The sequence below is a fragment of the Burkholderia perseverans genome, from assembly GCF_022870505.1.
Classification (GTDB): Bacteria; Pseudomonadota; Gammaproteobacteria; order Burkholderiales; family Burkholderiaceae; genus Burkholderia; species Burkholderia plantarii.
Genome location: NZ_CP045094.1, coordinates 1,039,378 through 1,093,771, shown reverse-complemented (window position 1 = coordinate 1,093,771; position 54,394 = coordinate 1,039,378). Strand labels below are relative to the sequence as shown.

The 54,394-nt window shown below is 69.3% G+C and carries 57 protein-coding genes and 2 tRNA genes (2 of these 59 running past the window's edge); 24 read left to right on the top strand and 35 right to left on the bottom strand.

All coding sequences use genetic code 11. The features are described 5' to 3' along the window. From BpN12_RS19510 to pncB, 5 genes are all read right to left on the bottom strand, one after another. Positions 1-1,053: the 5' portion of a DNA recombination protein RmuC gene (locus BpN12_RS19510; RefSeq protein ID WP_246797114.1), read on the bottom strand. It extends 417 nt beyond the left edge of the window; the window shows 1,053 of its 1,470 coding nt (coding positions 1-1,053); the start codon lies at positions 1,051-1,053; its stop codon lies beyond the left edge, outside the window. Beyond that, a complete protein-coding gene (locus BpN12_RS19505; protein ID WP_246797113.1) occupies positions 1,050-2,039 on the bottom strand; it encodes a 2-hydroxyacid dehydrogenase in 990 nt (329 codons plus the stop codon). The genes BpN12_RS19510 and BpN12_RS19505 overlap by 4 nt, the downstream gene beginning before the upstream one ends. Positions 2,040-2,136: 97 nt before the next feature. Further along, the gene (locus BpN12_RS19500; RefSeq protein ID WP_246797936.1) at positions 2,137-3,606 is read right to left on the bottom strand and encodes a sodium:proton antiporter; all 1,470 of its coding nucleotides are present in this window, start codon (positions 3,604-3,606) and stop codon (positions 2,137-2,139) included. Between the two features lie 122 nt (positions 3,607-3,728). Then, complete coding sequence (locus tag BpN12_RS19495) at positions 3,729-4,400, bottom strand: LutC/YkgG family protein (protein WP_246797112.1); 672 nt, start codon at positions 4,398-4,400, stop codon at positions 3,729-3,731. A gap of 139 nt (positions 4,401-4,539) precedes the next feature. Next, positions 4,540-5,739 carry a nicotinate phosphoribosyltransferase gene (gene pncB, locus BpN12_RS19490; RefSeq protein ID WP_246797111.1) on the bottom strand — a complete coding sequence of 400 codons (1,200 nt, stop codon included), beginning with the start codon at positions 5,737-5,739 and terminating at the stop codon, positions 4,540-4,542. Between the two features lie 290 nt (positions 5,740-6,029). Here pncB and fdxA point away from each other — a divergent pair, with 290 nt between their 5' ends. The 8 genes from fdxA (at position 6,030) to BpN12_RS19450 (ending at position 10,569) form a co-directional block, all read left to right on the top strand. Next, positions 6,030-6,353, top strand: a complete 324-nt coding sequence (fdxA, locus tag BpN12_RS19485; protein WP_025098982.1) for a ferredoxin FdxA — start codon at positions 6,030-6,032, stop codon at positions 6,351-6,353. Between the two features lie 115 nt (positions 6,354-6,468). Next, positions 6,469-6,544 (top strand) — tRNA-Asn (locus BpN12_RS19480). Between the two features lie 70 nt (positions 6,545-6,614). Beyond that, a tRNA-Asn gene (locus tag BpN12_RS19475) sits at positions 6,615-6,690 on the top strand. A gap of 207 nt (positions 6,691-6,897) precedes the next feature. Then, on the top strand, positions 6,898-7,377 hold the full coding sequence (locus tag BpN12_RS19470; RefSeq protein WP_246797110.1) for a CreA family protein: 480 nt from the start codon (positions 6,898-6,900) through the stop codon (positions 7,375-7,377). 31 nt (positions 7,378-7,408) lie between these two features. Continuing rightward, positions 7,409-8,317, top strand: a complete 909-nt coding sequence (locus BpN12_RS19465; RefSeq protein ID WP_246797109.1) for a helix-turn-helix transcriptional regulator — start codon at positions 7,409-7,411, stop codon at positions 8,315-8,317. Positions 8,318-8,433: 116 nt separating this feature from the next. Further along, positions 8,434-9,195 carry an AzlC family ABC transporter permease gene (locus BpN12_RS19460; protein WP_246797108.1) on the top strand — a complete coding sequence of 254 codons (762 nt, stop codon included), beginning with the start codon at positions 8,434-8,436 and terminating at the stop codon, positions 9,193-9,195. Beyond that, complete coding sequence (locus BpN12_RS19455) at positions 9,195-9,533, top strand: AzlD domain-containing protein (RefSeq protein ID WP_042624202.1); 339 nt, start codon at positions 9,195-9,197, stop codon at positions 9,531-9,533. Before BpN12_RS19460 ends, BpN12_RS19455 begins: the two co-directional genes overlap by 1 nt. Before the next feature lie 253 nt (positions 9,534-9,786). Then, the gene (locus BpN12_RS19450; RefSeq protein WP_246797107.1) at positions 9,787-10,569 is read left to right on the top strand and encodes a DUF4088 family protein; all 783 of its coding nucleotides are present in this window, start codon (positions 9,787-9,789) and stop codon (positions 10,567-10,569) included. A gap of 215 nt (positions 10,570-10,784) precedes the next feature. Here the strand turns inward: BpN12_RS19450 and BpN12_RS19445 are convergent, their stop codons facing one another. Then, positions 10,785-11,228 carry a hypothetical protein gene (locus BpN12_RS19445; RefSeq protein WP_246797106.1) on the bottom strand — a complete coding sequence of 148 codons (444 nt, stop codon included), beginning with the start codon at positions 11,226-11,228 and terminating at the stop codon, positions 10,785-10,787. 452 nt (positions 11,229-11,680) lie between these two features. On the opposite strand from BpN12_RS19445, the gene BpN12_RS19440 reads away from it, so the two are divergent. The 3 genes from BpN12_RS19440 (at position 11,681) to fumC (ending at position 15,042) form a co-directional block, all read left to right on the top strand. Beyond that, positions 11,681-11,899, top strand: coding sequence for an RNA-binding S4 domain-containing protein (locus tag BpN12_RS19440; RefSeq protein WP_012734995.1), 219 nt, complete (start codon positions 11,681-11,683; stop codon positions 11,897-11,899). A 189-nt stretch (positions 11,900-12,088) separates the two neighbouring features. Further along, entirely contained in the window at positions 12,089-13,474 is a 1,386-nt protein-coding gene (locus BpN12_RS19435) for an MATE family efflux transporter (RefSeq protein WP_246797105.1), read from the top strand. Between the two features lie 173 nt (positions 13,475-13,647). Further along, positions 13,648-15,042: a class II fumarate hydratase gene (gene fumC / locus BpN12_RS19430; RefSeq protein ID WP_246797104.1), complete on the top strand. Its 1,395-nt coding sequence runs from the start codon at positions 13,648-13,650 to the stop codon at positions 15,040-15,042. A 99-nt stretch (positions 15,043-15,141) separates the two neighbouring features. Here fumC and BpN12_RS19425 read toward each other — a convergent pair whose 3' ends face one another. Together BpN12_RS19425 and BpN12_RS19420 are read right to left on the bottom strand one after the other, a co-directional pair. Beyond that, entirely contained in the window at positions 15,142-15,651 is a 510-nt protein-coding gene (locus BpN12_RS19425; RefSeq protein ID WP_042624197.1) for an acyl-CoA thioesterase, read from the bottom strand. 129 nt (positions 15,652-15,780) lie between these two features. After that, on the bottom strand, positions 15,781-15,933 hold the full coding sequence (locus BpN12_RS19420) for a hypothetical protein (protein WP_246797103.1): 153 nt from the start codon (positions 15,931-15,933) through the stop codon (positions 15,781-15,783). A gap of 147 nt (positions 15,934-16,080) precedes the next feature. Here BpN12_RS19420 and BpN12_RS19415 point away from each other — a divergent pair, with 147 nt between their 5' ends. Together BpN12_RS19415 and BpN12_RS19410 are read left to right on the top strand one after the other, a co-directional pair. Then, complete coding sequence (locus BpN12_RS19415; RefSeq protein ID WP_246797102.1) at positions 16,081-16,791, top strand: ArsR/SmtB family transcription factor; 711 nt, start codon at positions 16,081-16,083, stop codon at positions 16,789-16,791. Positions 16,792-16,950: 159 nt separating this feature from the next. Next, on the top strand, positions 16,951-19,443 hold the full coding sequence (locus BpN12_RS19410; RefSeq protein WP_246797101.1) for a DUF6600 domain-containing protein: 2,493 nt from the start codon (positions 16,951-16,953) through the stop codon (positions 19,441-19,443). A 156-nt stretch (positions 19,444-19,599) separates the two neighbouring features. Here the strand turns inward: BpN12_RS19410 and BpN12_RS19405 are convergent, their stop codons facing one another. Both BpN12_RS19405 and BpN12_RS19400 read right to left on the bottom strand, forming a co-directional pair. Next, complete coding sequence (locus BpN12_RS19405) at positions 19,600-20,571, bottom strand: thymidylate synthase (protein ID WP_246797100.1); 972 nt, start codon at positions 20,569-20,571, stop codon at positions 19,600-19,602. 60 nt (positions 20,572-20,631) lie between these two features. Next, entirely contained in the window at positions 20,632-20,802 is a 171-nt protein-coding gene (locus BpN12_RS19400; RefSeq protein ID WP_425306352.1) for a hypothetical protein, read from the bottom strand. Between the two features lie 137 nt (positions 20,803-20,939). Between BpN12_RS19400 and BpN12_RS19395 the strand changes: the two genes are divergently transcribed. Next, on the top strand, positions 20,940-21,443 hold the full coding sequence (locus tag BpN12_RS19395; RefSeq protein WP_246797099.1) for a dihydrofolate reductase: 504 nt from the start codon (positions 20,940-20,942) through the stop codon (positions 21,441-21,443). A 94-nt stretch (positions 21,444-21,537) separates the two neighbouring features. On the opposite strand, the gene pmbA is transcribed toward BpN12_RS19395, so the two are convergent. Continuing rightward, positions 21,538-22,908 carry a metalloprotease PmbA gene (pmbA, locus tag BpN12_RS19390; protein WP_246797098.1) on the bottom strand — a complete coding sequence of 457 codons (1,371 nt, stop codon included), beginning with the start codon at positions 22,906-22,908 and terminating at the stop codon, positions 21,538-21,540. Between the two features lie 149 nt (positions 22,909-23,057). Here pmbA and yjgA point away from each other — a divergent pair, with 149 nt between their 5' ends. Both yjgA and mog read left to right on the top strand, forming a co-directional pair. Then, complete coding sequence (yjgA, locus tag BpN12_RS19385; RefSeq protein ID WP_246797097.1) at positions 23,058-23,678, top strand: ribosome biogenesis factor YjgA; 621 nt, start codon at positions 23,058-23,060, stop codon at positions 23,676-23,678. Continuing rightward, entirely contained in the window at positions 23,659-24,285 is a 627-nt protein-coding gene (gene mog / locus BpN12_RS19380; RefSeq protein ID WP_246797096.1) for a molybdopterin adenylyltransferase, read from the top strand. The genes yjgA and mog overlap by 20 nt, the downstream gene beginning before the upstream one ends. Before the next feature lie 109 nt (positions 24,286-24,394). Here mog and orn read toward each other — a convergent pair whose 3' ends face one another. Next, entirely contained in the window at positions 24,395-25,003 is a 609-nt protein-coding gene (gene orn / locus BpN12_RS19375) for an oligoribonuclease (protein ID WP_246797095.1), read from the bottom strand. Between the two features lie 118 nt (positions 25,004-25,121). Between orn and BpN12_RS19370 the strand changes: the two genes are divergently transcribed. From BpN12_RS19370 to BpN12_RS19360, 3 genes are read left to right on the top strand one after another with little or no spacing between them, the layout of a single operon-like run. After that, complete coding sequence (locus BpN12_RS19370) at positions 25,122-26,381, top strand: M48 family metallopeptidase (RefSeq protein WP_246797094.1); 1,260 nt, start codon at positions 25,122-25,124, stop codon at positions 26,379-26,381. Continuing rightward, on the top strand, positions 26,378-27,328 hold the full coding sequence (rsgA, locus tag BpN12_RS19365) for a ribosome small subunit-dependent GTPase A (RefSeq protein ID WP_246797093.1): 951 nt from the start codon (positions 26,378-26,380) through the stop codon (positions 27,326-27,328). The genes BpN12_RS19370 and rsgA overlap by 4 nt, the downstream gene beginning before the upstream one ends. Before the next feature lie 28 nt (positions 27,329-27,356). Then, entirely contained in the window at positions 27,357-27,695 is a 339-nt protein-coding gene (locus BpN12_RS19360) for a putative signal transducing protein (RefSeq protein ID WP_246797092.1), read from the top strand. Positions 27,696-27,798: 103 nt separating this feature from the next. On the opposite strand, the gene BpN12_RS19355 is transcribed toward BpN12_RS19360, so the two are convergent. From BpN12_RS19355 to rpsP, 6 genes are all read right to left on the bottom strand, one after another. Then, positions 27,799-28,737, bottom strand: a complete 939-nt coding sequence (locus BpN12_RS19355; protein ID WP_042624184.1) for a CobD/CbiB family protein — start codon at positions 28,735-28,737, stop codon at positions 27,799-27,801. A gap of 111 nt (positions 28,738-28,848) precedes the next feature. Then, positions 28,849-29,535, bottom strand: a complete 687-nt coding sequence (locus tag BpN12_RS19350) for a CoA pyrophosphatase (protein ID WP_246797091.1) — start codon at positions 29,533-29,535, stop codon at positions 28,849-28,851. Positions 29,536-29,622: 87 nt separating this feature from the next. Beyond that, positions 29,623-30,012 (bottom strand): 50S ribosomal protein L19, encoded by a 390-nt coding sequence (gene rplS / locus BpN12_RS19345; protein ID WP_012734977.1) that lies wholly within the window; start codon positions 30,010-30,012, stop codon positions 29,623-29,625. 135 nt (positions 30,013-30,147) lie between these two features. Continuing rightward, positions 30,148-30,945 carry a tRNA (guanosine(37)-N1)-methyltransferase TrmD gene (gene trmD, locus BpN12_RS19340; RefSeq protein ID WP_246797090.1) on the bottom strand — a complete coding sequence of 266 codons (798 nt, stop codon included), beginning with the start codon at positions 30,943-30,945 and terminating at the stop codon, positions 30,148-30,150. A 1-nt stretch (position 30,946) separates the two neighbouring features. Further along, positions 30,947-31,660: a ribosome maturation factor RimM gene (gene rimM / locus BpN12_RS19335; RefSeq protein ID WP_246797089.1), complete on the bottom strand. Its 714-nt coding sequence runs from the start codon at positions 31,658-31,660 to the stop codon at positions 30,947-30,949. A gap of 43 nt (positions 31,661-31,703) precedes the next feature. Beyond that, a complete protein-coding gene (gene rpsP, locus BpN12_RS19330) occupies positions 31,704-31,958 on the bottom strand; it encodes a 30S ribosomal protein S16 (protein ID WP_012734974.1) in 255 nt (84 codons plus the stop codon). A gap of 270 nt (positions 31,959-32,228) precedes the next feature. On the opposite strand from rpsP, the gene BpN12_RS19325 reads away from it, so the two are divergent. Both BpN12_RS19325 and BpN12_RS19320 read left to right on the top strand, forming a co-directional pair. Then, a complete protein-coding gene (locus BpN12_RS19325) occupies positions 32,229-33,383 on the top strand; it encodes a PQQ-dependent sugar dehydrogenase (RefSeq protein WP_246797088.1) in 1,155 nt (384 codons plus the stop codon). Positions 33,384-33,484: 101 nt separating this feature from the next. Continuing rightward, entirely contained in the window at positions 33,485-33,979 is a 495-nt protein-coding gene (locus BpN12_RS19320) for an NINE protein (RefSeq protein ID WP_246797087.1), read from the top strand. 37 nt (positions 33,980-34,016) lie between these two features. Here the strand turns inward: BpN12_RS19320 and BpN12_RS19315 are convergent, their stop codons facing one another. Together BpN12_RS19315 and BpN12_RS19310 are read right to left on the bottom strand one after the other, a co-directional pair. Then, positions 34,017-35,183 carry a PA0069 family radical SAM protein gene (locus tag BpN12_RS19315; protein WP_246797086.1) on the bottom strand — a complete coding sequence of 389 codons (1,167 nt, stop codon included), beginning with the start codon at positions 35,181-35,183 and terminating at the stop codon, positions 34,017-34,019. Between the two features lie 110 nt (positions 35,184-35,293). Next, on the bottom strand, positions 35,294-35,782 hold the full coding sequence (locus tag BpN12_RS19310; RefSeq protein ID WP_246797085.1) for an Lrp/AsnC ligand binding domain-containing protein: 489 nt from the start codon (positions 35,780-35,782) through the stop codon (positions 35,294-35,296). Positions 35,783-35,929: 147 nt separating this feature from the next. On the opposite strand from BpN12_RS19310, the gene BpN12_RS19305 reads away from it, so the two are divergent. Further along, positions 35,930-37,216 carry a D-amino acid dehydrogenase gene (locus tag BpN12_RS19305; RefSeq protein ID WP_246797084.1) on the top strand — a complete coding sequence of 429 codons (1,287 nt, stop codon included), beginning with the start codon at positions 35,930-35,932 and terminating at the stop codon, positions 37,214-37,216. 90 nt (positions 37,217-37,306) lie between these two features. Here the strand turns inward: BpN12_RS19305 and BpN12_RS19300 are convergent, their stop codons facing one another. The 6 genes from BpN12_RS19300 to BpN12_RS19275 form a co-directional block, all read right to left on the bottom strand. After that, positions 37,307-39,097 carry an acyl-CoA dehydrogenase gene (locus BpN12_RS19300; protein ID WP_246797083.1) on the bottom strand — a complete coding sequence of 597 codons (1,791 nt, stop codon included), beginning with the start codon at positions 39,095-39,097 and terminating at the stop codon, positions 37,307-37,309. Between the two features lie 114 nt (positions 39,098-39,211). After that, positions 39,212-40,147, bottom strand: coding sequence for an electron transfer flavoprotein subunit alpha/FixB family protein (locus BpN12_RS19295; protein WP_246797082.1), 936 nt, complete (start codon positions 40,145-40,147; stop codon positions 39,212-39,214). A 15-nt stretch (positions 40,148-40,162) separates the two neighbouring features. Continuing rightward, complete coding sequence (locus BpN12_RS19290; protein ID WP_042624174.1) at positions 40,163-40,912, bottom strand: electron transfer flavoprotein subunit beta/FixA family protein; 750 nt, start codon at positions 40,910-40,912, stop codon at positions 40,163-40,165. Between the two features lie 234 nt (positions 40,913-41,146). Then, positions 41,147-41,941: a MetQ/NlpA family ABC transporter substrate-binding protein gene (locus BpN12_RS19285; RefSeq protein WP_246797081.1), complete on the bottom strand. Its 795-nt coding sequence runs from the start codon at positions 41,939-41,941 to the stop codon at positions 41,147-41,149. 81 nt (positions 41,942-42,022) lie between these two features. Continuing rightward, positions 42,023-42,676 (bottom strand): methionine ABC transporter permease, encoded by a 654-nt coding sequence (locus BpN12_RS19280; protein WP_246797080.1) that lies wholly within the window; start codon positions 42,674-42,676, stop codon positions 42,023-42,025. Then, complete coding sequence (locus BpN12_RS19275; protein ID WP_246797079.1) at positions 42,666-43,700, bottom strand: methionine ABC transporter ATP-binding protein; 1,035 nt, start codon at positions 43,698-43,700, stop codon at positions 42,666-42,668. The genes BpN12_RS19280 and BpN12_RS19275 overlap by 11 nt, the downstream gene beginning before the upstream one ends. A gap of 288 nt (positions 43,701-43,988) precedes the next feature. Here BpN12_RS19275 and BpN12_RS19270 point away from each other — a divergent pair, with 288 nt between their 5' ends. Continuing rightward, entirely contained in the window at positions 43,989-44,795 is an 807-nt protein-coding gene (locus tag BpN12_RS19270) for an alpha/beta hydrolase (RefSeq protein ID WP_425306368.1), read from the top strand. Between the two features lie 54 nt (positions 44,796-44,849). On the opposite strand, the gene BpN12_RS19265 is transcribed toward BpN12_RS19270, so the two are convergent. Next, the gene (locus tag BpN12_RS19265; protein WP_246797077.1) at positions 44,850-45,773 is read right to left on the bottom strand and encodes a histone deacetylase family protein; all 924 of its coding nucleotides are present in this window, start codon (positions 45,771-45,773) and stop codon (positions 44,850-44,852) included. A gap of 178 nt (positions 45,774-45,951) precedes the next feature. Here BpN12_RS19265 and mltB point away from each other — a divergent pair, with 178 nt between their 5' ends. After that, the gene (gene mltB, locus BpN12_RS19260; protein ID WP_246797076.1) at positions 45,952-47,190 is read left to right on the top strand and encodes a lytic murein transglycosylase B; all 1,239 of its coding nucleotides are present in this window, start codon (positions 45,952-45,954) and stop codon (positions 47,188-47,190) included. A gap of 114 nt (positions 47,191-47,304) precedes the next feature. Here mltB and cysM read toward each other — a convergent pair whose 3' ends face one another. From cysM to BpN12_RS19220, 8 genes are all read right to left on the bottom strand, one after another. Further along, complete coding sequence (cysM, locus tag BpN12_RS19255) at positions 47,305-48,207, bottom strand: cysteine synthase CysM (RefSeq protein WP_042624170.1); 903 nt, start codon at positions 48,205-48,207, stop codon at positions 47,305-47,307. Positions 48,208-48,466: 259 nt separating this feature from the next. Then, a complete protein-coding gene (locus BpN12_RS19250) occupies positions 48,467-48,790 on the bottom strand; it encodes a ComEA family DNA-binding protein (protein WP_246797075.1) in 324 nt (107 codons plus the stop codon). 74 nt (positions 48,791-48,864) lie between these two features. Beyond that, positions 48,865-49,857, bottom strand: a complete 993-nt coding sequence (gene rfaD / locus BpN12_RS19245) for an ADP-glyceromanno-heptose 6-epimerase (protein WP_246797074.1) — start codon at positions 49,855-49,857, stop codon at positions 48,865-48,867. Between the two features lie 54 nt (positions 49,858-49,911). After that, the gene (rfaE1, locus tag BpN12_RS19240; RefSeq protein ID WP_246797073.1) at positions 49,912-50,892 is read right to left on the bottom strand and encodes a D-glycero-beta-D-manno-heptose-7-phosphate kinase; all 981 of its coding nucleotides are present in this window, start codon (positions 50,890-50,892) and stop codon (positions 49,912-49,914) included. Then, positions 50,861-52,261, bottom strand: coding sequence for a UDP-glucose dehydrogenase family protein (locus tag BpN12_RS19235; RefSeq protein ID WP_246797072.1), 1,401 nt, complete (start codon positions 52,259-52,261; stop codon positions 50,861-50,863). The genes rfaE1 and BpN12_RS19235 overlap by 32 nt, the downstream gene beginning before the upstream one ends. A 72-nt stretch (positions 52,262-52,333) precedes the next feature. Continuing rightward, positions 52,334-53,506 carry a lipopolysaccharide assembly protein LapB gene (lapB, locus tag BpN12_RS19230; protein ID WP_246797071.1) on the bottom strand — a complete coding sequence of 391 codons (1,173 nt, stop codon included), beginning with the start codon at positions 53,504-53,506 and terminating at the stop codon, positions 52,334-52,336. 51 nt (positions 53,507-53,557) lie between these two features. Next, positions 53,558-53,851, bottom strand: coding sequence for a lipopolysaccharide assembly protein LapA domain-containing protein (locus tag BpN12_RS19225; protein ID WP_042624165.1), 294 nt, complete (start codon positions 53,849-53,851; stop codon positions 53,558-53,560). Between the two features lie 262 nt (positions 53,852-54,113). Continuing rightward, positions 54,114-54,394 carry the 3' portion of an integration host factor subunit beta gene (locus BpN12_RS19220; protein WP_246797070.1) on the bottom strand. It continues 46 nt past the right edge of the window, so 281 of the gene's 327 nt are visible here — the last part of the coding sequence; the start codon falls outside the window, past its right edge; it ends in the stop codon at positions 54,114-54,116.

Below are 54,394 nucleotides of genomic sequence, written 5' to 3'. Positions count from 1 at the left end.
GGTGTGCGGCGGCGCCACGTACTTTTCGGCGATCGTCTTCGCCTCGGCGCGCACACGGGCTTCGAGCGCGCGCGCGGCTTCCTCGACACCGGCCGCGTCCGCGCGCTCCTGCGCATCGATGAGCCGCTCGTAATCCTCGCGCGGAAACTTCGCGTCGACCGGCAGCCAGACCGGCTGCGCGTCGGCCTGCCGGCCCGGCAGCCGGATCGCGAACTCGACGCGTTCGCTGCTTTTCGGCACCGTCGCGACGTTCTTCGCATACTGGTCCGGCGTCAGCATCTGTTCGAGCAGCGCCTCGAGCTGCACCTCGCCCCAGGTGCCGCGCGTCTTCACGTTGGTCAGCACCTTCTTCAGGTCGCCCACGCCGGCCGCCAGCGTCTGCATTTCGCCGAGCCCGCGATGCACCTGTTCGAGCCGCTCCGAGACGAGGCGGAACGATTCGCCGAGCCGCTGTTCGAGCGTCGCGTGCAGTTTCTCGTCGACGGTGCGACGCATCTCGTCGAGCTTCGCCGCGTTGTTCGCCTCGATGTCCTTCAGGCGCTGTTCGAGCGTCGCGCGCACCTCGCCCATGCGGCGGTCGTTCGCTTCACTGAGCTGCGCGAGCTGCTGGGTCAGCACCGCACCGAAATGGCGTAGCGCCGCGCCCTGCTCGTCGCGCGCGAGCTGCGCCTGCTGATGCAGCCCGTCGCGCATCGCGTCGAACTGCTGCGTATTGGCGGCCACCAGCTTCGCGAGCTGCTGCGCAAAACCGTCGATCTGCTGGTTCTGCACGGTGGCCACGCTGGTCAGCTGCGCGGCCAGCATCTGCTGCAACTGCGTGAAGCTGCCGGCCAGTTCGGTGCGTGCGCCGCGCGAGCCGGCCGAGAACTCGTCGCGCAGCGCGCGTTCGAGCCGCTCGAGCGCGTGCGCATGCGCGTCCTGCACCTCGTCGAGCCGCTCGCCGAGCCAGCCGATGCCGTCGCCGGCGTGGCCCGCGCCACGCCAGACCACCACCAGCGCGATCACGAGCGCGACCGCCAGCAGCACGATCGCGCCGAGCAGCCACGGCGTCATGCGCGCGCCTTGCCGAGCACATCGGGATTGATCGGATTCGGCGGCCGGCCGGCGCGCGGGCCTTCGCCGAGCGCCGCGATCAGGTTGTCGGCGGCGAGGTTCGCCATCGCGCGGCGCGTGGCCTCGCTCGCGCTCGCGATGTGCGGCGTGAGCACGACGTTCGGTACTTCAAGCAACGCCGGCAGCACGCTCGGCTCGCCCTCGAACACGTCCAGGCCGGCCGCCGCGATGCGGCGCTCGCGCAGCGCGACGGCCAGCGCCGCGTCGTCGACGATGCCGCCGCGCGCGATGTTGGTCAGCGTCGCGGTGGGCTTCATCAGCGCAAGCTCGGCCGCGCCGATCGTGTGGTGGTTTTCCTTCGTGTAGGGCAGCACCAGCACGACGTGGTCGGCCTGCTTCAGCAGCGCTTCCTTCGACAGGTATTCGGCGTTCAGCTCGGCTTCGATGGCGGCCGCGACGCGCGAGCGGTTGTGATAGACGACGCGCATGTTGAAGCCGCGCGCGCGGCGCGCGATCGCCTGGCCGATGCGGCCCATGCCGATCACGCCGAGCGTCGCGCCGTGGATGTCGGCGCCGAGGAAGCTGTCGAACGACCACTTCTGCCAGCGGCCCGCGCGCAGCCAGTGTTCCGATTCGGCGATGCGCCGCGCGGTGGCCATCATCAGCGCCCAGCCGAAATCGGCGGTGGTCTCGTTCAGCACGTCCGGCGTGTTGGTGCCGAGCACGTTGGCGGCGTTGAACGCGGCCATGTCGAAGTTGTTGTAGCCGACCGCCATGTTCGCGACCGCGCGCAGCTTCGGCGCCGCCGCGAGCGCCGCCGCGCCGATCGGGTCGCCCGCGGTGAGCGCGCCGTCCTTGTCGGCGAGCCGCGCGTGCAGCGCGTCGGGCGCGAGCGCGTCGCCGTCGTTCCAGTCCACCTCGAAATGCTGCTTCAGGCGCTCGATCACGTCCGGAAAGATCGAACGCGCCACCAGGATTTTCTGCATAACCCGTCTCCGTCGAGCGTGCGCGAGCCGGGGGAAGCGCGCCTTGCGGCCCCACCGGGCCGCGACACGCAACCCATACCTGCCGAAACCCGCCCGTTCAGGCGGAAAAGAACAGCCACGTCGCCAGCGCGAACACCGGCAACAGGATGCCGAACGACCAGCCGAGATAGCCGAAGAAGCTCGGCATGCGGATGCCGCGCGCCTCGGCGATCGCCTTGACCATGAAGTTCGGCGCGTTGCCGATGTAGCTGTTGGCGCCCATGAACACCGCGCCGGCCGAAATCGCCGCGAGCGCCGCGGCGCCCGTCGTCATCAGGCTCGCCGCGTCGCCACCGGCGAGGTTGAAGAATACGAGGTAGGTCGGCGCGTTGTCGAGGAACGACGACAGCAGGCCGGTGGCCCAGAACAGCATCGGCACGATCGGCTGGCCGTCGGTGCCCGTGACGAGGTGGACGATTGGCGCGAACGCGCCGCCGGCGCCCGCGCGCAGGATCATGATGACGGGCGCGATCGTCACGAAGATGCCGGCGAACAGCTTCGCGACCTCCTCGATCGGCGCCCAGTCGAACGCGTTGCCCTCGCGCGCCGAGCGCGGCGTGAGCACGAGCGACAGCAGCGCGACCGCCACCAGCGCGAGATCACGCACCAGGTTCTGCAGCGCCACCTGCGTGCCGGCCACCTCGAACTCGATGCCGGGCTTCCAGATCCCGCTCATCAGCACCAGCGCGACGATCGCCACGAGCAGCACGAAGTTGATCTTGCCGTCGAGCCACAGCCGCGCACCGGCCGCCGGCTCCGCGCCGGGCTGGTTCGGCCCGAACGCGACGGCCCGCGCGTCATCGGCCTCGTGGTCGAGCGGATCCCTGTCGTGATCGAGCGCGCGCCCGAGCATGCCGTCGCGGCGGAAGCGCCACGCGTCGAGCAGGTAGAACACGGCCAGCAGCACGGCGCAGACGAACAGCGTCGGCAGCGCGAGGTGGAGCGTGGTCCAGAAGAAATCGACGCCGTTCAGGAAGCCGAGGAACAGCGGCGGATCGCCGAGCGGCGACAGCGCGCCGCCCGCGTTGGCAACCAGGAAGATGAAGAACACCACCACATGCACGACGCGCGGGCGCGCCGCGTTCGCGCGCAGCAGCGGGCGGATCAGCAGCATCGCCGCGCCGGTGGTGCCCATCACGCTCGCCAGCACGGCGCCGAGCGCGAGCAGCACGGTATTGCGCGCGGGCGAGGCACGCAGCTCGCCATGCAGGCAGATGCCGCCCGCCACCGTGTAGAGCGCCGTCAGCAGCACGATGAACGGCACGTATTCCTCAAGCAGCGCGTGGACCAGCGTGGCGCCCGCCGTCGCCGCGCCGAACGCGACCGCGAACGGCGCGAGCAGCGCGCAGGCCCAGGCGGCCGCGATCTTGCCGAAATGGCGATGCCAGAACGCCGGCGCGACGAGCGGGAACAGCGCGATCGACAGCAGCATGCCGGCGAACGGGATGCCCCACAGCGCGGACAGCGCGGCGCCGTCGAGCGTGGCCGCCGAGGCGGCCGAGGGCGCGGCGCCGAGCGCCAGCGCGATGAACGCGACGAGCCCGGACGGACGGCTGCCGCCGGGAGCGGTGAATGCGAGGCGTGCAAAGAACGCGGAGAACGTACCGGGAACGGGGAAACGGAAAGCGGCGTGGCGCCGCGCGATGGCCGTCATGCGCCGCGCACGAGGATCGCGTGAACGCGATACGGACCGTGCGCGCCGAGGACGATGGTCTGCTCGATGTCGCCGGTGCGCGACGGCCCCGACACCAGGTTGACCGCGCGCGGCAGCTCGCCCCGCTCCGCGCGGATCAGCGCGAACGCATCCTCGTGGCCGGCCACGATCCGCGAGACCGGCACCACCACGATGTGCGTCTCCGGCAGCAGCGCGGCCGATGCATAGGTATCCGGGCCGGACAGCAGCACCAGCGAGCCGGTCTCGGCGGTGGCGCAGAAGCAGCCGGTGATGCCGACCAGATCGCCGTCGACGGGCTTGCGCGGCGCGACCTCGAGGCCGGCCGCCTGCCAGTCGAGGCCGTCGAGCGTGCGCCAGGCGATCGCCTGCAGCGGCAGTGCCTGCTCGCGCAGGTAGCGCGCGGCCTCGGCCGGCACCGCGTCGAGCGTGTCGACGAACGCGACGGTGGTGGACATGCGCGCGGCTTCCTCGGCGAAACGCCCGGCCAGCGCGGCCGGGTCGGCCGGCATCGGCGGACGCGGGCCGGCCGGGTGGCGCGCCAGATAGTCGGCAGCCTGTTCGCGTTCGTGGGCTTCGGGCTCGGCGGGGCGTCCCTGCGCGGCGCGGATGCGCGCGAGTATGTTGCGGCGGGCGGCCGACGTGTCCATGAGCGGTCCTCGTGAGCGTGGCGATGACGAACGATCGGGTTCGATTATAACGGCGCCCTCGCGCGCGACGGCGCCGGCCGGCCGAACGGCCGGGAGCGCCGATCGTGCCGTCCGCTTACTTGCTTGCTTACCTGCCCGCTTATTTGCCCGCGTCGTCCTCGACCGGCTGCGCGATGCCGAACACCTGGCGCAGGTAGGCGAGATAGGCCTTGTCGTCGCACATGCTCTTGCCCGGCGAGTCGGACAGCTTCGCGACCGGCTGGCCGTTGCAGCGGACCATCTTGATGACGATCTGCAGCGGCCGGTAGCCGAGATCGTTGGTCAGGTTCGTGCCGACCCCGAACGCGAGCTTGCAGCGGTCGCGGAAGCGCTCGTAGAGCTGCAGCACTTTCGGGATGTCGAGCGCGTCGGAGAACACCAGCGCCTTGGTGCGCGGGTCGCAGCGGTTCGCCTCGTAATGGCGCAGCATGCGCTCGCCCCATTCGAACGGGTCGCCGGAATCGTGGCGCGCGCCGTCGAACAGCTTGCAGAAGTACATGTCGAAGTCGCGCAGGAACGCGTCCATGCCGTAGACGTCCGACAGCGCGATGCCGAGATCGCCGCGGTATTCCTTGGCCCACATCTCGAGGCCGTAGATCTGCGAATCGCGCAGCCGCGGGCCGAGCGCCTGGCAGGCCTGCAGGTATTCGTGTGCCATCGTGCCGAGCGGCGTGATGCCGTGCCGCATCGCGTAATAGACGTTGCTGGTGCCGGCGAACTGCTCGCCGAGCCCGTCGCGCAGCGTCAGCGCGACCTCCTCGTGCCAGACCTTCGAGAAGCGGCGGCGCGTGCCGTAGTCGGCGATCTTGCAGTCGGCGAACTCGGGCCGCGCGCCGAGCAGCTTCATCTTCTCGCGCAGCCGCCCGCGCCCTTCGCCGTAGTCGGGATCGCTCTGCGTGTTGCGGAAATAGACCTCGTTGACAATCGCCAGCACCGGGATCTCGAACAGGATCGTGTGCAGCCACGGGCCGCGGATCGCGATGTCGATCTCGCCGTTGCCCTTCGGCGACGGCGAGATCTCGATGTACTTCTCGCTCAGGTGGAACAGCGCGAGGAAATCGACGAAATCGCTCTTGATGAACCGCATCTGGCGCAGGTAGTTGAGCTCGGCGTCGGTGAAGCGCAGATGGCAGAGCCCGCGCACCTCGTCGCGGATCTCGTCGATGTAGGGGACGAGATCGACGTCCGGCGTGCGGCAGCGGAAGCGGTATTCGACGTTGGCGGCGGGAAAATGATGCAGGACGACCTGCATCATCGTGAACTTGTACAGATCGGTGTCGAGCAGCGAGGTAATGATCATGATTCGGGACTGCCAAAAACGGGATCAGCGGGAGCAGCGGTGCCCGGGGCGAGCCGAGCCCGGCGGCGGCAGCGCGCCCGCGCGCTGCCCGATCTGCCTGCCGCATGTTACCCGAATGCGAGGAGGGACACTTCGTCGCAGCGACCTCGGTCCGACATAAACTAATCACGAAACGATATAAGACCGCTTCAGGCCGGCTCGATACCGGTTTTCCGCTTCAGTTACAATGGCATATTTGGCGCAAAGCTCGCCTCCCCCACACACATATTCGCCAAGCAGGAGCGTTTTGAATGACTCACGTTGTGACCGAAGGCTGCATCAAGTGCAAATACACCGATTGCGTCGATGTATGCCCGGTGGATTGCTTCCGTGAAGGTCCCAATTTCCTCGCGATCGACCCGGACGAATGCATCGACTGCGCCGTGTGCGTGGCCGAGTGCCCGACCAATGCGATCTATGCCGAGGAAGACGTTCCTGGCGATCAGCAGCAGTTCACGCCGTTGAACGCGGAGCTGGCGAAGGCATGGCCGTCGATCACGAAGACCAAGCCCGCGCCCGGCGACGCCGACGAGTGGAAGGACGTGCAGGACAAGCTCCATCTGCTCGAACGCTGATCTCCCGAAGCGTGTCGCGGCCGGCCAACGGCCGGCTAAGCTCGCGTAGAAATTTGGCGCGAGGGCTTGACACCCCCGGCACCGCCCCATAGAATCTCGTTTCTCTGCTGTTTGTTCCCCGATAGCTCAGTCGGTAGAGCGCCGGACTGTTAATCCGTAGGTCCCTGGTTCGAGCCCAGGTCGGGGAGCCAAAAAATGCAGAGGCCAGCGTGGCATCGCCAGCCGGTTTCTGTATCGAGAACAAACGCAGTACCGATTTATTCCCCGATAGCTCAGTCGGTAGAGCGCCGGACTGTTAATCCGTAGGTCCCTGGTTCGAGCCCAGGTCGGGGAGCCAGACAGCGAAAGGCCCGTCATTCGACGGGCCTTTTTGCTTTGGCATTTCGATATCGATATTTCGATGACGGCGCGTCGAGTCGAGCGGCAACGGAAACGGGGGATGCCGCCCGTTTCCATGCTGCCATGGCGATGCCGTCCGCCCTCACCGGCCGTGCTAGAGTCGAACTCCCTGTCGCTCTCCGCCCGCACCTCGCGCCCGCCGCCCATGAACCGTCATTTCGCCGCCGCCCTCGCGGCCTGCGCCGCCGTCTCGCTGATTCCGTTCGCCGCCCATGCCGAGGAAGTCGCCAGCGTCAACACGAACTTCCGCCTGACCGGCTCGGACCGCGTCGTCGTCGAAGCCTATGACGATCCGCTCGTGCAGGGCGTGACCTGCTACGTGTCGCGCGCGCGTACCGGCGGCATCAAGGGCAGCCTCGGCATCGCCGAGGATCCGACCGAGGCGTCGATCGCGTGCCGCCAGGTCGGCCCGATCCATTTCACGCAGCCGCTCAAGCAGCAGACCGACGTGTTCAACGAGCGGCTGTCGTTCGTATTCAAGACGCTGCACGTGGTGCGCGTGGTCGACCGCAAGCGCAACACGCTCGTCTATCTGACCTATAGCGACCGGATCGTGAGCGGCAGCGCGAAGAACAGCGTGACGGCGGTGCCCGTGCCGGACGGCACGCCGATTCCGCTCAAGTAAGCGGCGCCCGCCGCCACCGCTCCGCCCGGCCATGCGCTCCGTCCGCCTCCCTGACGCCGCCCGCTACTGGCGCACGCCGCTGCTGCCGGGCGCGGACCTCGTGACCGCCACCTACCGCGACCACACGTTCCCGCCGCACTGGCACGACGCGTACACGCTGCCCGTGATCGAGACCGGCGCCGAGCGCTACACCTATCGCGGCGGCCGGCGCCTGGCCGACACCGGCAGCGTGCCGGTGATCAATCCCGGCGAGATCCACACCGGCTCGCGCGCCACCGAGGACGGCTGGCGCTATCGCGTGTCCTACGTGCCGATCGACTTCCTGCGCGCCCTCGCCGACGAGATCGCCGGCAAACCGCAGCCGGTGCCCTGGTTCCCCGACGACGCGATCGGCGACGCCGACTTCGCCCATCGGCTGCTGCTCGCGTATCGCCTGCTCGAGGCGAGCGGCATCGATATCGCGCACCCCGGCGACGAGGCGCCGCCGGAGGTCCGCGTCGAACTGGCCGCCCCCGCCGTGGACGCCGACCCGCTCGCGGCCGAGATGGCGATGCTCGATGCGCTGTCCACGCTGCTGGTCCGTCATGCGATCGAGCGGCCGCGCGCCGCGGTGCCGGCCGCCGACGAGCCGCGCATCGCGCGCATGCGCGAATGGCTCGCGGCCGACCTGACGGCGCCCGTCACGCTGGCCGAACTCGCGCAGGCAGTGGGCCTGTCGCCGTTCCATGCGGCGCGGCTCTTCACGCGCGCGACCGGCATGGCGCCGCACGCGTGGCGCAACCAGCTGCGCATCCAGCGCGCGCTGGCGCCGCTGCGCGCGGGCGCGCCGGTTGCGCAGGTCGCCGCGGCCAGCGGCTTCGTCGACCAGAGCCACTTCACGCGGCACTTCAAGCGCATGTTCGGGGTGCCGCCGGGCCGCTGGCAGGGCACCCGGAAATAAACCACGCCAGCGGGCCGCGCGGCGCCATGCCGATGCGCTGCCGTGTCGTCGCGCAAGAACGTACAAGACCGCCGCGCCGCGCGCCCCTATCCTCCGTGGTCCAGGAGGAATCACCGTTGAACCCGTCTCACTCCAGCTCTCCCGCCGCTCGGCCGCCACTGCGCGAATTCGCCGATGGCGCACGCGATACGTTTCCGATGATGGTCGGCGCGGCGCCGTTCGGCGTGATCTTCGGCACGCTCGTCACCGCCGGCCCGCTCGCGTGGTGGCACGGCGAACTGATGTCGCTCGCCGTGTTCGCCGGCTCGGCGCAATTCATCGCGATCGGCCTGATCGCCGGCGGCGCCAGCGCGCTGGTGGTGGTCGCCACCACCTTCGTGGTGAACCTGCGCCACCTCCTCTATTCGGCCACGCTCGCGCCCTACGTGGCCCACCTGCCGCTGCGCTGGCGCGCGACGCTCGGCGCCGTGATGACCGACGAGGTGTTCGCGGTGGTCTACGCGCGCTATCGCCACCACCAGCCCGGCGAGATCGGCCCGCACTACTTCCTCGGCTCCGGCGTCGCGATGTACCTGAACTGGCAGCTCTGGACCATCATCGGGCTGCTGTTCGGCGCCGCGTTCCCGGGCCTGCAGTCGCTCGGGCTCGATTTCGCGATGGCGGCCACCTTCATCGCGATCGTGGTGCCGCAGCTCGTCGCGCTGCGCTACCTGGCGGCGGCCGCCACCGCCGGCGTGATCGCGCAGCTCTGCCACGCGCTGCCGTACAAGCTCGGCCTGCTCGCGGCCGTGACCGCGGGCGTCGCCGTCGGCGTCGCGCTGTCGCTGCGCGACGTCGCCCGTGCGCGCAGCCGCGCCTGCGAGGAGGCCACCTCGTGATGCGCTACGTATTGCTGATCCTCGGCATGGCCGCCGTCACCTACGCGATCCGCACCACGCTGTTCCTGTTCGGCGAGCGGCTGGTATTCCCGCCGCTCGTGCGCACCGCGCTCGGCTTCGTGCCCGTGACCGTGCTGACCGCGATCACCGTGCCGATGGCCGTGGCGCCGCACGGCGGCGGCCTCGAACTGGGCTGGCGCAACCCGCAGCTGATCGGCGCGCTGGCCGCCGTGCTGGTGTCGGCCACCACGCGCCGCCCGCTGCTGACGATCGCGGTCGGGCTGGCCGTGTTCTTCGTCTGGCAGGGCATCGTGATGCCGCGCTGGCTGCCGGCCTGAGGTGCCGACCTGACGCGAAGCACAACGCGGGCGGCCCGGATGCGGCCAGCCCGCGACTTCCTCACGAATGCTGAATCGCCGCCCTCAAGTTTCTTCGTCGGCCGCCGATATAAGAGGAAAACCACCCTGGCGCCGATCGCGACCGGGCCGGCCGGCGCGCGGCATCCCGCCCGCGCGCGAACGCACCGCTCCACGCGGGCGGCACGGGCCGGCGCGTCGCGGGCGTCGGCCGCCCACGCGCTTCGAGAGATTCATGGGACAGATCACCCTGTCGATCAAGGACGACACCATTACGTCGCTGCGCAAGGACTTCGAGGCCTTCGTGCGCGTGTCGCAGAAGCTCGATCCGCAGTTCGCGACGCCGTCGTTCGAAGACTTCCTGCGCGCCAAGCTGCTCGACAACATGGTGCCGCTGACCGAAAACGCCGTGCAGCGGATGCTGCAGGGCGGCCAGTACGCGTGGGCGAAACGCACACTCGACAAGGAATTCCCCGACGTGCTCGCGATCATGATGCGGCAGGCGGAGACCTTTGGATTCGGCTTCGCGTCGCGCAGCGAATGGACCCCGGACGAACTCGTCAAGGCCTGCCAGGACTGGGCCACCGCGCTCGTCACCGAAGCGCAGGGCGATCCGGCCCAGATCGAGCCGCTCGCCGCGCAGATCAAATCGGCGGTCCACGACATCCAGACACTCGAGGAACGGATGCAGACGCCCGCATGGCGGCTCGCCGAATCGCTGCGCCAGCGCGTCTACGAGGCGAAGCTCGCCTGCGAAATGAGCGTGGGCAGCCTCGCGCGCGAGAAGCTCGGCGAACTGCGCGGGCTGCTGCGGCTCGGCATCTCGCACGGCTCGTTCCAGAAGCAGGAAGCCCAGCAGATCATGGAATATCTGCGCCTGCTGAAGCCGGAGATCTTCGTCGAGGAACCCTACGACATCTTCTCGCGGCTTGCCGGCTGGCTGCGCGGCATCTTCCTGGTGGCCGCGCCGATGCAGGCCAAGGCGCCGGTCCAGCAGAACCAGCAGCGCCGGCCGTAATCGCGCCGGCGGGTGCGCTCGCGCGTCTGGCGCAGTCGAGTCCGGATGGGCCCGCCCGGCCCCGCGCCGGCCCTTTCAGCACGCGGCATTCAGTAAACGGAAACGGGCCGGCCCGCTCGACGCGGAATCCGGCCCGCTGCTCCGTGGCCAATCACGACGGTTCAGGCGCAAACACGCGCCGTGTTCAGCACGACGGCAGTCGACGCCCGCGGCGCTTATTGCGACTGCGAGCCGTTGCCGCCCGGCGCCGCCATCGGCGACGTGCCGTTGGTATTGCCGTTCACGGCATCGCCCGCCTTCGACTTCGCGCCGTGCATCGAACTGTTCGCGCGCGTCTTCGCATGCGACTTCATCGAATGCTTGGCGCCCGTGCCGCCGGCACCGGGACCAGTACCCGGCGCGGTCGGTGCCGCGTCGGTACCGCCGCCGGCGTTCATGCCGGCGCCGCCCGACGGACCGCTGCCGGCCGGGCCGCCGCCGCCACCACCGGCCCCACCCGCGCCGGCGCCACCCGCTCCGGCGCCACCTGCTCCGGCACCGCCCGCCCCACCGGCGCCACCGCCCGCCCCACCGCCCGCCTGGGCCATTGCGGCGGTCGCGCCGAACGCCATGGTCGTCACGACAAGCGCGCTCATCAGCTTCATACGAATTCCAGACATGACATTTCTCCTCGGTTGGATGGGACACGGCTCTGCCGCGAGTCGCGTCACGCCGCCGCAACGGGCGGCAGGTTCATGGAATGCCGGCGGCCGGCCGGGCCGGCAAGCCGGCGTTGCCGTCATCGTCGGGACTTGCCCGACGCGCCCCCGCTGTCGGGCGGGCTCGCGGCCGGCGCATCCGCGCCCGTCGCCGCCCACGCGATCGCGCTTGCGTCGTCGATTCCGGCGCTTCATGTCACGCAGCGTTCGTTCCCGATCCGGCGCCGGCACGCCGCGGGCGCGGTGCGAGCGGCCCTCGATGGGCCGCCGCGCCCGCTACGGCGGGCTTCGCGCGGTATCGACGGGAGCCGCCGGCGCCGGCCTCACGCGGCACTCGCCGCCGCGATCGCGCTGGCTTATGATGCGAAGCCTTGTCTTTTTTACTCATGCGCGCCTTTCGTGCATGTCATTCGATGCCCAATCTGGATTTCACGCTGACCGGCGAATTCGTCGAACTGCACAACCTGCTCAAGATCACCGGGGTGGCCGACAGCGGCGGCTCCGCCAAGGTGCTGGTCGCCTCGGGCGCAGTGCGCGTCGACGGCGCCGTCGAGCTGCGCAAGACCTGCAAGATCCGCGCGGGCCAGGTGGTGCTGTTCGAGGACACCCGGATCGCCGTCCACGGCGCTTAGGGTCGATTCCTCTCCCCGCCGCGGGCGTCGGTATGAACCGCCGATGCACGTCCGGCGTCGGCACGACGGCTTGAAACGACGGCACCTCAAGCTCCCCAACCGGTCGATTCGACAGCGGGGGGCGAAACCCGTAAGCTTGCCGTCTCAGTACAACAATGCCGCGCGGGCCCGCATTCGCGCGCACTGCTCATGTCGCGCCACGACTTCTCACGCGCCGCCCTCGCGCCGCCCTCCTTTTCCCGCCACGCCGCCGACACCGCCCGTCTTGCCGCGCCGCTTGCGATCGCACAGCTTTCGCAGATGGCGATGAGCGTCACCGACACGGTGCTGCTCGGCTCGCTCGGCCCCGACTCGCTCGCCGCCGGCGGGCTCGGCGCCACGCTGTTCTTCGTCGCCGTCACGGTACTGCAGGGCGTGCTGACCTCGGTCAGCGTCAGCGTCGCCCATGCGCGCGGCGCGCGCGACGACAGCCGGATTCCGCACATCTACTGGACCGGCGTGGCGCTCGCGCTGCTGCTGTCGCTGCCGGCGATCGTGGTGCTGCTGTGCGCCGAGCCGCTGCTGCTGATGTTCCACGAGCCGCCGATGCTGGCCCACCACATCGGCGAATACACGCGCGTGCTGAGCCTGGCCGCGCCCGGCAGCCTGATCGGCGTCGGCCTGATGCGCTCGTTCCTGCCGGCGATCGGCGCGGCGCGACGCCTGCTGTGGGTATCGATCGCGAGCGTCGGCGTCAACGCGGTGCTGAACTACGGGCTGATCCACGGGGCGTTCGGGCTGCCGCGGCTCGGCTTCCTCGGCTCGGCGGCGGCCACCACCATCACCATCTGGCTCACCGCGATCTCGCTGGTGCTGCTGCTGCACGGCCGTCCCACCTATCGCCGGTTCGTCGCCGCCTCGCGCCCGAAGCTGCCGATGATGGGCGAGCTGGTGGGGATCGGCTGGCCGGTGGCGATCACCTACGGGGTCGAATCGACGCTGTTCCTCGCCACCGGCCTCACGATCGGCGTGCTCGGCGAATCGTCGCTGGCCGCGCACCAGATCGCGCTGAACATCGCCTCGGTCACGTTCATGGTGCCGCTCGCGATCGGCCAGGCCGCCAACGTGCGCGTGAGCTACTGGATCGGCGCCGGCGCGCCGCTCGCCGCGCGCCACGCTGGCTTCGTCGCGATCGGGCTCGGCGTCGCGTTCATGTCGCTGTCGGGACTCGTGATGATCGTCGCGCCGCACGCGATCGTCGGGCTCTACCTGCGCCTCGACGATCCGGCCAACGCGCGCACCATCGCGCTGGCCACCACGCTGCTCGGCATCGCCGCGCTGTTCCAGATCGTCGACGGCATGCAGACGGTCGGCTCGGGCTGCCTGCGCGGCCTCAAGGACACGCGCGTGCCGATGCTGGCCGCCACGGTCGGCTACTGGGGCATCGGCTTCCCGGTCGGCTACTGGTTCGCGTTCCACGTCGGGCTCGGCGCGCGCGGGCTCTGGTGGGGGCTCGCGGCCGGCCTCGCGAGCGTCGCGGTACTGATGACGTGGCGCTTCCACCGCAAGACCGCGATGCTGGCCGCCGGCCGCTGACGGCGCGTGCGCCGCGCCGGCCCCCCCGTGCGCCGCGAGCCGACGTAAAATCGCGCGCGGCGCTATGCTTGTCGCCTCTGGACGCCGTCGTCAGAACGGCGCCCGTCCCTACCTACGCTTGCGTGCCGCGCCCCGCGCGGCACGGCCATTTTTTCAGTGACGGAGTCATCAAGATGAGCGAAGCAGTACGGATGGAACGCGACACGTTCGGTGAAATCGCGGTGCCGGACGCCCGCCTGTGGGGTGCCCAGACGCAGCGTTCGCTGCAGAACTTCAAGATCTCGACCGAAAAGCAGTCGCCCGAGCTGATCCACGCGCTCGCGCTGATCAAGCGCGCGGCGGCCAGCGTCAACCGCGAGCTTGGCGTGCTGCCCGACGACAAGGCGAACGCGATCGTGGCCGCCGCCGACGAGATCATCGCCGGCCGGCACCCGGACGAGTTCCCGCTCGCGGTCTGGCAGACCGGCTCGGGCACGCAGACCAACATGAACCTCAACGAGGTGATCGCGAACCGCGCGAGCGAGCTGCTCGGCGGCGTGCGCGGCGAGTCGCGCAAGGTCCACCCGAACGACGACGTGAACCGCGGCCAGTCGTCGAACGACGTGTTCCCGACGGCGATGCACATCGCCGCCGCGTTCGCGATCCACACCCAGTTGCTGCCGGCGTTGAAGCGCCTGCGCGCGACACTCGACGGAAAGTCGAAGGCGTTCGCCGCGATCGTCAAGATCGGCCGCACGCACCTGCAGGACGCCACGCCGCTCACGCTCGGCCAGGAATTCTCGGGCTACGTCGCGCAGCTCGACCAGGGCATCCGCCACGTCGAATCGACGCTGCCGCATCTGTACGAACTCGCGCAGGGCGGCACCGCGGTCGGCACCGGCCTCAACGCGCATCCGAAGTTCGCGGTGGCGGTGGCCGACGAGATCGGCCGGCTCACCAGGCTGCCGTTCGTCACGGCGCCCAACAAGTTCGAGGTGATGGCCGCGGCCGACGCGCTGGTGTTCGCGCATGGCGCGCTGAAGACGGTCGCCGCGAGCCTGATGAAGATCGCCAACGACGTGCGCTGGCTGGCCAGCGGCCCGCGCTGCGGCCTCGGTGAGCTGTCGATCCCGGAAAACGAGCCGGGCAGCTCGATCATGCCGGGCAAGGTGAACCCGACCCAGTCGGAAGCGGTGACGATGCTGTGCTGCCAGGTGTTCGGCAACGACGTGGCGGTGAACTTCGGCGGCGCGAGCGGCAATTTCGAGCTGAACGTGTTCCGCCCGATGATCGCGCACAACGTGCTGCAGTCGGTGCGGCTGCTGGCCGACGGCGCGCTCAGCTTCAACGACCACTGCGCGGTCGGCATCGAGCCGAACCATTCGCGCATCGACACGCTGCTCAACGAATCGCTGATGCTGGTGACGGCGCTCAATCCGCACATCGGCTACGACAAGGCCGCGCAGATCGCGAAGAAGGCGCACAAGGACGGCACCACGCTGAAGGCCGCCGCGCTCGCGCTCGGCCACGTGACCGACGCGCAGTTCGACGAGTGGGTGAAGCCGGCCGAGATGATCGGCAAGCCCTGAGCGGGCATGTTCGATGCCGCCGTCCGGTAACGCCGGGCAGCACGGCGAGATGGCCGGGGCCGGCGTCGCGCGTCATCGCGCGCGCCGGCCCCGGCCGTTTCAGACGGTGCCCTTCGCGACTTCCTCGGGCTTCAGTTCGACGATCTTGTCGAGCGCCGCGCGCACGTCCATCGCGTACTGCGCGAGGCGCTTCTCCTCGTCGGTGGCGGGCACGAACGGCGGCACCGGCAGCGGGTTGCCGTTCTCGTCGACGGCCACGAACACCACCAGGCAGTCGGTGGTCTGGCGCAGCACGCCGCCTTTCGGATCGCCGGCGTGGACCGATACGTGGATGTGCATGCTGGTGCGGCCCGTGGCGACCACGCGCGCCTTCAGCTCGACCAGGTTGCCGACCAGGATCGGCCGCTGGAAACGGATGTTGCCGACGCTGACGGTCACGCAATAGCGGCTCGACCAGATCGCCGCGCAGGCATAGGCGGTCTCGTCGATCCACTTCATCAGCGCACCGCCGTGGACCTTGCCGCCGAAGTTCACGGAGGTCGGCTCGGCGAGGAAACGGAACACCGTCTCGGAGCGATCGAGCGGCGCGGTGGGCGAGGAATTCGACATCTTGGGCTCCGTTTCGGGCGGTATCGTGTGGATGCGCCGATTATACGGGGCCGCGACGATGTGCCGCGTGCCGCTTTGTTTTGCCGCGTTGTTCTTGTCGGCGGGTTCCCGCCGAGGTACTTGCAGGACTCAGTTGTGGACGCTGATTCCCTGGTCGATCGTGCCGTACATCTCGATGCTGCCGTTGCCGGCGTCGCCGCCGGCCGCGCCGCCGTTCGCGCAGCCCGCGCAGACGAACGCCACGGCCAGCGCCGTCAGCCATGCCTTCGTCAGTTTCCGCATGATCGTTTCCTCGTCTCGCTCCGGATGGGACGCATTCTACGCGGCGCATCCGGCGGCCGGCGCGCATTCGACGTTTCACGTCGGGCCGAATCATCGAATCCGCGCCGCGCCTACACTGCCGTTATCCCTTTCCCGTGGAACCCGATCATGATCGCCACCGACCCGCACTTTCCCGGCCTGAGCCGGATCGGCGCGCTGCTCGCCGACCCGGGCCGCGCGGCCATGCTGTGGGCGCTGATGGACGGCAGCGCGCGCCCGGCCGGCGAGCTCACGCAGATCGCCGGGCTCTCGCCGTCGGCCGGCAGCGCGCATCTCGCGCGCCTGACCGACGGCGGCCTGCTCACGCCCGAAGTGCGCGGCCGGCACCGCTATTACCGGATCGCGTCGCCCGACGTCGCTGCCTCGATCGAGGCGCTCGCCAATCTCGCGCAGGCCGCCGCGCCCGCGCGGCCGCGCGAGGCGCCCCGGCCCGCGCGCACCGTGCCGATGGAGATGCGCCATGCGCGCACCTGCTACGACCACATGGCCGGCGAACTCGCGGTGCAGCTCTACGAGCGCATGCTCGATGCCGGCTGGCTGACCGCCGAGGCGCGCGAGGTCGAGGTCACGCCGGCCGGCGCGGCGCAGTTCGCGCGCTGGCGCATCGATCTCGGCGGCGAACGGCAGCGCCGCCGGCGCTTCGCCTGCACCTGCCTCGACTGGAGCGAGCGGCGCGCGCATCTGGCCGGCGCGCTCGGTGCCGCGCTGCTCGACGCGTTCCGCGCGCAGCGCTGGGTCGAGTCCGCCGGCAAGCCGCGCATCCTGCGCGTCACGCCCGAAGGACAGCGTCAGTTCGAGCGCCTGCTTACCGGCCGTTGACGGCGGCTTTGCAGGCCGTTGACGAATCGCGCGCGGCGACATGCTTTGTTACAGCGATCGCGAGTCGCATTACAAAAGCCGGCGTCCGGAAACATCGGGCGCGGGTAGAGTGACGTCACCGGTGCGCCGCCGCGCCGGATATCGAACAACGAGTTCAACATGACATCACGCCGCGCTTCGTTCCTGTCCACTTCGCCGACCGCACTGGCCGCGCTCGCTCTCGCCGCGTTCACGGCGCTCGGCGCCACCGCGCCGCGCGCGCTCGCCCAGACTCCGCCCGATGTGCCCAACGCGGCCGCCACGCCAGCCACGCAGCAGCCGGGCGGCGACCCGCCCTCGCGCGTGGCGCGGCTCGACTACCTGTCTGGTCCCGTGACGACCGAACCCGCCGGCGCGAGCGACTGGTCCTATGCCGCCGTGAACCGCCCGCTGACCACCGGCGACCAGCTCTGGAACGATCGCGGCGGCCGCTCGGAAATGCATATCGGCTCGACCGCGGTGCGGCTCGACCAGTCGACCTCGCTCGCGCTCCTGAACCTCGACGACAGCAACGCGCAGCTGAAGGTCGCGCTCGGCACGCTGTCGACGCACGTGCGCGAAGTGCCGCCCGGCAGCGCCTATGAAATCGACACGCCGAACCTCGCGCTCGCGATCAACGGCGCCGGCGACTACCGCGTCGACGTCGCGCCGAACGGCGCCTCGACCACCGTCACGGTGCGCAGCGGCAGCGCGACCGTGTACGGCGACAACGGCCAGATGCCGGTCGGCCCCGGCCAGCAGGTCACGTTCACCGGCACCGCCCTGCAGACGGCCGGCAGCGGCGCGGCGCCCGCGCCCGCGCCCGATGCGTTCGACCAGTGGGGCGGTGCGCGCGACGCGGCCGAGGACCGCTCGGTCTCGGCCCGCTACGTGTCGCGCGAAATCCCCGGCTACCAGGATCTCGACGCGAACGGCAGCTGGCACGAAACGCCCGAGTACGGCGCGGTCTGGACGCCGAACAGCGTGCCGGCCGGCTGGGCGCCCTATCACACCGGCCACTGGATCTGGCAGGCACCGTGGGGCTGGACCTGGGTCGACGACGCGCCGTGGGGCTTCGCGCCCTACCACTACGGCCGCTGGGCCTATGTCGACAACAGCTGGGGCTGGGTGCCCGGCCCGATCGTACCGGCCGCGCCGCCCTGCTACGCGCCGGCGCTGGTGGCCTTCGTCGGCGGCGGGGGCGGCGGCTTCGACTGGAGCGTCGGACTGGCCGCGGGCGGCGCGCTCGCCGCCGGCATCGCGTGGTTCCCGCTCGGCCCGCGCGAGGTCTGGCATCCCGGCTGGCAGGGCTGGAGCCCGCGCTACTACGAACGCGTGAACCGGCCAGTGTTCGTCAACCGGACCGTCAACATCACCAACATCCACAACACCTACGTGAACTACCACGTGCGCAACGCCATCACCGCCGTGCCGGCGACGGCGTTCATGCACGGGCAGCCGGTCGCGCACTTCGCGCAGCACGTCGATCCGCAGCAGTGGCGCAACGCGCGCATCGGCGCGGGCGCGCCCGGCGTCGCGCCGGTGCGCCAGAGCTTCTCGGGCGGCCTGCGCAACGCGGCCTACCGGCCGCCGCAGGCCGCGTTCGCGCATCCGATCGTGGCCACCCGCAACCCGGCCGTACCGGCCGCGTTCCACGACCAGCAGGCGCTGCAGTACGCACGCCACGGCGGCAGCGTGCCGGGCGCGGGCGCGCCGGTGATCCGCACCGCGACGCCGCCGAACTACGCGGCGCGGCCGGTCCGTCCGGTGGCGGGCGGCGGCGCGCCGAACGGCGGCCGGAACCCGTGGGCGATGCACAACGTGCAGCTCGTGAACCCGCACGGGCCGGTGCTGCAGCCGGGCCGCGGCGGACCGGCGGCGCATCCCGGGCCGGGCACGCCGCCGGCGGCCGCGATGCCGGGCAACGGCATGCCCGCCGCCGGCTTCGCACGGCCAGGTGCCGCGACGCCGGGCAACGGCGTGCCGCGCCCGCCCGCCGAATCGCGGCAGCCGGGCGGCGCGCAGCAGCCCGGACAGGCGGCCGGCAGCGGCCAGCCCGCGTGGACCCGGCCGCATGCGCCGATCGCGCAGCAGCACGCCAACGGCGGCTTCCCGCGCAACGACGCGCCGGGCCAGCACGGCGGCGCGATCCCCGGCGGCCAGCCGCATCCGAACTTCGGCCAGCAAACCGGCCAGAACGTGCAAAACGTGCAGCCGCGCGTCAACGGGGTACCGGTCCCGCGGGGCGGCCAGGACTTCGCGCCGAACCAGACGCCGCACGCGGCACCGGGCATGCACGTCCCGACCCAGCCGCGCGTCGAGCAGCAGGCGCCGCACGTCAACGCGCCCCGGCCCGATTTCGGCCAGCCGCCGCATATGGCGCCCCCGCAGCCGCACGTCGAGGCACCCCGCTTCGAACGCCCGCAGCCGCAGCCTCGCGTCGAGGCACCGCGCCAGCAGGCGCCGCGCATGGAAGCGCCGCCGCAGCCGCATTTCGAGCGCCCCCAGCCGCAACCGCAGCCTCGCATGGAGCCGCAGCACGTGGCGCCGCCGCACATGGAAGCGCCGCGCCTGGCGCCGGCACAGCCGCATCCGCAGGAGGCACCGCACCCGGGGCACCCCGCGCACGGCTGATCGACGCCTTCACCGTCACCGCCGCCGGCCGCGCATCGCACGCGGCCCCGCTCCCGATACGTCCGGGCGGGAACCGGCAGCAAAAAGCCCGCGCCGACCTGGCGCGGGCTTTTTTTGCGCTCTCCGATGCCGGGCGGCCTGCGCCCGGCGCGCCGTTCAGACCGCCATCGGCGCCGTCAGCGGCGCGTGATGGCGATAGCCGGCCAGCGAGAAATCGGCCGGTTCGATCCGCTCCAGCCATTCGGGCGCATAGACGCCCGTCTTCGCGTAGTCGGGCACGCGCTCGGCGATCTCGAGGCGCGGGCTCTCGTAGGGCTCTCGCTCGAGCTGCTGGCGCAGCATGTCGAGCTGGTTCTCGTAGATGTGCGCGTCGCCGATGAAATAGCTGAACCAGCGCGGCTGGTATCCCGTCAGCCGGCCGACGAGTTCCAGCAGCGCCGCGCCTTCCGTGAGGTTGAACGGCGTGCCGAGGCCCACGTCGTTGCTGCGGATGTACAGGCAGAGCGAAATCTCGCGCTTCGCCAGGTTCGGCAGGAACTGGTAGAGCAGATGGCAGGCCGGCAGCGCGATTTCCTCGAGCTTCACGGGGTTCCAGCCGTGGAACAGGATGCGCCGGCTCGACGGGTCGCGCATGATCGTGTCGAGGCAGTCGCGCAACTGGTCGATCGCCTTGTGCAGCAGCACCTTCTGCGCGCCCGCTTCATCGAAGCGCGTGACGATCCGGTAGCCGCGCGCGAGCGCGTCCTCGACCTGCGCCGTGGCCTGCGCGTCGAGCACCTTGTAGCCGGGCCAGCTGCGCCATTGCACGCCGTACACGTCGCCGAGGTCGTCCACGCCGGTACGGTACGGGTTCGCGAGCCAGGCGGCGTTGTCGTTCGCGTTGGCGTCCCAGACCTTGCAGCCGAGCGCGCGGAATTCGGCCGCGCTGCGCGAGGCGCGCAGGAAGCCGACCAGCTCGCCGATCGCCGACTTGAACGCGAGCTTCTTGGTCGTGACGGCCGGAAAGCCCTGCTGGAGGTCGAAGCGCAGCATCGCGCCGGGGATGCCGATGGTGCGGACGCCGGTGCGGTTTTCCTGCCAGGAGCCGGTGTCGAGGATGGTGCGGACGAGATCGAGATACTGTTTCATGCGGGTTCCTTCGGCCGCGAGCGCGGCCACACCCGCCGATTCTAACAAGCCTCGCGCCGCTCAGCCGGCAGCCGGCGCCGCGAGCCCGGCCGCGCCGCCCGGCTCGCGTTCGCGCATGCCGGGCGCGAGCATCAGCCGGTACGGCGCCACGCGCGACACGCCGAGTTCGCACGCGGCCTCGTACAGGCGCCCGCGACGGCGCAGCAGCGCCACCTCGATCGCGCGACGCATCCGGCGTGGTGCCCCTGACGTTCGCGGCACGTCCACGCCAAGGCCGCAGCCGCGGAAACGCCCCCGACCGGCAGCAAGCGGCCGCGTCCGGCGATCCGGTAGAATCGGGCGCTTTCCCGCCCGCACCCGGATTCCCCATGACGACCCTCAGCCTGATCGTCGCGCGCGCCCGCAACGGCGTGATCGGCCGCGACAACCAGCTTCCCTGGAAGCTTCCCGAGGATCTCGCGTTCTTCAAGCGCACCACGATGGGCGCGCCGATCGTGATGGGCCGCAAGACCCACGAGTCGATCGGCCGGCCGCTGCCGGGGCGCCGCAACATCGTCGTCACGCGCGACGCGGCGCGGCGCTTCGACGGCTGCGACGTGGTCAACTCGCTGGCCGAGGCGCTCGCGGCCGCCGCGCGCGACGGCGCGCCCGAGGCGTTCCTGATCGGCGGCGCACAGCTGTACGCCGAGGGGCTGCACGACGCCGACAAGCTGATCGTCACCGAGATCGACGCCGATTTCGACGGCGACGCGCATTTCCCGGCGCCCGATCCGGCGCAGTGGCGCGAGCTGTCGCGCGAGCGCCATCACGCGGCCGCGCCGAACGACTTCGACTACGCGTTCGTCGTCTATACGCGCGCGCCGGCGCCCTGAGCGCCGCCCGCCACCCGCTCTCGCGCACAGCAAAAAGCGCCGCTGCGAGCGGCGCTTTTCGTTTCAGCCGAACGCGGGCAAGCCCGCGCGGCGCTTACTGCCCGGCGATCGTCATCTGCTCGATCAGCACCGAGCCGGTTTCCTTGGTGCCGCGCACGATCGTGTCGGCGCCGATCGCGACGACGTGGCGGAACATCTCCTGCAGCGTGCTCGCCACCGTGATCTCCTCCACCGGGTACTGGATCACGCCGTTCTCGACCCAGAAGCCCGCCGCGCCGCGCGAGTAGTCGCCCGTCACGTAGTTCACGCCCTGCCCCATCAGTTCGGTCAGCAGCAGGCCGGTGCCGAGCTTCTTCAGCATCGCGTCGAAGTCGTCGCCCGACTTCGTATTCGTGCTGCGCAGCGCGAGGTTGTGCGAGCCGCCGGCGTTGCCGGTGGTCTGCGTCTTCAGCTTGCGCGCCGAATAGGTCGACAGGAAGTAGCCCTCCACCACGCCGTCCTTCACCACGCTGCGCGCATGCGTGCGCACGCCTTCCTCGTCGAACGGCGCGCTGCCCATCGCGCGCGGCACGTGCGGATCCTCGACCACCTGCACGTGCGGCGCGAACACCGGCTTGCCGAGGCTGTCGACGAGGAACGTGGTCTTGCGATAGAGCGCGCCGCCGCTGGTGGCCTGCACGAACGCGCCGAGCAGGCCCGCCGCGAGCGGCGCCTCGAACAGCACCGGCACCTTGCGCGTGTCGAGCCGGCGTGCGCCCATCCGCGCCAGCGCACGCTCGGCCGCGTAACGGCCGACCGCTTCGGGGCTGGCCAGCTCGTCGGCGTTGCGCTTCGAGCTGTACCAGTCGTCGCGCTGCATGTTGCGGCCGCTGCCGGCGATCGGCGCGCAGGCCACGTAGTGACGCGAATACGGGTAGCCGGCCAGGAACCCGCGCGAGGTGGCCAGCACGAACTGCGAATGCTGCGCCGACACGCTCGCGCCTTCCGAGTTGCGGATCTGCGGGCTGACCGCGAACGCGGCGTCTTCCGAGCGGCGCGCGATCTCGACGGCCTCGTCGGCGCTGAGCGCCCACGGGTGGTAGAGATCGAGGTCGCGCGGCGCCGTCTCCAGCAGCTCGGCTTCGGCGAGGCCCGCCGCATCGTCCTCGGCCGTGAAGCGCGCGATGTTGTAGGCGGCCGCGACCGTGTCCTTCAGCGCGCTCGACGAGAAGTCCGAGGTGCTGGCGTTGCCGCGCTTCTTGCCGATGAACACCGTGACGCCGACCATCTTGTCGCGGTTGTGCTCGATCGTCTCGACTTCGCCGCGCCGCACCGACACCGACAGGCCGTCGCCTTCCGAGATTTCGGTCGCCGCGTCGGTCGCGCCGAGCGCCTTCGCGTGCCGGAGGATGTCCGAGGCGATTTCTTTCAGTTGCTCCTGCGTGTGCGGGAAATGGCGCGCGGGTGCGTCGATATGGGCAGGCATCGTCGTGATATCCGGTGGCGGGCGCGGGCACCCGCTTGTTTCGAAATTGGCGTATCCCGCGATCATAACAAGGTCCAGCCCCCGCCACCTATCGGTGCCGCCCCATCCGCGCGACCGGCGGCGGCTCGCGGCGCGATACAATCTCGCCCATGAACCGCAAAACCCGTATCCAACCGATCGAGCCCGCCGCCGCCACTGACGACGACCACGGCTACGACCGCCCCAGCAAGTCCCAGCTCAAGCGCGAAATGCACGCGCTGCAGCAGCTCGGCCGCGATCTCGTCGAACTGCCGAAGGATGCGCTCAAGCGCATGCCGATGCCGGAGAGCCTCGGCGACGCCGTGCGCGAGGCGCGCCGCATCACCGACCACGAAGGCAAGCGCCGCCAGCTGCAGTACATCGGCAAGGTGATGCGCGCGCTGACCGAGCCCGAGATCGCGGCGCTGCAGTCCGCGCTCGACGCGCAGCGCGGCGTGAACAAGGCCGAAACCGCGCGGCTGCACTGGATCGAGCGCACGCGCGACCAGCTGCTCACCACCGACGACGCGCTGACTGCCTTCATCCGCAACTATCCGGCCGCCGACGTGCAGGAAGGCCGCACGCTGATCCGCAATGCGCGCAAGGAAGCCGAGCAGGGCAAGCCGCCGCGCTACTTCCGCGAGCTGTTCCAGTGGATCAAGACCGCGAGCGGCACGCCGGGCGAGGCCGACGGCGAGCGCGACGAGGATCGCGACGACGAAGACGACGACCATGACGACGACCAAGCGTAAGCACCCCGACGAACTGATCGTCGGCCTCGTGTCGATCAGCGACCGCGCGAGCCGCGGCGATTACGAGGATCAGGGCATCCCGGCGCTCGAAAGCTGGCTCGGCGGCGCGCTCACCTCGCCGTGGCGCGCCGAGACGCGCCTGATCGCCGACGAGGCCGACCTGATCTCGGCCACGCTCGTCGAGTTGATCGACGTGGCCGGCTGCGACCTGGTGCTGACCACGGGCGGCACCGGCCCGGCGCGGCGCGACGTGACGCCGGAGGCGACGCTGGCGATCGCCACGAAAGACATGCCCGGTTTCGGCGAGCAGATGCGCCAGATCAGCCTGCGTTTCGTGCCGACCGCGATCCTCTCGCGGCAGGTCGCGGTGATCCGCGAGACGGCCGACCATGCGGCGCTCGTGATCAACCTGCCGGGACAGCCGAAATCGATCCGGGAAACGCTGGAAGGGCTGCGCGACACCGGCGGCGCGGTGATGGTGCCGGGCATCTTCGCCGCGGTGCCGTACTGCATCGACCTGATCGGCGGCCCCTACATCGAGACGCGGCCCGAGGTGACGGCCGCGTTCCGGCCCAGGAGCGCGCAGCGACCGCCGCGCGAGGCGTGACGCCCGGGGCGGCCCGGGCGAGCGCTCTGGCCGCGGCAGCATGAGCGGCGCGGCGGCATCGGCGCGGCCACTGCCGTGCGCGCTACCACCGCCGTCACGGCAGGAAGCGTCAGACGCCGTCGGGCGCCGTGCTCGCCGCCGGAATCAGGAAATGCTCGCGGTAGTACTTGAGCTCGTCGATCGACTCGTGGATGTCGGCCAGCGCCGTATGCATCGCGCGCTTCTGGAAGCCCTTGTAGACGGCCGGCTGCCAGCGGCGACACAGTTCCTTCAGCGTGCTGACGTCGAGGTTCCGATAATGGAAGAAGCGTTCGAGCTCGGGCATCCAGCGCGCCATGAAGCGGCGGTCCTGGCAGATCGAGTTGCCGCACATCGGCGACTTGCCCGGCGAGACGTACTGCGCGAGGAACGCCTCGATCTGCGCGGCCGCGTCGGCCTCGCTCACGGTCGAGGCGCGCACGCGGTCGATCAGGCCCGAACGGCCGTGCGTCGACTGGTTCCAGGCGTCCATCTTCGCGAGCGTCTCGTCGCTCTGGTGGATCGCGAGCACCGGGCCTTCCACGGCCTTGTCGAGCGTCGAGTTCGTGACGACCACGGCGATCTCGATGATGCGGTCGCTATCCGGGTTCAAACCCGTCATTTCCATGTCGAGCCAGACGAGGTTCAGTTCGTTGCGCACGAGCGTGCTCTGGCCGGCGGATTCGGGGGTATCGGTCATACGGTTTTCCTGGAGAATCGGCGGTGGCGAATGCGCCGCCAAGGCAGCCGAAGACCGATGAGCGGGCCCCGACCGCAAGAACATATAATTCTCGCATAGATACCACTGGCTCCCTCCGATGTCCGCCCAACCGTTCACCCTGCTGTTCGCCGCCGCCATCCTCGCGATGGTCGGCACCAAGCTCTGGCTCGCCTCGCGCCAGATCCGCTTCGTCGCCGCCCATCGCGCCAGCGTGCCGGGGCAGTTCCGCGAGACGATCGCGCTCGACGCGCACCAGCGCGCGGCCGACTACACCGTGGCACGCACACGCCTGGCGATGCTCGAGGTGGTCGCCAGCGCCGTGGTGCTGATCGCGCTGACGCTGCTGGGCGGCGTGGGCGCGCTCGATCACGCGCTGCGCGGCTGGCTCGGCGCCGGCTACGGCCAGCAGATCGCGCTGATCGTGATCGTGCTGCTGATCACGAGCGCCGTCGAGCTGCCGTTCAACTACTATCGCCAGTTCGGCGTCGAGAGCCGCTTCGGCTTCAATCGCATGACGCGCAAGCTGTTCTTCACCGATCTCGTGCGCGGCACGCTGCTCGGCGCCGCGTTCGGCCTGCCGCTGCTGTTCGTCGTGCTGTGGCTGATGAACCGCGCCGGCCCGCTCTGGTGGCTGTGGGCCTGGGCGGTCTGGATCGCGTTCCAGCTGGTCGGGCAGGTGATCTTCCCCACCTTCATCGCGCCGCTGTTCAACAAGTTCGAACCGCTCAGCGACGAGGCGCTGCGCTCGCGCATCGAAGGCCTGATGAAGCGCTGCGGCTTCGCGGCGAAGGGGCTGTTCGTGATGGACGGCAGCCGCCGCTCGGCGCACGGCAACGCCTATTTCTCGGGCTTCGGCGCGACCAAGCGCATCGTGTTCTTCGACACGCTGCTCGAACGGCTGTCCGGCAGCGAGATCGAGGCCGTGCTGGCCCACGAGCTCGGCCACTTCAAGCTGCGCCACGTGCTGAAGCGGATGATCGTCGCGTTCGCGCTGAGCCTCGTGCTGCTCGCGCTGCTCGGCTGGCTCGCGGGCCGCGTCTGGTTCTACACCGGGCTCGGCGCGCTGCCGTCGATGGCGGGCAGCAACGCGGGCCTCGCGCTGGTGCTGTTCTTCCTCGCGCTGCCGGTGTTCCTGTTCTTCGTCACGCCGCTAGGCAGCCTCAGTTCGCGCAAGCACGAATTCGAGGCCGACGCGTTCGCGGCCAGCCAGACCGACAAGCAGGATCTCGTCAATGCGCTCGTGAAGCTCTACGAGGACAACGCCTCGACGCTGACGCCAGACCCCGTCTACACCGCGTTCTACTACTCGCATCCGCCGGCCTCGCAGCGGATCGATCGCCTGATGCAGCACGCATGACGCGCGGCCGCCAGAACGCGCCGGCCCGGCCGGCCAAAGCGGGCTCGCCCGGCGGGCGCCTCGAGGGGCGCGTGATCGCCGCGCACGGGCGCCATTACCTCGTCGCGCCGGCTGACGGCGGCCCGATGCTGCAATGCTTCCCGCGCGGCAAGAAGAGCGAGGTCGCGGTCGGCGATCGCGTGTTCTACGAGCAGAGTTCGGCCGACCAGGGCGTGATCGTCGAGATCGGCGAGCGCCGCAACCTGCTCTACCGCTCGGACCAGTTCAAGTCGAAGCTGTTCGCCGCGAACCTCGACCAGTTGCTGATCGTGCTCGCCACCGAGCCGTATTTCAGCGAGGACCTGCTCGGCCGCGCGCTGATCGCGGCCGAGGCCAACGAGCTGAAGCCGATCGTGGTGCTCAACAAGATCGACGTCGAGGCCGCGCTGCCGGTCGCGCGCGAGCGGCTCGCGCCGTACCGCGCGCTCGGCTACGACGTGGTGGAGGTATCGGTGAAGGGTGCGCCCGAGGCCACGCTCGCGCAGCTGATGCCGCGCCTGGCCGGTCATTCGACGATCCTGCTCGGCCAGTCGGGGATGGGCAAGTCGACGTTGGTGAACCTGATCGTGCCCGAGGCCGAGGCGGCCACGCGCGAGATCTCGGCGGCGCTGAACAGCGGCCGGCACACCACCACCTTCACGCGGCTCTATCCGCTCGCCGACGGCGGCGCGCTGATCGATTCGCCGGGGTTCCAGGAGTTCGGGCTCTACCACCTGACGGAAGGCCGGCTCGAACGCGCGTTTCCGGAGTTCCGGCCGCTGCTGGCCGACTGCCGCTTCTACAACTGCCATCACCTGCACGAGCCGGGCTGCGCGATCCTCGCCGCCGTCGAGGACGGGCGGATCGCGAAGTCGCGCCACGCGCTCTACGCGCAGCTCGTCCACGAGGCGAGCCAGATCGTGCGCTGAGCACGCCGCCCGCTCCGCCGCCCCCGCGATGCGCTTCACGGCCCCCGACCTCGCCACCGCCCACCACTGGGTCAACGTGCTGAGCACGGCCGGTGTCGGCTGCGAACTGCACAACCGCTTCGCCACCGGCGCGCTCGGCGGGCTGCCGCCCGATCAGTGCGCGCCGGAGATCTGGCTGCACGACGAGCGCGATACCGCACTCGCTCGGCGGCTGCTCGCGGCGGCCACCGCCGGGCCGCCCGCCGGCGCGTCGCGCTGGCGCTGCGGCGGCTGCGGCGAGCTGCTCGAAGCCCAGTTCACGGCCTGCTGGCGATGCGCGCGGATCCGCGACCCGCGCGACGACGAGGCGGCGCCCGGCGACGGCTGACGCATGCCGGCCGGCGATGCTCGCGCGCTACGGCGCCATCAACGAAAAAGCCGGCTCGCAAGCCGGCTTTTCCACTTTCCGCGGCGCCTCTCGCGCCGCGCGGTCACGACACCCAGACCGCGAGCGTCAGCATCAGCAGCAGGATCATCCACAGGATCACGGCGCGCCAGACCAGGCCGACCGCCGACTGCAGCGTGCGCGGCGTGCAGTCGTCACCGACCGCGAGCGGGCCGCTGTCGCCGACCGCGAGCGCGTCGACGCTCGACGGTTCGGCGAGCGGGCCGGCCAGTCGCGCGCCGAGTGCGCCGCTGCCCGAGGCCAGCAGCACGCCGTCGTTCGAGTCGGGCCATTGCCGCGTGTGGTTGCGCCACGCGTAGATCGCGTCCTCGAAATTGCCGACGATCGCGAAGCCGAGCGCGGTCAGCCGCGAAGGAATCCAGTCGATCACGAAGAATGCCCGCTGGGCGAAATTCGAGAACGCGGCGGTGCGGTCGTCGCCGGGCACCGACCAGCTGCGCGACAGATATTCGGCGATCCGGTACAGCACGGCGCCCGCCGGGCCGAACGGCAGCACGAACCAGAAGAACACGCCGAACACGTGGCGATGCGAGGCGACCACGGCGTGGATCAGCGTGTGGCGGACGATCTCGCCGACCGGCATGTCCACGGTATCGAGCCCAGTCCACTCGTTGAGCACTTCGCGCGCGCGCGGCACGTCGTCGTTGTTGAGCGCGAGATGGATGTCGGTGAAGTAATGGCTGAACTGCCGGAAGCCGAGCGTGAAATAGACCACCACCACGTTCCAGACGAACGCGAACGCGAAGCCGAGCTTGAACAGCAGGTAGTAGACGAGCGCGACGGCCAGCACCCACGGCACCACCACCACCAGCCACGCCAGCACGCCATGCTTCTTCTTGCCGGCGTCGAAGCCGTGCGCCGCGGTTTCCGCATGGAACTGGAACAGCGCGAATACCGGATTACCCGGCGACAGCGCGCGCACCTGCTCGATGATGAGGGCGAGGAGAACCGAAAAGAAAGTCATGCGAAAGGCCGTGCCGTTCTGGGTTATACGATTTTTCACATAACGATAGCACAGCGGACCCGCCCGATGCGTCAGGCCGGCCCCCGCGCGCCATGCACGGGCGCCGCCGGCTCAGGCGCGCGCGACCAGGAAGCGGTACAGATTACGCAACATGCCGGCGGTTGCGCCCCAGATGAAGTAATGGCCGCCGTCGCGCCCGTTCGGATAGGGCATCGCAAAAAAACGACGCTCGCCGCCTTCCCATTTGAAGAGACGCACCTCGTGGTGCGCGGGCGCCATCAGGAACGCGAGCGGCACCTCGAAGATCTCGGCCACCTCCAGCGTGTCGGCCTTCACCGTGAACGGCGGATGCACGATGGCGACCACCGGCGTCACGCGATAGCCGGTGCCGGTCAGGTATTCGGGCAGTTCACCAAGCACCTCCACGTGCTCGCGGCTCAGCGCGATTTCCTCGTCGGCTTCGCGCAGCGCCGTGGCGGTCGCGTCGGCATCGCCGGGCTCGTGGCGGCCGCCGGGGAAGCTGATCTGGCCGGCGTGATCGGTGAGATGGTCGGCGCGCTGCGTGAGCAGCACGGTCAGCCCGCCGGCGCGCGCGACGAGCGGCACCAGCACGGCCGCGACGCGCGGATCGCGATCGACGTGCCGCGCCTCGTGGGCTTCCTGCGTCCAGTCGTAGGTCTGGCTGAAGCGCTCGCGCAGCCCCGCCGGCGTCAGCACCTCGCGCGGGACGTCCGGCAGGCCGGCGCCGGTCGATTCGACAGGCAGCACTTCGGGATCGATGATCGGACGGCGTATCACGGGCTCGCTCGCGGAAAAGTCAGACGGAACCGTATTGTCGCGCCGGAATAAAAAAGCACCCGGGTGGGTGCTTTTTCCTTACAGCATTTACGCCTGCTGGGCCGCGGCGCGATCCTTCGACACCAGCTTTTCCTTGATCCGGGCCGACTTGCCCGAACGCTCGCGCAGATAGTACAGCTTCGCGCGACGGACATCGCCACGACGCTTGACGACGATGCTCGCGAGCAGCGGCGAGTACGTCTGGAACGTACGCTCGACGCCTTCGCCCGACGAAATCTTGCGGACGATGAACGACGAGTTGAGGCCACGGTTGCGCTTCGCGATCACGACGCCTTCGTAAGCCTGAACGCGCTTGCGGTTACCTTCCACCACGTTCACGTTCACGATCACCGTATCGCCGGGGGCGAATTCGGGGATCGTCTTGCCTGCGAGCGCGCGCTCGATTTCTTCCTGCTCAAGTTTTGCGATCAGATTCATGACTGCTCCCAATGCCATCGTGTCGGCGTTTGCGCCTGTCCGGTTGGACCTGGCCCCGATAGAGGATGGATTCACAACTGGCGCCGCGCACGCATGCGCGACACCGCCTGGTTCCCGGTCCGCCGCGAGAACGCCTCAGTTCGAGGCTTTCTTCGCGGCCTTCGCGAGACTTGCCAGCCAGGCCTCGTCGGCCCGGCTCAACAACTGGTTGCTGCGCGCCCGTTCGATCAGGTCCGGGCGCTTCTGCCACGTGTTGCGCAGTGATTCCTGGCGCCGCCACTTCTCGATCTCGGCGTGATGGCCGCCGAGCAGCACGTCGGGCACGCGCACGCCCTCGTAATCCTCGGGCCGCGTGTAGTGCGGGCAATCGAGCAGGCCGTCAACGAAACTGTCCTGCACGGCCGACTGCGTATCGTTCAGCACGCCGGGCAACTGACGCACCACCGCATCCATCAGCGCCATCGCCGGCAGTTCGCCGCCCGACAGCACGAAATCGCCGAGGCTGATTTCCTCGTCCACGCAGCGGTCGAGCAGACGCTGGTCGATCGCCTCGTAGCGGCCGCACAGCAGCACGACGCCGGGCTCCTCGACCATCCGCATCACGCGTTCGTGCGTGAGCGGCGCGCCTTGCGGCGACATCATCACGACCCGCGTCGCGGCGATCCCCTGAGCGGCCTGCGCGGCCTTCGCCGCGCCGATCGCCGCCTCGAGCGGCTTCGGGATCATCACCATGCCGGGACCGCCGCCGTAGGGGCGATCGTCGACCGTGCGGTAATTGTTCGTGGTGAAATCGCGCGGGTTCCACGTGCGCAGCCCGAAACTGCCTTGCTTCACGGCCCGGCTGGTGATGCCCCAGTCGGTCAGCGCGGCGAACATCTCGGGAAAGAGCGTGACGACATCGAACTGCATCGCGCGCTCCTCGGCGTCATTCATTTCAGTAATCGGCTTCCCAGTCGACGACGATACGCTTCGCCGCCTGATCGACCGTTTTCACGTACACGCCGACGAACGGAATCAGCCGCTCGCCGGTGACCGGGCGCCCATCCTTGCCGCTGGCCGGATAGTCGACCCGCATGATCGAATGCACACCGTTGTCGATCATGTCGCCGACGTGGCCGAGCGCAACACCCGCTTCGTTGACCACTTCGAGGCCCATCAGATCGACCCAGTAGAATTCGTCGGTGTCGAGCGCCGGGAAATCCTCACGGCGCACGAACACGCGGTAGCCGCGCAGCGCCAGCGCCTGGTCGCGATCGACCAGGCCGGCCGGATGCGCGACGACGGTATCGGCATGCAACTTGGACTGCGTGACCTGCGCGGACAGCCTGTCGGCGTCCTTGCCGAGCCACCAGAGGCGCGCCTTCAGCAGCGCATCGCCGCCGCGGCCCGCGCCCGCGTGGGGCACGACCTTGACCCAGCCTTTCAGGCCGTAGGCATCGACGATCGCGCCGACCTCGACCGCATCGTCAGGCCAGGACTGCGCCGGCTCGATGCTGGCCGAGGCATGCCCCGGATTCCCGCCTGCTGCTTCCGGCTTCGCGTCGCCCTTGGCGGGCGCGCGCTCGACCGGCTTGCGGACGAACACACCAAACTGGGAAGCTTCGCGTGTGCCGCGTTTTGCATCGCCGGATGAATCGTGACCGGACATTCAGACCACCTCGCGGCCGCGACCACCGGAAAACCGTGCCATGTCAGGCAGCCGGTTGCGCCTTTTGCGCTTCCTTCACGAGGCGAGCGACGGTCGGCGACAGTTGCGCGCCAACGCCTTGCCAGTACGTCAGGCGATCCTGAGCGATACGCAGCGATTCGCCCTTCGTCGCGACCGGGTTGTAGAAGCCGACGCGTTCGATGAAGCGGCCGTCACGACGATTGCGCGAATCGGTGGCAACGATGTTGTAGAACGGGCGCTTCTTCGAGCCGCCGCGAGCCAGACGGATGATAACCATATGAAATCCTTCGGGAAAACCGGGTTCGAAACTGCTGAAACGAGCGATTATAGCTGGAAACCAGCGGCATAACAAACACTTACCACGCCGCGCCGCAAAAAAGCGCGGCGCGCGAGGCGTGGCGGCGCCGACAGCCGGCCGCCACGCCGCAAACCGGTCGACATACCAACCCGCCGTACTCCACTGCCGGCTGATCCGCCGGTCAAGCCGCGCGCGAAGCTCCTACAATCCCCGCATGGTGCCTCGCGCACGCTCCCGCCCCGCTCCGCCATGCGCCCGACCTGTTCCGCTTCCCGCCGTTCGCTCGCCGCCGTGCGCCGCTGCCTGCGTGCGACCGGCGCCGCCTGTCTCGTCCTCGCCACGGCCATCGCCGCTGACGGCCATGCCGCGCCGCCCGTCGAGCGGCTCGGCGTGCCGCCCGGTTTCCACGTCGAACTGTTCGCCGCCGACGTGCCGACCGCGCGCGAAATGGCCTGGTCGCCGCGCGGCATTCTCTACGTCGGCTCGACCGACGGCGCCGTCCACGCGCTGACGGTCGAACGGGGCCGCGTCACCGGCCGCCACGTGGTCGCCGCCGGGCTCGAGATGCCGGTCGGCGTGGCCTACCGCGACGGCGCGCTCTACATCTCCGCGATCTCGCGGATCCTGCGGCTCGACGACATCGACGCGAAGCTCGCCGCGCCGCCGAAACCGGTGGTCGTGACCGACGCGTTGCCGTCCGACCGGCAGCACGGCTGGAAATTCATCGCGTTCGGGCCGGACGGCAAGCTCTACGTGCCGACCGGCGCACCCTGCAACATCTGCGAGCCCGATCGCGACCGGTACGCGATGCTCGGCCGGATGAACCCGGACGGCAGCGATTACCAGGTGTTCGCGCGCGGCATCCGCAACACCGTCGGCTTCGACTGGCATCCGGCCACGCACGCGCTGTGGTTCACCGACAACGGCCGCGACATGCTCGGCGACGACGTGCCCGACGACGAGCTGAATCAGGCGCCGCGCGCGGGCCTCGACTTCGGCTATCCGTATTGCCATGCCGGCGGCGTGCCCGACCCGCAGTACGGCAAGGGCCACCCGTGCAGCGGCTTCACGCCGCCGGCGCTGAAGCTCGGCGCGCACGTGGCGGCGCTCGGCATGCGCTTCTACACCGGCACGATGTTCCCGGCCGGTTACCGCGATGCGATCTTCATCGCCGAGCACGGTTCGTGGAATCGCAGCAGCAAGGTCGGCTACCGCGTGATGAGCGTGACCGCCGGGCCGGACGGCCGCGGCGCACGCATGCAGGTGTTCGCGCAGGGCTGGCTGCGGCCCGACGGCAGCGTCTGGGGGCGGCCCGCCGACGTGCTGCCGCTGCCCGACGGCTCGCTGCTCGTCAGCGACGATTACGCTGGCGCGATCTATCGGATCACTTATACCGGCCACTGACGGCGGCGGCTGATCGCGGCGCGGCGCGCGGCGTAGAATGAGGCCGGCGCCGCCTCCGCCGCGCCGCCCCTTCCCCGCCTTGCCTTTCCTATCGGATCGCCATGTCCAGCCAGCCGTCGCGTTCCCTGCCCGCTCCGCACTCACCGCACTCGCCACGTTTCCGCTCGAAGACGCTGGCCGCCGCGCTCGCGTTCCTGTTCGGCGCGTTCGGCGCGCATCGCTTCTATCTGCACGGACGCCGCGACCTGGCCGGCTGGGCGCATCTGGTCGGCACGCTGCTCGGCGCGCGCGGCGTGCTGCTGCTCGTGGCCACCGAGCGCGCATCGGTGCTCGGCTGGTGTCTCGCCATGCCCGGCGCGATCTCGCTGCTGGCCGCGTTCCTGGCCGCGATCGTCTACGGCCTGCGCCCCGACGACCGCTGGGACGCACGCTTCAATGCCGACACCGGCCGCCGCAGCCGGTCGGGCTGGACGGTCGTGTTCGTGGTGATCTTCTCGCTCCTGATCGGCGCGTTCCTGCTGATGACGGGGCTCGCGCTGTCGTTCCAGACCTACTTCGAATCGCAGGTGCAGGCGGCCAAGGCGCTGTCGCAATAGCCAGCCAGCCAGCCTGACTGCCGCGCCGGCACCCTTCCTAGAACAGGTTCAGCTGCGGCGTCTCGGCCGCCGCGCGCGCGGCGCGCGTCACGCGCTCCGGCGCCTGGAACTGCGAGAAATCGAGGATGCCGCGCGCGCGCTCGTTCAGGCCAAGCCGCTTGACCGCCTTCTGGAAGCGCTGCTTCAGCAGGTCGGCCCACAGGCCCTCGCCCTTCATCCGGCTGCGGAAATCGGACTCGTAGTCCTTGCCGCCGCGCATGTCGCGCACGCGCGCCATCACGCGCTCGGCGCGGTCCGGAAAATGCGCGCCGAGCCATTCGCGAAAGAGCGGCGCCACTTCCCACGGCAGCCGCAGCACGATGTAGCTCGCGTGCGTCGCGCCGGCCTCGGCGCAGGCTTCCAGCACGCGCTCCAGGTCCGGCTCGGTGACGAACGGAATCACCGGCGCGATGCTCACGCCCACCGGCACGCCGGCCTCGCGCAGCGCGCGGATCGTGCGCAGCCGCCGCGACGGCGTGGCCGCGCGTGGTTCGAGCGCGCGCGCCAGATCGGCGTCGAGCGTGGTGATGGTCACCGCGGCGATCACCTGCCCGCGCGCGGCCATCGGCGCGAGCAGGTCGAGGTCGCGCTCGATCAGCGACGACTTGGTGATCGCCGCGAACGGCTGGCCGTGATCGTGCATCACCTGGATCACGTCGCGCGTGATGCGGCGCTCGCGCTCGCAGGGCTGGTAGGCATCGGTGTTGACGCCGAGCGCGATCGGTTCGGGTACGTAGCCGCGCTTGCCGAGTTCGCGTTCGAGCAGCTCGGCCGCGTTGACCTTGGCGTAGATCCGGCTCTCGAAATCGAGCCCGGGCGAGAGCCCGAGGTAGCTGTGCGTGGGCCGCGCGAAACAATAGATGCAGCCGTGCTCGCAGCCGCGATACGGATTCAGCGAGACGTTGAACGGGATGTCGGGCGAGGCGTTGCGCGTCAGGATGCTTTTCGCACGCTCGTCGAACACCAGCGTGCGCAGGCGCGGGCCGGCCGCGTCGCCGCCGTCTGCCTCGTCGCTCGCGTCATGACCCGCGCCCGCCTGCCAGCCGTCGTCGACGCGCTCGCGCTGGTCCGTCTCGTAGCGCCCCTGCAGGTTGCCCACCGCGCCGCGGCCCTTGCGCGGCACGGGCGGCGCCACCGGAAATTCGACATCGGATCGATCGCTCATCATGCCTCTTCGTCTTGCCGGCACGAGCGAAACGTCGCGCGGGCCGAATACTGTTTATTTATACAGTATTCGGCCCGCGCTGCCAAGTTATCGCAGTGCTTGTCCGGCGGTCAGTCATCGACGGCGATCGTCAGCGTCTCCTTGATCTCCTCCATCACCACGTAGCTCTTCGACTGCACCGCGCCGGGCAGTTGCAGCAGGATGTCGCCGAGCAGTTTGCGGTAGTCTGCCATCTCGCCGATGCGCGCCTTGATCAGGTAGTCGAAATCGCCGGACACGAGATGGCACTCGAGCACCTCGTCGATCTTCATCACCTCGCGCCGGAACTGCTCGAACATGTTGCCGCTCTTGTGATCGAGCGTGATCTCGACGAATACCAGCAGCGCGGCGCCCAAGTGGGCGGGATCGACGCGTGCGTGATAGCCGGTGATCACGCCGTCGCGCTCCATGCGCCGCACGCGCTCGATGCACGGCGTGACGGTCAGTCCGACCTGCTCGGCCAGGTCCTTCATCGCCATGCGTCCGTCCTGCTGGAGCAGCCGCAGGATCCGGCGGTCGAGCTTGTCCAGCGCGCGTACTGGTTGACGTTGGGTTCTCATCGTGTTTTTTCTGAATTTCTAAAAAATACAATAACAAAACCTAGATCTTCGACAATACCATAGCGCAAAAAACTAGGCTGGATCGCGCGAGCAGCGGTTGGACGAATGCTCTCTCGACGCCCCGGCTTTTTCCATTTCGGAGCAGCTATGCGAGTCGTGATTCTGGGAAGCGGTGTGGTGGGCGTGACGAGTGCCTATTATCTGGCGCGCGCCGGCCATGAGGTGACGGTGATCGAGCGCGAGGCCGGCCCCGCGCTCGAGACCAGCTTCGCAAACGCTGGCCAGATCTCGCCCGGCTACGCGGCGCCGTGGGCCGCACCCGGCGTGCCGCTGAAGGCCGTCAAGTGGATGTTCGAGAAACACGCGCCGCTCGCGATCCGGCTCGACGGTTCGCGCTTCCAGCTGCAATGGATGTGGCAGATGCTGCGCAACTGCACGTCGGAGCGCTACGCGGTCAACAAGGGCCGCATGGTGCGGCTGGCCGAATACAGCCGCGACTGCATGCAGGCGCTGCGCGCCGACACGCAGATCCAGTACGAAGGCCGCACCGGCGGCACGCTGCAACTGTTCCGCACCCAGGCGCAGTTCGACGGCGCCGCGAAGGACATGGCCGTGCTGCGCGAGGCCAACGTGCCGTTCGAACTGCTGACCGCGCAGGAACTCTCGCGCGCCGAACCGGCGCTGGCCGCCGTCTCGCACAAGCTCACGGGCGGCCTGCGCCTGCCCGGCGACGAAACCGGCGACTGCCAGCTGTTCACCACGCGCCTCGCCGAAATGGCCGCGGAACTCGGCATGCAGTTCCGCTACAACACGCCGGTCGATGCGCTGGCCGTGGCGGGCGGCCGGATCGCCGGCGTCCAGTGCGGCGGCGAACTGGTGCGCGGCGACGCCTACGTGGTCGCGCTCGGCTCATACTCCACGCGGCTGCTGTCGAACCTCGTGAAGATCCCGGTCTATCCGCTCAAGGGCTACTCGATCACGGCGCCGATCGTCGATGCGTCGGCCGCGCCGGTCTCCACGGTGCTCGACGAGACCTACAAGATCGCGATCACGCGCTTCGATTCGCGGATCCGCGTGGGCGGGATGGCCGAGATCGCCGGCTTCGACAAGCGCCTCAACACGGCGCGCCGCGAGACGCTCGAAATGTGCGTGAACGACCTGTTCCCGGGCGGCGGCGACACCTCGAAGGCGACGTTCTGGACCGGCCTGCGGCCGATGACGCCGGACGGCACGCCGGTGGTGGGCCGCACGCCGATCCCGAACCTCTACCTCAATACGGGCCACGGCACGCTCGGCTGGACCATGTCGTGCGGCTCGGGCCAGTTGCTCGCGGACCTGATGTCGGGCAGGAAGCCGGCGATCCAGGCCGACGACCTGTCGGTCCATCGTTACCTCAGCGAGACGGCCGGCGCCACGCGCCCCGCCTACGCTTAAAGCGGCGGGCCGCCTCGGGCGGCGCGGTCAAAACGAAGAAGGGCGCCCTCGGGCGCCCTTCTTCACATGGAACTCACAACAGACGAGGCATCAGAACTGGTCCTCGGTCAACGCCAGCACGCTGTCGGCGCCGCTCGCCGTGACGATCGACGCGGCAATCCCGGGCGCCTGCACCAGCACGTGCTGCGCATAGAACTGCGCGATCGCGATCTTCGCGTCGTAAAACGCCGCGTCGTCGGCACGCAAACGCCCGGCGGCCAGCAGCGCGCGCGCCATCTGCCAGCCGCCCAGCACGATGCCGGCCAGCTTCAGGTACGGCACGCTGCCGAGGAACACGGCGTTCGGATCGCCCTTGGTGTTCGCGACGACGAACTCGACCACCGCCTCGAACGACTTCAGGCCGTCCGACAGATGCCGGCGCATCGCGGCGCAGGCCGGCGTGTCGTGTACGCCGAGCGCCTCGACGGTCTCGCCGATCGCGGCGGCCAGCGCCTTCGCCACCGCGCCGCCGTCGCGCGCGGTCTTGCGGCCGACCAGGTCGTTGGCCTGGATCGCCGTGGTGCCTTCATAGATCGCGAGAATCCGCGCGTCGCGGTAGTACTGCGCGGCGCCCGTTTCCTCGATGAAACCCATGCCGCCGTGGACCTGCACGCCGAGGCTCGCGACCTCGTTGACCATCTCGGTGCTCCAGCCCTTCACGACCGGCACCAGGTATTCGTAGATCGCCTGGTGGCGCGCGCGTTCGGCCTCGTCGGGATGCGCGTGCGCCTGATCGCTGTGCGCGGCCGCGACGTAGGCCAGCGCGCGGGCGCCCTCGGTCAGCGCGCGCATCGTACCGAGCATGCGCCGCACGTCCGGGTGATGGATGATCGTGACCGACTGCTTCGCCGAGCCGTCCACCGGCCGGCTCTGCACGCGCTCCTTCGCGAACGCGGCGGCCTTCTGGTAGGCGCGGTCCGCCACGCCGATGCCCTGCATGCCGACGCCGAAGCGCGCGGCGTTCATCATGATGAACATGTATTCGAGGCCGCGGTTCTCCTCGCCGACCAGATGGCCGATCGCGCCGCCGTGGTCGCCGTATTGCAGCACCGCGGTCGGGCTCGCCTTGATGCCGAGCTTGTGCTCGATCGACACGCAATGCACGTCGTTGCGCGCGCCCAGGCTGCCGTCCTCGTTGACGAGGAACTTCGGCACGGTGAACAGCGAAATGCCCTTCACGCCGTCGGGCGCGCCCGGCGTGCGCGCCAGCACGAGGTGGACGATGTTGTCCGCCATGTCGTGCTCGCCCCAGGTGATGAAGATCTTGGTGCCGAACACCTTGTACGAACCGTCGCCCTGCGGTTCCGCGCGCGCGCGCACCAGCGCGAGATCGGAGCCGGCCTGCGGCTCGGTCAGGTTCATCGTGCCGGTCCATTCGCCCGACACCAGCTTCGGCACGTAGCGCGCCTTCTGCGCGTCGGTGCCGGCCGTCAGCAGCGCCTCGATCGCGCCGTCGGTCAGCAGCGGACAGAGCGCGAACGACAGGTTCGCGGCGTTGAGCATTTCGATGCAGGGCGTGGCGATCAGCTTCGGCAGGCCCTGGCCGTCGTATTCGGCCGGATGCTGGAGCCCCTGCCAGCCGCCCGCCGCGAACTGGCGGAACGCCTCGCCGAAGCCGGCGGTCGCCGTCACCTCGCCGTCGCGCCACGCGCTCGGCTGCTGGTCGCCTTCGACGTTGAGCGGCGCGAGCACCTCGCCGCAGAACTTCGCCGACTCGTCGAGCACGGCCTGCGCGGTGTCGAAGCCGGCGTCCTCGAAGCCCGGCAGCTTCGCGACCTCGTCGATGCCGGCCAGTTCCTTCATCACGAACAGCATGTCCTTGACGGGCGCGATGTAGCTCATGGTGCTCCTCTCCTCTGTCTGCTTATGGGTAAAAAAAGGGGCGCTCGCCGCGCCCCTTGTTCCGTGCGGTCAACCGCATCGGCAGTCGATACGCGGGTTCGCCGCGCCCCGGGCTCAGCCGAGCGCCGCCACCAGTTCCGGCACGACCGTGAACAGGTCGCCGACGATGCCGTAGTCGGCCACGCTGAAGATCGGCGCTTCTTCGTCCTTGTTGATCGCGACGATCACCTTCGAGTCCTTCATGCCGGCCAGATGCTGGATCGCACCCGAGATGCCGACCGCGACGTACAGCTGCGGCGCCACGATCTTGCCGGTCTGGCCGACCTGGAAGTCGTTCGGCACGTAGCCCGCGTCCACCGCCGCGCGCGAGGCGCCCAGCGCGGCCTGCAGCTTGTCGGCGAGCGGCTCCAGCACCTTCGTGTAGTTCTCGCCGCTGCCGAGGCCGCGGCCGCCCGACACGATGATCGTGGCGCTCGTCAGTTCCGGACGGTCGAGCTTGGTGACCTCGCGGTTCACGAACTGCGACTTGCCGCTGTCGGCCGCCGCCTCGATCTTCTCGACCGCTGCGCTGCCGCCCTCAGCCGCCACCGGATCGAAGCCGGTCGCGCGCACCGTGATCACCTTGACCGGATCGCTCGACTGCACCGTCGCGATCGCGTTGCCGGCATAGATCGGGCGCTCGAACGTGTCGGCGCTGTCGACCGCCGTGATGTCGGAGATCTGGGCGACGTCGAGCTTCGCGGCGATCCGCGGCGCGACGTTCTTGCCGTAGGCGGTAGCCGGCGCGAGGATGTGTGAATAATCCTTCGCGATGGCCAGCACGGTGGCCTCGACGTTCTCGGCGAGACCGGCGGCCAGTTGCGGCGCGTCGGCCAGCAGCACCTTCGCCACGCCGGCGATCTTCGCCGCCGCGTCGGCCGCGCCCTGCGCGTCGTGCCCGGCCACCAGCACGTGAATGTCGCCGCCGATCTTCTGCGCGGCGGCCACGGTGTTCAGCGTCGCCGCCTTGATCGAGGCGTTGTCGTGTTCGGCAATGATCAGGATCGTCATCTTTTCGTCTCCCCTTTACAGCACTTTCGCTTCGGTCTTCAGCTTCTCGACCAGCGTCTTCACGTCGGCCACCTTTACACCCGCCGCGCGCTTGGGCGGCTCGGCCACCTTCAGCGTCTTCAGGCGCGGCGTGACATCGACGCCGAGGTCTTCCGGCTTGACGTTCTCGAGGGGTTTCTTCTTCGCCTTCATGATGTTCGGCAGCGTCACGTAGCGCGGCTCGTTCAGGCGCAGGTCGGTGGTCACCACCGCCGGCAGCGTCAGCGCCAGCGTTTCCGAACCGCCGTCCACTTCGCGCGCGACCGTGGCCTTGCCGTCGGCGATCGTGACCTTCGAGGCGAACGTCGCCTGCGGCAGGCCCGCCAGCGCGGCCAGCATCTGGCCCGTCTGGTTCGAATCGTCGTCGATCGCCTGCTTGCCGAGGATCACCAGCTGCGGCTGTTCCTTGTCGACCAGCGCCTTGAGGAGTTTCGCGACCGCCAGCGGCTCGACGCCGTCACCGGCCTCGACCAGGATCGCGCGGTCGGCGCCGATCGCCAGCGCCGTGCGCAGCGTTTCCTGCGCCTGCGCCACGCCGATCGAGACGGCCACCACTTCCGTCGCGGTGCCCGCTTCCTTCAGGCGCACCGCCTCTTCCACGGCGATTTCGTCGAACGGGTTCATCGACATCTTCACGTTCGCGATATCGACGCCCGTTCCGTCCGACTTCACGCGCACCTTCACGTTGTAGTCGACCACTCTTTTTACCGGCACCAGGATTTTCATGCACACGCTCCAAAGTTACGAATACGACCGACGGCCATTTTATAGCGTCGCCCACCGGGGGGCGGCAATCCGGGCCATCCGGCCCTCGACCGTCGAGGATAACGTCATTCGGCGATACGCCGGCAATAGCGAACGATCGTTCTATTTTAAGAGAGAAAAAACCCGGACGCCAAGCCCGGGCTCTCGACCTTCGCCTCTAATCGCCGGCACGCCCGATGCTCACGCCCGCGGCGCTCACCACGACGCTATCACCGCGCCGCCGAATCTGCCTTCGAGATATTGCTTGACCTGCGAGGAATGGTAGGCCGCCACCAGCTTGGCGACCCACGGCTTGTCGCGATCCGCGACGCGCACCGCCAGCACGTTCACGTAGGGGCCGTCGGCGCCCTCGATCGCGATCGCGTCCCGTTTCGGCTGCAGGCCCGCCTCCATCGCGAAATTGGTGTTGATCACGGCCGCGTCGACGTCCGCGAGCGAACGCGGGATCTGCGCAGCATCGAGTTCGACGATCTTCACGCCCGACGGATTGCCGATCACGTCGAAGCGCGTCGCGCTCAGGCCCGCGCCGTCGCGCAGCCGGATCACACCCTGCTTCTGCAACAGCAGCAAGGCCCGGCCGCCGTTGGTCGGATCGTTCGGAATCGCGATCCGCGCGCCCTTCGGCAGCGCCGCGAGCGACTTCACGCGCTTCGAATAGACGCCCATCGGAAACGTGACGGTGTTCGCCACGGCGACGATCCGGTAGCCGCGGTCCTTGACCTGCGCGGCCAGATACGGCGCGTGCTGGTAGCTGTTCGCGTCGAGGTCGCCGGCCGCGAGCGCCGCGTTCGGCTGCACGTAGTCGGAGAACTCGACGATGCGGATCTCTAGGCCCTGCTCCGCGGCCACGCGCTTGACGACCTCCATCACCTGCGCATGCGGGCCGGCCGTCACGCCGACGCGGATCGTCTCGGCCGCCGCGCGCGCGACGCCGAACCCGGCGAGCCATCCGGCCAGCAGCAAGCCGGCGAACACGGTACGTCGTTGCATCGGTCGAACTCCGGAAAGGAATCACGAAACGGCGCCGGCGCGGCAGCGGCCCGACGGCTTGGCGGTTCAGCGGCTTGCGGCTTAGCGATGGCTGAGCCGACGCACCAGCCAGTCGCCGAACGACTGCACGATCTGCACGAACACGATCAGGATCACCACCACGGTCCACATCACTTCCGGCTCGTAGCGCTGGTAGCCGTAACGGATACCGAGATCGCCGAGCCCGCCGCCGCCGATCGCGCCGGCCATCGCCGAATAGCCGACCAGCGACACGAACGTGATGGTCAGGCCGGCGACGATGCCGGGCCACGCCTCGGGCAACAGCACCTTGAACACGATCTGGCGCGTGGTCGCGCCCATCGCCAGCGCCGCCTCGATCAGCCCGCGATCGACCTCGCGCAGCGCGGTCTCGACGAGCCGCGCGATGAACGGCGCCGAGGCGATCGTCAGCGGCACCACGGCCGCCGCGGTGCCGATCGACGAGCCGACGATCAGCCGCGTGAACGGGATCACCGCCACCAGCAGGATGATGAACGGCGTCGAGCGCACCGCGTTGACGAGGCCGCCCAGCGCGCGATTGACGCCGAGGTTCTGCAGCACGCCCTGGCGGTCGGTCAGGTAGAGCAGCACGCCGAGCGGCAGCCCGACCAGCGCGCCGACCACGCCCGAGATGCCGACCATGATCAGCGTCTCCCAGAACGACTGCACGAACATATCCAGCATTTCACTCAACATGCGACAACTCCTCGACCACCACGCCCTGCTCGCGCAGATACGCGAGCGCCTGCCCGACCTTGCCGGGTTCGCCGCCCGCGAGTACCGCGAGCGAGCCGAACGCCTGCCCCTGGATCTCGTCGATCTGGCCGTGCAGGATGTTGAAGTCCAGTTCGTAGCGGCGGATCGTCTCCGAGAGGATCGGCTGATCGACGCCGCTGCCCGTGAACGCGAGCCGCAGCAGGTGGCTGCGTCCGCCCTTGAGCTTGTCGGCCACGCGCGCCTTCAGCGCCGGCGGCAGTTCCTGCGCGATCACGTCGCCGAGCAGCGCGCGCGTCACCTCGTGGCGCGGCTGCAGGAACACGTCGATGACCGGGCCGGTTTCCACCACGCGGCCCGCGTCGAGCACGGCAACGCGGTCGCAGACCTGCTTGATCACTTCCATCTGGTGCGTGATCAGCACGATCGTGAGCCCGAGCTCGCGGTTGATCCGGCGCAGCAGCTCCAGGATCGCGCGCGTGGTCTCGGGATCGAGCGCCGAGGTGGCCTCGTCGGACAGCAGCACCTTCGGCTTGCTCGCGAGCGCGCGCGCGATGCCCACGCGCTGCTTCTGGCCGCCGCTGATCTGCGCCGGGTAACGGTCCTTCTGCGCGGTGAGGCCGACCAGTTCGAGCAGCGGCAGCACCGCCGCGTCAATGTCGGCGCGCTTGACGCCGGCCAGTTCGAGCGGCAGCGCGACATTCTCGTAGACGGTGCGCGACGACAGCAGGTTGAAGTGCTGGAAGATCATGCCGATGTCGCGGCGCGCGGCGCGCAGCTCGGCCGCCGACAGCAGCGTCAGGTCGCGGCCGTCCACCGCCACGTTGCCTTCGGTCGGGCGCGTCAGCAGGTTGATGGTGCGGATCAGCGTGCTCTTGCCCGCGCCGCTGCGGCCGATGATGCCGAACACCTCGCCGCGGGGAATCGCCAGGTTGACGTCGTGCAGCGCCTCGATCCAGCCACGCGGGCCAGGGAAACGCTGCGACAGGTTGCGAATTTCGATCATGTAAACAAAACGGCGGAAGCTGCGGTGCCGATCGTGTCGGGCACCGCCGGCGGCCGCCGTCATATCCGGGAATAGCCGCGCATTTTAGCGCAAGCATCTCATTTCACTTAATAATCGATTCGGCTTCTTTCATAACCAGGAGAAATTAGAGGACCGGACCCGCGCGGCGCGTCGGGCACGCGACTATGATCGTCGGCATCTCAAAAACCGACGGAGACCTCGCCGATGAACGCCACCGCCACGCAGGCCCGAGAGCCGGGCCGCTCCGACGGCGCGGCCTGGACGCGGGTGCGCAGCGCCGACGGCGTCGAGCTGGCCGCGTGCCGCTGGCCCGTCGAGGCGCCGCCGCGCGCGACGATCGCGCTGCTGCACGGGCTCGCCGAGCACGCGGGGCGCTACGACGCGCTGGCGGCACGGCTCGCGGCCGCCGGCATCGAACTGGTCGCCGTCGATCTGCGCGGCCATGGCCGCTCGCCGGGCCGGCGTGCCTGGGTCGAACGCTTCGACCGCTATCTCGACGATGCCGACGCGCTGATCACGTTCGCCAGGCGCGACGGCGTGCCGCTGTTTCTGATGGGGCACAGCATGGGCGGCGCGATCGCGGCGCTTGACGCGATCGAGCGTGCGCCGCGCGTGGCCGGGCTGCTGCTGTCGAGCCCGGCGCTCGCGCCGGGCCGCGACGTGCCGCGCTGGATGCTGGCGGCGAGCCATTTCATGAGTCGCGTCTGGCCGCGCTTTCCGGCGCTAAAGATCGACGCGGCGCTGCTGTCGCGCGATCCGGCCGTGGTGGCCGCGAACCGTGCGGACCCGCTGGTCCATCACGGCGCGGTGCCGGCACGCACCGGCGCCGAACTGCTCGTCGCGATGGAACGCATCGCGCGCGGCCGCGCGGCGCTGACGCTGCCGACGCTGATCTGGCACGGCACCGCGGACCAGCTGACCGAACCGGACGGCAGCCGCGAGTTCGCCGCGCAGGCGGGGCCGGCCGACCTGACGCTCACGCTCCATGAAGACAATTACCACGAGACGCTCAACGATCTCGAACGCGAGCGCGTGACCGGCGCGCTGATCGACTGGGTGCACGCCCGCACCTGACACGCCCGGGACAGCGAGCGCAGACGCACCGATCGCGCCGCGCGGCCGGCCGTGTCAGACGCCGGCCAGCACGCGCAGATGCGCCACCACGCTGCGGCCGAGCGCCGACAGGTGATAGCCGCCTTCGAGGCAGCTGACGATGCGGCCGCGCGCATGACGGCGCGCGACCTGGCAGATCTGCCCGGTCAGCCATTCGTAGTCGGCCTCGACGAGCCCCATGCGGCCGAGTTCGTCCTCGCGATGCGCATCGAACCCGGCCGACACGAACAGCATCTGCGGCCGGAACGCCTCGAGCCTGGGCAGCCAGAGCAGGTCGACGATCTCGCGCACCGCCATGCCCTGGGTGCGCGCCGGCACCGGCACGTTGAGCATGTTCGGCGCCGGATGATCGGTACCCGAGAACGGGAACAGCGGGTGCTGGAAGAAACCGCACATCAGCACGCGCGGATCGTTCGAGAACGCCGCTTCGGTGCCGTTGCCGTGATGCACGTCGAAGTCGATCACGGCGACGCGTTCGAGCCCGTGGACGTCGAGCGCATGACGCGCCGCGATCGCGACGTTGTTGAAGAAGCAGAAGCCCATCGCGCGCGCGGGCTCGGCATGATGGCCGGGCGGCCGCACGCTGCAGAACGCGTTGTCGTAGCGTCCCTCGATCACCGCGTCGGTCGCCGCGATGGCCGCGCCCGCCGCGCGCAGCGCCGCGCGCCAGGTATGCGGATTCATCCGTGTGTCGGGATCGAACTCGAAGTAGCCCTCGGCCGGCACGTTCGACTTCACGTAGTCGATATGCGCACGCGTGTGGACGCGTGCGAGCGCGGCCTCGCTCACGAACGGCGCGCTCTCGTGTTCGAGCAGCTCGTCGATCCGGCTCGCGATCAGCTGGTCCTGGATCGCCGAGAGCCGCGACGGGCATTCGGGATGCCATTCGCCCATCTCGTGCAGCAGACAGTCGGGATGCGTGTATAGGGCGGTTGCCATGGCCTGTTCCGCGGCGCGAATCCAGCCGGCGCCGCAGGTCTCCTTCAATAATGACGCCGCGTTCGTCGCGCGCGAATTCGCCGCTAACTTACCACAACGGCTTCGCGTCGATCCGTCGCCGTGGAGGCGTCAGTTATACTGGCCCGACCTCCACCGCGTCGCCCACCCTCCGGTACCCATGACTTTCCGATCGTCCGCCGTCTTCCATCCGCTTCGTTTCCGCTCACGTTTCCCGCTCGCGTCGCTGTCGCTCGCGGCCGTGGTCGCGATGCTGGCCGCATGCGCGCAGACGCCGACCGAGCCGCAGGCCGCGGCACCGGCAACGCCTACCGCGCCCGCTGCCCCGGCCGCGCCTGTTGCGCCTCCCGCGCCGCCGGCCGCCAGCGCGCCGCCGCTGGTGCCCGCCGCCGGCCTGTCGGCCTCCGAGGAACAGATCGTGCCGCAGCAGTACGCGAACAATCCGAAGATCGACGCGTTCATCAGCGAAGTGGCCGCGCGCGACGGCTTCGATCCGGCGAAGCTGCATGCATTGTTCGCGAGTGCGAACTATTCGGCGACGGCCGTGCGGCTGGTGCGCCCGGCCCCGTCGCCGTCGGTCAAGAACTGGCGCGTCTACCAGGCGCGCTTCCTCGATCCGATCCGCATCAACGCCGGCGTGAAGTTCTGGCGCGCGAACCAGGCGACGCTGCAACGCGCGTCGGCCGAGTTCGGCGTGCCGCCCGAGGTGATCGTCGGCATCATCGGCGTCGAGACGATCTACGGCCGCTACATGGGCAACTTCCCGACGCTCGACGCGCTGACCACGCTCGCGTTCGACTATCCCGACACGCCGAACCGCGACGACCGGCAGGCCACGTTCCGCAAGAACCTCGAGGACTTCCTGGTCTGGACGCGCGACAGCCAGCTCGATCCGACCAGCGTGCTCGGTTCGTACACGGGCGCGATCGGCATTCCGCAGTTCCTGCCGAGCAGTATCCGCAGCTATGCGGTCGATTACGAAGGCAACGGCCACATCGACCTGCGCGCGAGCACGGCCGACGCGATCGGCAGCGTTGCGAACTACCTGAAGCAGCACGGCTGGGAGCCGGATCGCCCGGTGGTCTGGCAGATCGCGCCGGACGCGGGCAGCCAGGGCGTGGCGCAGGCCGCGGCCGACGGCAAGCCGGAGCCGCACCTCACGCTGTCGCAGCTCACGCAGGCCGGCCTCGCGCTCGACGAGCCGTCGGTGAACCTGGCCGCCGAGGCCGGCACGCCGGTCACGGTCGTCGATCTGCCGAGCCCGGGGCGCGCCACCGAGTACAAGCTCGGCCTGAAGAACTTCTACGTGCTGACGCGCTACAACCGCAGCTTCTTCTACGCGCTGGCCGTCTATCAGCTCGGCGAACGCGTGAAGCAGAAGATGCTGGCCACGCAGTGATGCAAGGCGCCGCGGCGCCTGCGCAAAGCCCATGAAAAAAGCGCCTTGACCGGCGCTTTTTTCATGGGTGGCGAAAGCAGCGAGCCGCACTCACGGCTCGCGTACGAACCACGCTCAGGCGGGGAATACGCCCGTCGACAGATAGCGATCGCCGCGGTCGCAGACGATGAACACGATCGTCGCGTTCTCGACCTGCCGCGCGATCCGCATCGCCACCTCGCAGGCGCCGCCCGACGAAATCCCGCAGAACAGGCCCTCGATCGCGGCGAGCTTGCGCGCCATCGCTTCGGAGGCAGCCTGGCTGACGTTCTCGACGCGGTCGATGCGGCTGCGGTCGAAGATCTTCGGCAGGTAGGCCTCGGGCCACTTGCGGATACCGGGAATGCGCGAGCCTTCCTCCGGCTGCGCGCCGATGATCTCGATGCTCTGGCGCTGCTCCTTCAGGAACTGCGTGGTGCCCATGATGGTGCCGGTGGTGCCCATCGCCGAGACGAAATGCGTGATGCGGCCTTCGGTTTCGCGCCAGATTTCCGGGCCGGTCGTCTCGTAGTGCGCGAGCGGATTGTCCGGGTTCGCGAACTGGTCGAGGATCACACCCTTGCCTTCGCGCTGCATCTGGTCGGCGAGGTCGCGCGCGAGTTCCATGCCGCCCTTGGTCGGCGTCAGCACGATTTCCGCGCCGTAGGCGGCCATGCTCTGGCGGCGCTCGACCGAGAGATCCTCGGGCATGATCAGCACCATCCGGTAGCCGCGAATCGCGGCCGCCATCGCGAGCGCGATGCCGGTATTGCCGCTCGTCGCCTCGATCAGCGTGTCGCCGGGCTTGATGCGGCCGCGTTCCTCGGCCTTGCGGATCATCGACAGCGCCGGACGGTCCTTGACCGAGCCGGCGGGATTGTTGCCTTCGAGCTTCGCGAGGATCACGTTGTTGCGGGCCCGGATCTCGTCGTCGGTGACACGGACGAGCTGCACGAGCGGCGTGTTGCCGATCGTGTCTTCGATAGTTTTGTAAGCCATGAGCGATAAGTGAATGCGAGGCCGATGAATCCGTCGATTGTAATCCAGCGCCGGATCGGTCGTGTCGGCGCCGGGAATGTCCCTGTCCGCGTCTCGGTCGTTCGCCGCGGTCGTTCGCTGTCGTCGCTCATCGCGCGCCGCGCCCGCGCCTCACGTAAAAAAACCCGCAATAGCGCTGCGGGCACACCGTCGAACCAGGACGGCTGAAGGAGTTGCTCCGAGGCATGTCGCACCGCGCGCCTGTCGCGCGCGGGCGGCATCACTTGCGCGCGGCCTTGCTCGGCGCGGCGGCGCCTCGCGCGGCGGGCGCCGCCGGGGCCTTGGCCGGGCCGACCGTGAGGCCCTCGGACACCAGCCGGTCGACCGATTTCGAACCGATGCCCTTCACGCGCCGCGCGAGGTCGGCGGTATCCTTGAACGGGCCGTGCGCGTTGCGCTCGTCGACGATCGCCTGCGCCTTCGCGGCGCCGATGCCCTTGATGCCACGCAGCGCGTCGCTGTTCGCCTGATTGACGTCGACGGCGGCCCACGCCTGCGCAAGCCCCGCGAACCACATCGCCACCACCAGAATCTTCTTCAGCATCGGGATCTCCCATCAAGAAAAACGGCCGGCGGCTGCCGACCGTGAGACCCAGTGTAGGGACGATGCCGCGTGGCTTACAGCTGGCCGAACAGCCAACGCACGTAACGGTCGACGCCTTCCTGCACGGTCAGGAACGGCGCGTCGTAGCCGGCCGCGCGCAGCTTCGACGGGTCGGCCTGCGTGAAGCACTGGTACTTGCCGCGCAGCGCGTCGGGGAACGGCACGTACTCGATGAGCCCCTGCCGGACCTGCTCGTCGAGCGTGAGCGGCGGCTCGCCGTCGAGCGCGCGCAGCGTGTTGACGACCGAGGTCGCGATGTCGTTGAACGGCTGGGCGCGCCCGGTGCCGAGGTTGAAGATGCCCGACTTCTCGGGATGATCGAAGAAGAACAGGTTGACCTTCACCACGTCCTCGACCGACACGAAGTCGCGCGTCTGCTCGCCGGCGCCGTAGCCGTTGTACTCGCCGAACAGCTTGACCCTGCCTTCGGCGCGGAACTGGTTGAAGTTGTGGAACGCCACCGACGCCATGCGGCCCTTGTGCGTCTCGCGCGCGCCGTAGACGTTGAAGTAGCGAAAGCCCGCGATCTGGCTTTGCGCCTGCGGCAGCACGCGGCGGATCACCTGGTCGAACAGGAACTTCGAATAGCCGTAGACGTTGAGCGGCGCTTCCACCTCGCGGTCCTCGACGAAGCGCGTCGAGCCGCCGTAGATCGCCGCCGACGACGCGTAGAGGAACTGCGTGCCGTTCGCGAGGCAGGTGTCGAGCACCGCGCGGCTGTAGCGGAAATTGTTGTCCATCATGTAGCGGCCGTCGGTTTCCATCGTGTCCGAACAGGCGCCCTCGTGGAATACGGCACGCACCTTGCCGAAATCGCCGCGCGCGAAGCGCTCGACGAACTCGGTCTTGTCGAGATAGTCGTCGATCTCGCAATCGACGAGGTTCTTGAACTTGTCCGCGCGGGTCAGGTTGTCGACCGCGATGATGCGCGTCTCGCCTCGCTCGTTGAGCGCCTTCACGAGATTCGCGCCGATGAAGCCGGCCGCGCCGGTGACGATGAGAGTCATGATCGTCCTGCTGTCAGAAGGATGAATAAGTCGCGCGGCGCGCCCGGGCGCCGCTCAATGGAACAGTTCGTCGTATTCGACGGTGGCCGTGCCGAGCTTGCCGACCACGATGCCGGCCGCGCGGTTCGCGAGCATCACGGCCTCGTCGAGCGACATCCCGGCGCCGAGCATCGTGGCCACGGTCGCGATCACGGTGTCGCCCGCGCCCGACACGTCGAACACCTCGCGCGCGAGCGCCGCCACGTTCAGCTCGCCCGCGTCGGAGAACAGCGTCATGCCCTCCTCCGAGCGCGTCAGCAGCAGCGCGTCGAGCGCAAGCTGCGCGCGCAGCTCGGCCACGCGCGCGCGCAGCTCGTCCTCGGAGCGCCACTGGCCGATCACCTCGCGCAGCTCGGCACGGTTCGGCGTGATCAGCGAGGCGCCGCGGTAGCGTGCCCAGTCGGCGCCCTTCGGATCGACCAGCACCGGCAGCCCGGCCGCGCGCGCGGTCGCGATCATGGTCGTGACGTGCGTGAGGCCGCCCTTCGCGTAATCGGACATCAGCACCACGCCATACGCGGGCAGCAGCGTCTCGAAGCGCGCCAGGCCGGCCAGCAGCACTTCGTGCTGCGGCGATGCCTCGAAGTCCACGCGCAGCAGCTGCTGCTGCTGCGCGAGCACGCGCAGCTTGATGGTGGTGGGCAGCAGCGCGTCGCGTTCGAGATGGGTCTCGACGCGGCTCTCGCCGAGCAGCTCGACGATGCGCTCGCCCGGCTCGTCGGTGCCGACCACGCAGAGCAGCCCCGCGTTCGCGCCGAGCGTCACGATGTTGCGCGCGACGTTCGCCGCGCCGCCGAGCCGCTCTTCCTGGCGCTGCACGTGGACGACCGGCACCGGCGCCTCGGGCGAGATGCGGTTGACGTTGCCGAACCAGTAACGGTCGAGCATCACGTCGCCGACCACCAGCACGCGCGAGGCCGCGAGGCGCTCGCGCGCGACCGATGCGGGCACGGCGGCCGCGGGCTCAGCCGCGCGCGGAGGATTGAGCGGCGACATGCGGGCGTCCGATGGCGTAGTAGTCGATGCCGAGTTCGGCCATCGCGTCGGGTTCGTAGAGATTGCGGCCGTCGAAGATCACCGGCGCGTTCAGCACCGACTTCAGATGCGTGAAGTCCGGGCTCTTGAATTCCTTCCATTCGGTGACGACGACGAGCGCGTCGGCGCCCGTCACCGCCTCCTCCTTGGTGGCGACGAACGCGAGGCCGGCGCCGGCCGCCGGCTGGTCGGCCAGGTCCAGCGCGAACACGCGGCGCGCCTCGTCGATCGCGACCGGATCGTAGGCGCGCACCGCGGCGCCGCGCGCGAGCAGCGAGGCGATCAGCGTGCGGCTCGGCGCCTCGCGCATGTCGTCGGTGTTCGGCTTGAACGCGAGGCCCCAGACCGCGAACGTGCGGCCCGACAGGTCGGCGCCGTAGCGCGCGTCGATCTTCGCGAGCAGCACGCTCTTCTGCGCGTGGTTGACGGCCTCGACCGCGTCGAGGATGCGCAGCGGCTGGCCGTTCTCGGCCGCGGTGCGGATCAGCGCCTGCACGTCCTTCGGGAAGCACGAGCCGCCGTAGCCGACGCCGGCATAGAGGAAGTGATAGCCGATGCGCGGATCGGAACCGATGCCGCGCCGCACCGCCTCGATGTCGGCGCCCACGCGCTCGGCCAGGTTCGACATCTCGTTCATGAACGAGATGCGCGTGGCCAGCATCGCGTTGGCCGCGTACTTGGTGAATTCGGCCGAACGCACGTCCATGTAGAGGGTGCGCTCGTGGTTGCGGTTGAACGGCGCGTAGAGCTTCTTCATCTTCTCGCGCGCGATCGCGCCGGCCGCGTCGTCGTCGACGCCGATGATGATCCGGTCGGGCCGCATGAAATCGTCGACGGCCGCGCCTTCCTTCAGGAACTCGGGGTTCGAGACCACCGAGAAGCGGTGCGCGTCGCTGTCGGCCAGGCCGCGCGCGGCAAGCGCCTCGGCCACCACGCCCAGCACGCGCTGCGCGGTGCCGACCGGCACCGTCGACTTGTCGACGATCACCTTGGTGCTCGTCATATAGCGGCCGATGTTGCGGGCCGCCTCGAGCACGTATTGCAAGTCCGCGGAACCATCCTCGTCGGGCGGCGTGCCGACCGCGATGAACTGGATCTCGCCGTGCGCGACGCCGGCCTCGACGTCGGTCGAAAACGTGATGCGTCCCGCCGCACGCGTGCGCGTGATGATCTCCTGAAGTCCCGGTTCGTGGATCGGAATCCCGCCGTTGTTGAGGATCTCGATCTTGCGCGGATCGACGTCGAGGCAGAACACGTCGTGACCGATTTCCGCAAGGCAGGCGCCGGTGACGAGACCGACGTAGCCGGTGCCGATGATGGTGATTTTCATAGGTTTCCCGGTGATTCGTTCCGGAGGTTAAGCATGATTCTGCGCCGTGTTCGTGACGAAGCGTCGTGGCGCCTAGTTCGGCACGCCGGCCTCGACGCGCCGCGGCGCGTAGGTCTCCCAGCCGCTGCAGCCCGGGCATTGCCAGTAGAACAGGCGGGCGCGGAAACCGCAGTCGTGGCAGGTGTAGCGCGGCAGGTTCTTGGTGCGCTGCTTCACCAGCGCGCGCATCATTTCCAGCTCGGCGCGGCGCGGCTCGTCGGCCGCCGCGATCTGCGCCTCGAGCAGGTGCAGCATGCCGGACAGGTTCGGCGCCTTCTGCATCTGGGTGCGCGCGAGCGCATGCGCCGACTCGGTGCCGCGCAGCTCGGAGACATACTGGAACACGATGTCGAGCAGGTCGTTCGACGGATAGCGGTCGGCGTAGCCGGTCAGCAGTTCGGCGCCTTCCGGACCGCGGCCGAGCGCGAGATACGACTTCATCAGCTTCTCGGCGACGAGCGGCAGATAGGCCGCGTTCTGCTGCTCGACGCGGCGCCAGTGCGCGATCGCCGCGTCATGGTCGCCGGCCGCCGCGGCCGCGTCGCCGGACAGGATGGTCGCGCGCACGTTCTGCGGATTCACCGCGAGCGCATCGCGCAGCTGGGCCGCGGCCGCCTCGGCGTTGTTCTTCGCGAGCGCGTCCTGCGCCAGCTCGCAATGGAACTGGGCGATCTCGGTGGCGAGCGGGCCGCCGTCCATCGCCTCGATCTTGCGTGCCGTCACGATCGACTTGTTCCAGTCCTTCTCGATCCCGTAGATCGTCAGCAGCGCGCGCTGCGCGCCAAGCGCGTAGTCGCCGTCGGCGAGCAGGTGGAACGACTCCTCGGCGCGGTCGAGCAGGCCGGCCTTGAGGAAATCCTGGCCGAGTTCGTAGAGCGCATGGTCGCGCTCGTTGACCGGCAGGTCGTCGCGGTTCAGCAGATTCTGATGCACGCGGATCGCGCGATCGGTTTCGCCGCGCCGGCGGAACAGGTTGCCGAGCGCGAAGTGCAGCTCGACCGTTTCGGGGTCGAGCTTGGCGACCTCGATGAACGCGTCGATCGCCTTGTCCGGCTGCTCGTTGAGCAGGAAATTGAGGCCGCGGAAATACGAACGCGGCAGGGTCGCGCTTTCGGACAGCAGCTTGTTGAGGTCGTAGCGTGCCGCCACCCATCCGCATGCGAACGCGACGGGTATGGCCAGCAGCCACCAGAAATCCAGATCCATGCGTGATATCGAAGCAAGGTCGGGGCCGCCTGCGAGGCGGCCCGACGAACGTTAAATGACGGGCGGCATCGGCGGTTGATCGATCACCACCGGGGTTTCGCGCGCCGAGCGCAGGTCGCGCTTGAGGCGCCCGTTCTCGAGGCGCATCCGCAGCACGGCGGGCAGCGCGGACAGCAGGCCGGCGAGCAGCCCGACGCCGAAGAACGCGAGGCCGATCAGGATCAGCGGCGCCTGCCAGTTGTAGCCGGCGAGGAAGTTCAGCGTCGCGGGTTGCGTATTGGCGAGCGCCAGTACGAGCAGCAGGACGAACACCAGTACCCGGATCAGCCAGACGACGAATTTCATTGAACCCTCCTGTCGAACTTGTTGCACGGCCGAGGTTTCCCGTTCGCCGCGCTTGAAGTGCCCGTATTGTAAAGGATGCGTTTCACGATCCGTGCAACCGATCGCAGCCGGTGCCGCTGCAATCGTTGCAGCCGCTCAAGGCCGGCGCGGCGCGACCACCCTGCTCCGCTCGCGCGGCATCGACCGCGCGCGCAATAAAAAAGCGCCCGCTAGGGGCGCTTTTCACAGCCGTGCCGGCAGGCAGGCTTCGGGCGGCGGACGCTTACTGATCGTCGTCGCCGCCGCTGTCGTGCTTCAACGGTTCGCCGGCGCGGCCATCGACGCGTTCGCGCAACTCCTTGCCGGGCTTGAAGTGCGGTACGTACTTCTCGGGTACCTGCACCTTCTCGCCCGATTTCGGGTTGCGGCCCACGCGGGCCGGACGGCGGTTGAGACCGAAGCTTCCGAAGCCGCGGATCTCGATGCGATGCCCCTTGGACAACGCTTCCGACATCGCATCGAGCATCGTTTTCACCGCGAAATCCGCATCCTTGAGGACAAGTT

Excerpts from the sequence above, each read along its gene's own strand:
- BpN12_RS19360 (WP_246797092.1), top strand. The coding sequence starts at position 27,357 with ATGCGCTTCACGGCCCCCGACCTCGCCACCGCCCACCACTGGGTCAAC.
- BpN12_RS19370 (WP_246797094.1), top strand. The coding sequence starts at position 25,122 with ATGTCCGCCCAACCGTTCACCCTGCTGTTCGCCGCCGCCATCCTCGCG.
- fdxA (WP_025098982.1), top strand. The coding sequence starts at position 6,030 with ATGACTCACGTTGTGACCGAAGGCTGCATCAAGTGCAAATACACCGAT.
- BpN12_RS19300 (WP_246797083.1), bottom strand. The coding sequence starts at position 39,097 with ATGAGCTACATCGCGCCCGTCAAGGACATGCTGTTCGTGATGAAGGAA.
- BpN12_RS19295 (WP_246797082.1), bottom strand. The coding sequence starts at position 40,147 with ATGACGATCCTGATCATTGCCGAACACGACAACGCCTCGATCAAGGCG.
- BpN12_RS19455 (WP_042624202.1), top strand. The coding sequence starts at position 9,195 with ATGCGCTACGTATTGCTGATCCTCGGCATGGCCGCCGTCACCTACGCG.
- BpN12_RS19395 (WP_246797099.1), top strand. The coding sequence starts at position 20,940 with ATGACGACCCTCAGCCTGATCGTCGCGCGCGCCCGCAACGGCGTGATC.
- lapB (WP_246797071.1), bottom strand. The coding sequence starts at position 53,506 with ATGGATCTGGATTTCTGGTGGCTGCTGGCCATACCCGTCGCGTTCGCA.
- BpN12_RS19410 (WP_246797101.1), top strand. The coding sequence starts at position 16,951 with ATGACATCACGCCGCGCTTCGTTCCTGTCCACTTCGCCGACCGCACTG.
- BpN12_RS19250 (WP_246797075.1), bottom strand. The coding sequence starts at position 48,790 with ATGCTGAAGAAGATTCTGGTGGTGGCGATGTGGTTCGCGGGGCTTGCG.
- BpN12_RS19265 (WP_246797077.1), bottom strand. The coding sequence starts at position 45,773 with ATGGCAACCGCCCTATACACGCATCCCGACTGTCTGCTGCACGAGATG.
- BpN12_RS19445 (WP_246797106.1), bottom strand. The coding sequence starts at position 11,228 with ATGTCTGGAATTCGTATGAAGCTGATGAGCGCGCTTGTCGTGACGACC.
- BpN12_RS19310 (WP_246797085.1), bottom strand. The coding sequence starts at position 35,782 with ATGAGAACCCAACGTCAACCAGTACGCGCGCTGGACAAGCTCGACCGC.
- rfaE1 (WP_246797073.1), bottom strand. The coding sequence starts at position 50,892 with ATGTCGCCGCTCAATCCTCCGCGCGCGGCTGAGCCCGCGGCCGCCGTG.
- BpN12_RS19285 (WP_246797081.1), bottom strand. The coding sequence starts at position 41,941 with ATGCAACGACGTACCGTGTTCGCCGGCTTGCTGCTGGCCGGATGGCTC.
- yjgA (WP_246797097.1), top strand. The coding sequence starts at position 23,058 with ATGAACCGCAAAACCCGTATCCAACCGATCGAGCCCGCCGCCGCCACT.
- BpN12_RS19450 (WP_246797107.1), top strand. The coding sequence starts at position 9,787 with ATGGGACAGATCACCCTGTCGATCAAGGACGACACCATTACGTCGCTG.
- BpN12_RS19305 (WP_246797084.1), top strand. The coding sequence starts at position 35,930 with ATGCGAGTCGTGATTCTGGGAAGCGGTGTGGTGGGCGTGACGAGTGCC.
- BpN12_RS19280 (WP_246797080.1), bottom strand. The coding sequence starts at position 42,676 with ATGTTGAGTGAAATGCTGGATATGTTCGTGCAGTCGTTCTGGGAGACG.
- trmD (WP_246797090.1), bottom strand. The coding sequence starts at position 30,945 with ATGAATGACGCCGAGGAGCGCGCGATGCAGTTCGATGTCGTCACGCTC.
- rplS (WP_012734977.1), bottom strand. The coding sequence starts at position 30,012 with ATGAATCTGATCGCAAAACTTGAGCAGGAAGAAATCGAGCGCGCGCTC.
- rfaD (WP_246797074.1), bottom strand. The coding sequence starts at position 49,857 with ATGACTCTCATCGTCACCGGCGCGGCCGGCTTCATCGGCGCGAATCTC.
- rimM (WP_246797089.1), bottom strand. The coding sequence starts at position 31,660 with ATGTCCGGTCACGATTCATCCGGCGATGCAAAACGCGGCACACGCGAA.
- mog (WP_246797096.1), top strand. The coding sequence starts at position 23,659 with ATGACGACGACCAAGCGTAAGCACCCCGACGAACTGATCGTCGGCCTC.
- BpN12_RS19400 (WP_425306352.1), bottom strand. The coding sequence starts at position 20,802 with ATGCGTCGCGCGATCGAGGTGGCGCTGCTGCGCCGTCGCGGGCGCCTG.
- BpN12_RS19495 (WP_246797112.1), bottom strand. The coding sequence starts at position 4,400 with ATGGACACGTCGGCCGCCCGCCGCAACATACTCGCGCGCATCCGCGCC.
- BpN12_RS19505 (WP_246797113.1), bottom strand. The coding sequence starts at position 2,039 with ATGCAGAAAATCCTGGTGGCGCGTTCGATCTTTCCGGACGTGATCGAG.
- BpN12_RS19235 (WP_246797072.1), bottom strand. The coding sequence starts at position 52,261 with ATGAAAATCACCATCATCGGCACCGGCTACGTCGGTCTCGTCACCGGC.
- rsgA (WP_246797093.1), top strand. The coding sequence starts at position 26,378 with ATGACGCGCGGCCGCCAGAACGCGCCGGCCCGGCCGGCCAAAGCGGGC.
- BpN12_RS19225 (WP_042624165.1), bottom strand. The coding sequence starts at position 53,851 with ATGAAATTCGTCGTCTGGCTGATCCGGGTACTGGTGTTCGTCCTGCTG.
- BpN12_RS19325 (WP_246797088.1), top strand. The coding sequence starts at position 32,229 with ATGCGCCCGACCTGTTCCGCTTCCCGCCGTTCGCTCGCCGCCGTGCGC.
- BpN12_RS19405 (WP_246797100.1), bottom strand. The coding sequence starts at position 20,571 with ATGAAACAGTATCTCGATCTCGTCCGCACCATCCTCGACACCGGCTCC.
- BpN12_RS19315 (WP_246797086.1), bottom strand. The coding sequence starts at position 35,183 with ATGAGCGATCGATCCGATGTCGAATTTCCGGTGGCGCCGCCCGTGCCG.
- BpN12_RS19440 (WP_012734995.1), top strand. The coding sequence starts at position 11,681 with ATGCCCAATCTGGATTTCACGCTGACCGGCGAATTCGTCGAACTGCAC.
- mltB (WP_246797076.1), top strand. The coding sequence starts at position 45,952 with ATGACTTTCCGATCGTCCGCCGTCTTCCATCCGCTTCGTTTCCGCTCA.
- pmbA (WP_246797098.1), bottom strand. The coding sequence starts at position 22,908 with ATGCCTGCCCATATCGACGCACCCGCGCGCCATTTCCCGCACACGCAG.
- fumC (WP_246797104.1), top strand. The coding sequence starts at position 13,648 with ATGAGCGAAGCAGTACGGATGGAACGCGACACGTTCGGTGAAATCGCG.
- BpN12_RS19425 (WP_042624197.1), bottom strand. The coding sequence starts at position 15,651 with ATGTCGAATTCCTCGCCCACCGCGCCGCTCGATCGCTCCGAGACGGTG.
- BpN12_RS19290 (WP_042624174.1), bottom strand. The coding sequence starts at position 40,912 with ATGAAAATCCTGGTGCCGGTAAAAAGAGTGGTCGACTACAACGTGAAG.
- BpN12_RS19420 (WP_246797103.1), bottom strand. The coding sequence starts at position 15,933 with ATGCGGAAACTGACGAAGGCATGGCTGACGGCGCTGGCCGTGGCGTTC.
- rpsP (WP_012734974.1), bottom strand. The coding sequence starts at position 31,958 with ATGGTTATCATCCGTCTGGCTCGCGGCGGCTCGAAGAAGCGCCCGTTC.
- cysM (WP_042624170.1), bottom strand. The coding sequence starts at position 48,207 with ATGGCTTACAAAACTATCGAAGACACGATCGGCAACACGCCGCTCGTG.
- BpN12_RS19320 (WP_246797087.1), top strand. The coding sequence starts at position 33,485 with ATGTCCAGCCAGCCGTCGCGTTCCCTGCCCGCTCCGCACTCACCGCAC.
- BpN12_RS19470 (WP_246797110.1), top strand. The coding sequence starts at position 6,898 with ATGAACCGTCATTTCGCCGCCGCCCTCGCGGCCTGCGCCGCCGTCTCG.
- orn (WP_246797095.1), bottom strand. The coding sequence starts at position 25,003 with ATGACCGATACCCCCGAATCCGCCGGCCAGAGCACGCTCGTGCGCAAC.
- BpN12_RS19415 (WP_246797102.1), top strand. The coding sequence starts at position 16,081 with ATGATCGCCACCGACCCGCACTTTCCCGGCCTGAGCCGGATCGGCGCG.
- BpN12_RS19465 (WP_246797109.1), top strand. The coding sequence starts at position 7,409 with ATGCGCTCCGTCCGCCTCCCTGACGCCGCCCGCTACTGGCGCACGCCG.
- BpN12_RS19435 (WP_246797105.1), top strand. The coding sequence starts at position 12,089 with ATGTCGCGCCACGACTTCTCACGCGCCGCCCTCGCGCCGCCCTCCTTT.
- BpN12_RS19355 (WP_042624184.1), bottom strand. The coding sequence starts at position 28,737 with ATGACTTTCTTTTCGGTTCTCCTCGCCCTCATCATCGAGCAGGTGCGC.
- BpN12_RS19275 (WP_246797079.1), bottom strand. The coding sequence starts at position 43,700 with ATGATCGAAATTCGCAACCTGTCGCAGCGTTTCCCTGGCCCGCGTGGC.
- pncB (WP_246797111.1), bottom strand. The coding sequence starts at position 5,739 with ATGATCATTACCTCGCTGCTCGACACCGATCTGTACAAGTTCACGATG.